The sequence below is a fragment of the Nesterenkonia natronophila genome (assembly GCF_003595215.1).
In the GTDB taxonomy this organism is placed as follows: domain Bacteria; phylum Actinomycetota; class Actinomycetes; order Actinomycetales; family Micrococcaceae; genus Nesterenkonia; species Nesterenkonia natronophila.
In genome coordinates, this window is record NZ_QYZP01000003.1 from 288,358 (window position 1) to 346,028 (window position 57,671).

The 57,671-nt window shown below is 60.5% G+C and carries 46 protein-coding genes (2 of these 46 only partly in view); 26 read left to right on the forward strand and 20 right to left on the reverse strand.

What is annotated here, in order from left to right; all coding sequences use genetic code 11:
* From D3250_RS10330 to D3250_RS10345, 4 genes are all read left to right on the forward strand, one after another.
* A protein-coding gene (locus D3250_RS10330) for a DUF3710 domain-containing protein (RefSeq protein ID WP_119903302.1) crosses the window boundary here: on the forward strand, positions 1 to 65 show its 3' portion. It extends 787 nt beyond the left edge of the window; only the last 65 of its 852 coding nucleotides appear in the window; the start codon falls outside the window, past its left edge; its stop codon occupies positions 63 to 65.
* On the forward strand, positions 62 to 730 hold the full coding sequence (locus D3250_RS10335; protein WP_119903303.1) for a DUF3159 domain-containing protein: 669 nt from the start codon (positions 62 to 64) through the stop codon (positions 728 to 730). Before D3250_RS10330 ends, D3250_RS10335 begins: the two co-directional genes overlap by 4 nt.
* On the forward strand, positions 727 to 2,145 hold the full coding sequence (locus D3250_RS10340; protein WP_119903304.1) for a class I SAM-dependent RNA methyltransferase: 1,419 nt from the start codon (positions 727 to 729) through the stop codon (positions 2,143 to 2,145). Before D3250_RS10335 ends, D3250_RS10340 begins: the two co-directional genes overlap by 4 nt.
* 124 nt (positions 2,146 to 2,269) lie before the next feature.
* Positions 2,270 to 5,104: an aconitate hydratase gene (locus tag D3250_RS10345; RefSeq protein WP_119903305.1), complete on the forward strand. Its 2,835-nt coding sequence runs from the start codon at positions 2,270 to 2,272 to the stop codon at positions 5,102 to 5,104.
* 71 nt (positions 5,105 to 5,175) lie between these two features.
* On the opposite strand, the gene D3250_RS10350 is transcribed toward D3250_RS10345, so the two are convergent.
* Together D3250_RS10350 and D3250_RS10355 are read right to left on the reverse strand one after the other, a co-directional pair.
* On the reverse strand, positions 5,176 to 8,445 hold the full coding sequence (locus tag D3250_RS10350; RefSeq protein WP_119903306.1) for a DNA polymerase III subunit alpha: 3,270 nt from the start codon (positions 8,443 to 8,445) through the stop codon (positions 5,176 to 5,178).
* Complete coding sequence (locus D3250_RS10355; protein ID WP_225973277.1) at positions 8,442 to 8,906, reverse strand: DUF6504 family protein; 465 nt, start codon at positions 8,904 to 8,906, stop codon at positions 8,442 to 8,444. The genes D3250_RS10350 and D3250_RS10355 overlap by 4 nt, the downstream gene beginning before the upstream one ends.
* A 242-nt stretch (positions 8,907 to 9,148) precedes the next feature.
* On the opposite strand from D3250_RS10355, the gene D3250_RS10360 reads away from it, so the two are divergent.
* From D3250_RS10360 to D3250_RS10375, 4 genes are all read left to right on the forward strand, one after another.
* Positions 9,149 to 10,741, forward strand: coding sequence for an NAD-dependent epimerase/dehydratase family protein (locus D3250_RS10360; protein WP_119903307.1), 1,593 nt, complete (start codon positions 9,149 to 9,151; stop codon positions 10,739 to 10,741).
* Positions 10,742 to 10,898: 157 nt separating this feature from the next.
* Entirely contained in the window at positions 10,899 to 12,605 is a 1,707-nt protein-coding gene (locus D3250_RS10365; protein ID WP_119903308.1) for a catalase, read from the forward strand.
* 14 nt (positions 12,606 to 12,619) lie between these two features.
* Complete coding sequence (locus tag D3250_RS10370; RefSeq protein ID WP_119903309.1) at positions 12,620 to 13,864, forward strand: D-arabinono-1,4-lactone oxidase; 1,245 nt, start codon at positions 12,620 to 12,622, stop codon at positions 13,862 to 13,864.
* On the forward strand, positions 13,864 to 14,271 hold the full coding sequence (locus tag D3250_RS10375; RefSeq protein ID WP_119903310.1) for a sensory rhodopsin transducer: 408 nt from the start codon (positions 13,864 to 13,866) through the stop codon (positions 14,269 to 14,271). The genes D3250_RS10370 and D3250_RS10375 overlap by 1 nt, the downstream gene beginning before the upstream one ends.
* A gap of 26 nt (positions 14,272 to 14,297) precedes the next feature.
* Here D3250_RS10375 and D3250_RS10380 read toward each other — a convergent pair whose 3' ends face one another.
* The 5 genes from D3250_RS10380 to D3250_RS10400 all read right to left on the reverse strand — a co-directional run bounded on the left by D3250_RS10380 (position 14,298) and on the right by D3250_RS10400 (position 18,294).
* Entirely contained in the window at positions 14,298 to 14,567 is a 270-nt protein-coding gene (locus tag D3250_RS10380) for a DUF7218 family protein (RefSeq protein WP_119903311.1), read from the reverse strand.
* A gap of 5 nt (positions 14,568 to 14,572) precedes the next feature.
* Positions 14,573 to 15,472, reverse strand: a complete 900-nt coding sequence (locus D3250_RS10385; RefSeq protein WP_119903312.1) for an SDR family oxidoreductase — start codon at positions 15,470 to 15,472, stop codon at positions 14,573 to 14,575.
* Between the two features lie 30 nt (positions 15,473 to 15,502).
* The gene (locus D3250_RS10390) at positions 15,503 to 16,696 is read right to left on the reverse strand and encodes a zinc-dependent alcohol dehydrogenase (RefSeq protein WP_119903313.1); all 1,194 of its coding nucleotides are present in this window, start codon (positions 16,694 to 16,696) and stop codon (positions 15,503 to 15,505) included.
* A 159-nt stretch (positions 16,697 to 16,855) separates the two neighbouring features.
* Positions 16,856 to 17,212 (reverse strand): DUF3054 domain-containing protein, encoded by a 357-nt coding sequence (locus tag D3250_RS10395; protein WP_119903314.1) that lies wholly within the window; start codon positions 17,210 to 17,212, stop codon positions 16,856 to 16,858.
* 455 nt (positions 17,213 to 17,667) lie between these two features.
* Positions 17,668 to 18,294, reverse strand: a complete 627-nt coding sequence (locus D3250_RS10400) for a TMEM175 family protein (RefSeq protein ID WP_119903315.1) — start codon at positions 18,292 to 18,294, stop codon at positions 17,668 to 17,670.
* Between the two features lie 370 nt (positions 18,295 to 18,664).
* On the opposite strand from D3250_RS10400, the gene D3250_RS10405 reads away from it, so the two are divergent.
* The 3 genes from D3250_RS10405 to D3250_RS10415 all read left to right on the forward strand — a co-directional run bounded on the left by D3250_RS10405 (position 18,665) and on the right by D3250_RS10415 (position 20,874).
* Positions 18,665 to 19,150, forward strand: coding sequence for an NfeD family protein (locus D3250_RS10405; protein WP_119903316.1), 486 nt, complete (start codon positions 18,665 to 18,667; stop codon positions 19,148 to 19,150).
* Positions 19,151 to 19,186: 36 nt separating this feature from the next.
* Positions 19,187 to 20,467 (forward strand): SPFH domain-containing protein, encoded by a 1,281-nt coding sequence (locus D3250_RS10410; protein WP_318778953.1) that lies wholly within the window; start codon positions 19,187 to 19,189, stop codon positions 20,465 to 20,467.
* Between the two features lie 65 nt (positions 20,468 to 20,532).
* Complete coding sequence (locus D3250_RS10415; RefSeq protein WP_119903318.1) at positions 20,533 to 20,874, forward strand: RNA polymerase-binding protein RbpA; 342 nt, start codon at positions 20,533 to 20,535, stop codon at positions 20,872 to 20,874.
* Between the two features lie 7 nt (positions 20,875 to 20,881).
* On the opposite strand, the gene D3250_RS10420 is transcribed toward D3250_RS10415, so the two are convergent.
* The 3 genes from D3250_RS10420 to D3250_RS10430 are packed head-to-tail and all read right to left on the reverse strand — an operon-like array spanning position 20,882 to position 25,767.
* Complete coding sequence (locus tag D3250_RS10420; protein WP_119903319.1) at positions 20,882 to 21,622, reverse strand: polyprenol monophosphomannose synthase; 741 nt, start codon at positions 21,620 to 21,622, stop codon at positions 20,882 to 20,884.
* Between the two features lie 10 nt (positions 21,623 to 21,632).
* Complete coding sequence (locus D3250_RS10425; protein ID WP_119903320.1) at positions 21,633 to 22,760, reverse strand: hypothetical protein; 1,128 nt, start codon at positions 22,758 to 22,760, stop codon at positions 21,633 to 21,635.
* 28 nt (positions 22,761 to 22,788) lie between these two features.
* Positions 22,789 to 25,767, reverse strand: a complete 2,979-nt coding sequence (locus tag D3250_RS10430) for a DEAD/DEAH box helicase (protein WP_119903571.1) — start codon at positions 25,765 to 25,767, stop codon at positions 22,789 to 22,791.
* A 177-nt stretch (positions 25,768 to 25,944) separates the two neighbouring features.
* On the opposite strand from D3250_RS10430, the gene D3250_RS10435 reads away from it, so the two are divergent.
* The gene (locus tag D3250_RS10435) at positions 25,945 to 27,192 is read left to right on the forward strand and encodes an MFS transporter (protein WP_225973278.1); all 1,248 of its coding nucleotides are present in this window, start codon (positions 25,945 to 25,947) and stop codon (positions 27,190 to 27,192) included.
* Here D3250_RS10435 and D3250_RS10440 read toward each other — a convergent pair.
* Together D3250_RS10440 and D3250_RS10445 are read right to left on the reverse strand one after the other, a co-directional pair.
* Positions 27,181 to 28,209, reverse strand: coding sequence for a LacI family DNA-binding transcriptional regulator (locus tag D3250_RS10440; protein ID WP_119903322.1), 1,029 nt, complete (start codon positions 28,207 to 28,209; stop codon positions 27,181 to 27,183). The two genes, D3250_RS10435 and D3250_RS10440, sit on opposite strands and share 12 nt — an antisense overlap.
* 14 nt (positions 28,210 to 28,223) lie before the next feature.
* On the reverse strand, positions 28,224 to 29,912 hold the full coding sequence (locus tag D3250_RS10445; RefSeq protein ID WP_119903323.1) for a glycoside hydrolase family 13 protein: 1,689 nt from the start codon (positions 29,910 to 29,912) through the stop codon (positions 28,224 to 28,226).
* Positions 29,913 to 30,110: 198 nt separating this feature from the next.
* Between D3250_RS10445 and D3250_RS10450 the strand changes: the two genes are divergently transcribed.
* The 5 genes from D3250_RS10450 (at position 30,111) to gdhA (ending at position 37,385) form a co-directional block, all read left to right on the forward strand.
* Positions 30,111 to 31,382, forward strand: coding sequence for a sugar ABC transporter substrate-binding protein (locus tag D3250_RS10450; protein WP_119903324.1), 1,272 nt, complete (start codon positions 30,111 to 30,113; stop codon positions 31,380 to 31,382).
* Between the two features lie 3 nt (positions 31,383 to 31,385).
* Positions 31,386 to 33,032, forward strand: a complete 1,647-nt coding sequence (locus D3250_RS10455) for an ABC transporter permease subunit (RefSeq protein WP_119903325.1) — start codon at positions 31,386 to 31,388, stop codon at positions 33,030 to 33,032.
* A 1-nt stretch (position 33,033) separates the two neighbouring features.
* The gene (locus tag D3250_RS10460; RefSeq protein WP_119903326.1) at positions 33,034 to 34,005 is read left to right on the forward strand and encodes a sugar ABC transporter permease; all 972 of its coding nucleotides are present in this window, start codon (positions 33,034 to 33,036) and stop codon (positions 34,003 to 34,005) included.
* The gene (locus tag D3250_RS10465; protein WP_119903327.1) at positions 34,002 to 35,921 is read left to right on the forward strand and encodes a glycoside hydrolase family 13 protein; all 1,920 of its coding nucleotides are present in this window, start codon (positions 34,002 to 34,004) and stop codon (positions 35,919 to 35,921) included. Before D3250_RS10460 ends, D3250_RS10465 begins: the two co-directional genes overlap by 4 nt.
* Positions 35,922 to 36,026: 105 nt before the next feature.
* Positions 36,027 to 37,385 carry an NADP-specific glutamate dehydrogenase gene (gdhA, locus tag D3250_RS10470; protein ID WP_119903328.1) on the forward strand — a complete coding sequence of 453 codons (1,359 nt, stop codon included), beginning with the start codon at positions 36,027 to 36,029 and terminating at the stop codon, positions 37,383 to 37,385.
* Between the two features lie 13 nt (positions 37,386 to 37,398).
* Here gdhA and D3250_RS10475 read toward each other — a convergent pair whose 3' ends face one another.
* Both D3250_RS10475 and exaC read right to left on the reverse strand, forming a co-directional pair.
* Positions 37,399 to 37,797: a DUF779 domain-containing protein gene (locus tag D3250_RS10475; RefSeq protein ID WP_119903329.1), complete on the reverse strand. Its 399-nt coding sequence runs from the start codon at positions 37,795 to 37,797 to the stop codon at positions 37,399 to 37,401.
* Between the two features lie 34 nt (positions 37,798 to 37,831).
* Positions 37,832 to 39,355: an acetaldehyde dehydrogenase ExaC gene (gene exaC, locus D3250_RS10480; RefSeq protein WP_119903330.1), complete on the reverse strand. Its 1,524-nt coding sequence runs from the start codon at positions 39,353 to 39,355 to the stop codon at positions 37,832 to 37,834.
* A 159-nt stretch (positions 39,356 to 39,514) separates the two neighbouring features.
* On the opposite strand from exaC, the gene D3250_RS10485 reads away from it, so the two are divergent.
* On the forward strand, positions 39,515 to 40,714 hold the full coding sequence (locus tag D3250_RS10485; RefSeq protein ID WP_119903331.1) for a sigma-54-dependent transcriptional regulator family protein: 1,200 nt from the start codon (positions 39,515 to 39,517) through the stop codon (positions 40,712 to 40,714).
* On the forward strand, positions 40,711 to 41,409 hold the full coding sequence (locus D3250_RS10490; RefSeq protein WP_225973279.1) for an IMPACT family protein: 699 nt from the start codon (positions 40,711 to 40,713) through the stop codon (positions 41,407 to 41,409). The genes D3250_RS10485 and D3250_RS10490 overlap by 4 nt, the downstream gene beginning before the upstream one ends.
* Positions 41,410 to 41,470: 61 nt before the next feature.
* On the opposite strand, the gene D3250_RS10495 is transcribed toward D3250_RS10490, so the two are convergent.
* Together D3250_RS10495 and D3250_RS10500 are read right to left on the reverse strand one after the other, a co-directional pair.
* On the reverse strand, positions 41,471 to 42,430 hold the full coding sequence (locus D3250_RS10495; RefSeq protein WP_438830152.1) for a heme o synthase: 960 nt from the start codon (positions 42,428 to 42,430) through the stop codon (positions 41,471 to 41,473).
* Positions 42,431 to 42,489: 59 nt separating this feature from the next.
* Entirely contained in the window at positions 42,490 to 44,550 is a 2,061-nt protein-coding gene (locus D3250_RS10500; protein WP_119903333.1) for a DNA gyrase/topoisomerase IV subunit B, read from the reverse strand.
* Positions 44,551 to 44,752: 202 nt separating this feature from the next.
* On the opposite strand from D3250_RS10500, the gene D3250_RS10505 reads away from it, so the two are divergent.
* The gene (locus D3250_RS10505; RefSeq protein WP_119903334.1) at positions 44,753 to 44,959 is read left to right on the forward strand and encodes a DUF7455 domain-containing protein; all 207 of its coding nucleotides are present in this window, start codon (positions 44,753 to 44,755) and stop codon (positions 44,957 to 44,959) included.
* A 177-nt stretch (positions 44,960 to 45,136) separates the two neighbouring features.
* Here D3250_RS10505 and D3250_RS10510 read toward each other — a convergent pair whose 3' ends face one another.
* The 3 genes from D3250_RS10510 to D3250_RS10520 form a co-directional block, all read right to left on the reverse strand.
* A complete protein-coding gene (locus D3250_RS10510) occupies positions 45,137 to 46,504 on the reverse strand; it encodes an RNA polymerase sigma factor (RefSeq protein ID WP_438830153.1) in 1,368 nt (455 codons plus the stop codon).
* Between the two features lie 152 nt (positions 46,505 to 46,656).
* The gene (locus D3250_RS10515) at positions 46,657 to 47,886 is read right to left on the reverse strand and encodes a DUF4192 family protein (RefSeq protein WP_119903336.1); all 1,230 of its coding nucleotides are present in this window, start codon (positions 47,884 to 47,886) and stop codon (positions 46,657 to 46,659) included.
* Between the two features lie 102 nt (positions 47,887 to 47,988).
* Entirely contained in the window at positions 47,989 to 49,032 is a 1,044-nt protein-coding gene (locus tag D3250_RS10520; protein ID WP_225973280.1) for a PAC2 family protein, read from the reverse strand.
* A gap of 139 nt (positions 49,033 to 49,171) precedes the next feature.
* Here D3250_RS10520 and D3250_RS10525 point away from each other — a divergent pair, with 139 nt between their 5' ends.
* From D3250_RS10525 to sucB, 3 genes are read left to right on the forward strand one after another with little or no spacing between them, the layout of a single operon-like run.
* Positions 49,172 to 50,722, forward strand: coding sequence for a leucyl aminopeptidase (locus D3250_RS10525; RefSeq protein WP_119903337.1), 1,551 nt, complete (start codon positions 49,172 to 49,174; stop codon positions 50,720 to 50,722).
* 57 nt (positions 50,723 to 50,779) lie between these two features.
* Entirely contained in the window at positions 50,780 to 52,144 is a 1,365-nt protein-coding gene (lpdA, locus tag D3250_RS10530; protein ID WP_119903338.1) for a dihydrolipoyl dehydrogenase, read from the forward strand.
* A 38-nt stretch (positions 52,145 to 52,182) separates the two neighbouring features.
* Positions 52,183 to 54,003, forward strand: a complete 1,821-nt coding sequence (gene sucB / locus D3250_RS10535) for a 2-oxoglutarate dehydrogenase, E2 component, dihydrolipoamide succinyltransferase (RefSeq protein ID WP_119903339.1) — start codon at positions 52,183 to 52,185, stop codon at positions 54,001 to 54,003.
* Between the two features lie 69 nt (positions 54,004 to 54,072).
* Here the strand turns inward: sucB and D3250_RS10540 are convergent, their stop codons facing one another.
* Entirely contained in the window at positions 54,073 to 54,999 is a 927-nt protein-coding gene (locus D3250_RS10540; protein WP_158583129.1) for a protein kinase domain-containing protein, read from the reverse strand.
* A gap of 106 nt (positions 55,000 to 55,105) precedes the next feature.
* Here D3250_RS10540 and lipB point away from each other — a divergent pair, with 106 nt between their 5' ends.
* The 3 genes from lipB to D3250_RS10555 form a co-directional block, all read left to right on the forward strand.
* Positions 55,106 to 55,837, forward strand: coding sequence for a lipoyl(octanoyl) transferase LipB (gene lipB, locus D3250_RS10545; protein WP_119903341.1), 732 nt, complete (start codon positions 55,106 to 55,108; stop codon positions 55,835 to 55,837).
* A 56-nt stretch (positions 55,838 to 55,893) separates the two neighbouring features.
* Positions 55,894 to 56,874: a lipoyl synthase gene (gene lipA, locus D3250_RS10550; protein WP_119903342.1), complete on the forward strand. Its 981-nt coding sequence runs from the start codon at positions 55,894 to 55,896 to the stop codon at positions 56,872 to 56,874.
* A gap of 106 nt (positions 56,875 to 56,980) precedes the next feature.
* A protein-coding gene (locus D3250_RS10555) for a DUF4191 domain-containing protein (protein ID WP_119903343.1) crosses the window boundary here: on the forward strand, positions 56,981 to 57,671 show its 5' portion. 95 nt of this gene lie beyond the right edge of the window; 691 of the gene's 786 nt are visible here — the first part of the coding sequence; it begins with the start codon at positions 56,981 to 56,983; its stop codon lies off the right edge, out of view.

Here is a 57,671-nt window from a genome sequence, read left to right on the forward strand (position 1 = left end):
ACGGGGTATCTGCCGCCACGAAACCCGGTGGCTCCGACAGCTCCAGCAACTCCTCAACCCCATGACATCGCAGGACCCCTTGGGCCAGCAGCTCTCAGGCTCAGCGGCCCGCCGACTCAGCACGCGTGAGGACGGCTCACTCGATGTGATGGGATCAGTGGGGGGCTGGAGGGGCATCATCGAGGCCGCTTTGCCGGCAACGAGCTTCCTGACTGCTTATCTGCTCGTTGACGACCTGCCCCTTGCCATCATCCTTTCGATTGCGGTGGGCGCCCTCTTCTCAGTGGTGCGAATCGTGCAGCGCGGAAGTCTCATGCAGTCTCTCTCCGGTCTTGCCGGGGTGCTGATATGCGCTGCGTTCGCTCACTTCTCGGGAGAAGCCCGCGGCTACTACGTCCCCGGATTTTTCATTAATGTGGGCTACATCCTGGCGCTGACCATCTCTATAGCGGTGAAATGGCCGCTGATGGGCGTAATCTTCGGAGTCATCCGCGGTGAAGGTATGGAGTGGCGCCAAGATACGGTGCGACGTCGCAGCTACGCGGTGGCCACGTGGATCATCACCGCAGTTCTGGCCTCACGCCTCATTGTTCAGCTTCCACTGTACTTCGCCGACAACGAGACGGCCCTCGGCGTCACCCGTGTGGTGATGGGAGTCCCACTCTACGCTTTCGCTTTGTGGCTGGGTTGGATGATCACCCGGGAACGTGAGCCGAGCCCGCGGCAATGACGGGACACCAGATACTGACACTGGCAGTGGGGCAGATGTCCCACGGCGGTCACTGTGTGGCCCGGCATGAGGGAAGAGTTGTCTTCGTCCGGCACGCCGTGCCGGGTGAGACAGTTCGCGCAGTGGTCACTGACGGAAGCAGCACGTCGCGCTTCTGGCGCGCTGATGTCATCGACGTCCTGGAAGGTTCCGACCACCGCCGCCGTCACCCCTGGAAGCAGGCCGACGCCCTGCGTGCCTATGATCATGACCAACTGCCGGTCGGAGGCGCCGACTACGGTCACATCACGGACGTCCACCAACGGCGACTGAAGTCGCAGGTTTTTCGAGACACGATGCAGCGAATCGGCAGTATCGACATCAGTACCCTCGACACCGACCACATGGGGCCCGAGGGTGACATCATCGCAGAGCACCTGCCCGGAGCTGACGCTGCGGGGATGCATTGGCGCACGAGGGTCAGTTTCGGTGTTGTCGGGGGTTCGCTGGCTATGAAGCCCAGCAGGTCTCATGAGCTCATTCCGCTGCGATCCATGCCATTGGCGGTGGAATCGGTCGGGGCCTCCGGAATCTTCTCGTGGAACTTCGCAGGTGCCCGCAGTGTCGATGTTGTGGCACCCGGGGGAGAAGAGCCCCTGACACTGATCGTCCGCACGGGGAGCCCCAGCGGTTCGGAGTCTCCCACAGGGCTCGAGGGCAGGCTTATGGATCTCGCCGCGTCGTCTCCGAAGGTCGGCAGCATCATTCTGGCGGCAGAGACAGCTCCGTCCCGCCGAGGCCGTCGTCGTTATGACCAGCTGCAGCCTTCCAGCGTTGACTATCGTGTGGTGGTGGGAGACCGCACGATCAGCGAGCCGCTGCCGACCCCGGTGGGGGACCGTTTGGCTGTGACTCTTCCTCCCGAGGGTTTCTGGCAGATTCACCGCAGCGCGCCCAGTGCACTGGTCCGCACCGTGGACCGCATGGCTCATCTTCCAGCTGGCGGCTCAGCAATTGACCTGTATGCCGGTGCTGGCCTGTTCACAGCCTGGGCAGCCTCGCGCACAGGGGCCTCCGGACAGGTGCTCTCCGTCGAGGCTGCGTCACCGACATCGGATGCGGCGCGGAAGCTCTTTGCGGGAGTGCCGAATGTGGAGGTCGTCCAGGCCACTGCCGAAAGCACGGCGAACAGACTCGTCACCAGCGACCTGGTCGTCTTGGACCCTCCGCGGACTGGGGCAGCCAAGCGGGTCCTGTCCGGAATTGACGCCGCTGATCCTGGTCAGATCATCTATATCTCCTGCGACCCCGCCTCTTTCGCCCGGGATTCCAGGCTGCTCTGTGACCTCGGGTGGACCATCAGAGACATTGCCCTGCTCGACCTGTATCCCAATACGCATCACATGGAATCTGTCGCCCTCTTCGAACGCTCCTAACCCCTGTGTGACTGGGGTGAGTCGCACCTATGCCGATCGACCCGCCGGTATGAGTAGGATGGATATCGATGAGCGCGCACCCAAGCGCTGTGGCAGCCCGCCAACGAGACTAAGGAGTCTAAGCGTGAGCACAGTGGACAGTTTCGGAGCAAAAGGCGTACTCAACGTCGACGGCGCCGATTACGAGATTTTTCGACTCAACGCGGTTGAGGGATACGATTCTCTCCCGTACAGCCTGAAGGTGCTATTGGAGAACCTCCTCCGCACCGAAGATGGTGAGAACGTCACCGCCGATCACATCAAAGCCATCGGCGATTGGGATGAGACCGCCCAGCCCAATACTGAGATTCAGTTCACGCCCGGACGGGTGCTGATGCAGGACTTCACTGGTGTGCCATGTGTGGTGGACTTGGCCACAATGCGTGAGGCTGTGGCAGATCTCGGTGGTGATCCGTCGAAGATCAACCCGCTGGCTCCAGCAGAGATGGTCATCGACCACTCGGTCCAGATTGACTCTTTCGGCAACTCAGACGCCATCGAGCGCAATATGGACATCGAGTACCAGCGCAACGGTGAGCGCTACCAGTTCCTCCGCTGGGGCCAGACAGCTTTCGACGACTTCAAAGTGGTTCCTCCAGGTATGGGAATCGTGCACCAGGTCAACATCGAGTCACTGGCTCGAGTCGTAATGACTCGGGAGGTCGGCGGTACGCTGCGCGCCTACCCGGACACGTGCGTCGGAACGGACTCCCACACCACTATGGAAAACGGTCTCGGCGTGCTGGGCTGGGGAGTGGGCGGCATTGAGGCTGAGGCAGCGATGCTCGGCCAGCCGATCTCCATGCTGATCCCACGTGTGGTCGGCTTCGAACTCTCCGGGCAGATCCCGGCCGGTGCCACCGCCACCGACGTGGTGCTCACGATTACGCAGATGCTGCGGGAGCACGGGGTGGTCGGCAAGTTTGTGGAATTCTTCGGCGACGGTGTGGCCGAGGTCCCTTTGGCCAACCGTGCGACTATCGGCAACATGTCCCCGGAGTTCGGCTCCACCGCCGCCATGTTCCCGATCGACGACGTCACCATCAGCTACCTGCGCCTGACCGGACGCACCGAGGAGGAGCTTTCGCTGGTCGAGGCCTACGCGAAAGAGCAAGGGATGTGGCACGACCCCTCACGGAAATTGCGCTTCTCTGAGCAGCTGAAGCTCGACCTCTCTACTGTGGTGCCTTCTATCGCGGGCCCGAAGCGTCCGCAGGATCGCATTGAGCTCACCGATGCGAAGGAGCAGTTCCGCAAAGACATCCACAACTACGTGGCCGAAGAGACGGAAGTAGTCAGCGGCGCCATCAACGGCAAAGTGGACGAAGCCTCTGCGGAATCCTTCCCCAGCTCGGATGCGCCTTCACACACCCCTGACGAGTCACAGGACCCGGCCGACAAACCGCGGCAGATGGACCCCAATGCTGAACCTGTCGTAGGCCGACCCTCGCACCCCACTCCGGTCTCGATGCCCGACGGCCGGGAGTTCAACTTGGATCACGGTGCTGTCTCGATTGCCTCAATCACTTCCTGCACCAACACCTCCAATCCGAACGTGATGCTTGCTGCCGGGGTCCTTGCTCGCAACGCAGTGGAACAGGGACTCACCCAGAAGCCCTGGGTCAAGACGTCTATCGCTCCCGGTTCCAAAGTGGTGACCGACTATTACGAAAAGTCCGGTCTCATTGAATACCTTGAGAAGATCGGCTTCTTCGTAGTCGGCTACGGCTGCACCACCTGCATCGGCAACTCCGGTCCGCTGGAAGAGGAAATTTCGAAGACGGTTCAGGACGAGGACCTCGCTGTGACCTCGGTGCTTTCGGGCAACCGCAACTTCGAGGGTCGAATCAATCCTGACGTGAAGATGAACTACCTTGCCTCACCGCCGCTGGTGGTGGCCTACGCACTTGCCGGAACAATGGACTTCGACTTCCAGAATGACCCATTGGGTCAGAACTCCGAGGGGGAAGATGTCTATCTTCGGGACATCTGGCCCGATCCCATCGAAGTGGAGAAGATCATTGAGGAGTCCATCGACACGGACATGTTCACCTCGAAGTACGGTTCGATCTTTGACGGGGACCACCGGTGGCAGTCCTTGGACACCCCTGAGGGAGACACTTTCACCTGGGACGAGAACTCCACCTATGTGCGCAAGGCCCCCTACTTTGACGGATTGGAGCTGGAGCCAGAGCCGGTAAGCGATATCGAAGGAGCTCGGGTTCTGCTGAAGCTGGGTGATTCGGTGACCACAGACCACATCTCACCAGCGGGCTCCTTCAAATCCGACACTCCCGCAGGACGCTACCTTCTGGAGAATGGCGTTGAGCGGAAGAACTTCAATTCGTACGGCTCACGGCGCGGCAACCATGAGGTGATGATCCGTGGCACCTTTGCCAATATCCGGATCAAGAATGAGCTGCTGGACGGCGTCGAAGGCGGCTTCACCCGTGATTTCACCAAGGATGGTGAGCAGGCGTATGTCTATGATGCGGCTATGAACTACCAGGAAGCCGGAATCCCTCTGGTAGTCCTGGGTGGTAAGGAGTACGGCTCCGGCTCCTCCCGTGACTGGGCCGCCAAAGGAACCAGCCTGCTGGGGGTCCGGGCAGTGATCGTCGAATCTTTCGAACGAATCCACCGCTCCAACCTCATCGGTATGGGTGTCCTGCCCCTGCAGTTCCCTGAGGGTGAGTCTGCAGAGACACTGGGACTGACCGGCTTTGAGACCTTCAGCATCTCTGACATCACCAAGCTCAACGATGGTGAGATTCCTGAGACGGTGCACGTGAGTGCCGCGCAGGAGGACGGCTCGACCATTGAGTTCGATGCGGTTGTGCGCATTGACACTCCTGGTGAAGCTAAGTATTACCGCAATGGTGGCATTCTGCAGTACGTGCTTCGTTCGCTTGTGAAGTAGTCGGCACCAGCGTAGGAGCTTAGCGGGAGGGCAGGTCCGCGGACCTGCCCTCCCGCGCTGTTAACCGGCAGTCAGCTTAGGTCTTCCTGCAGGTCCCAGGCCCGGGTGGCCTGGACAGTGACCGCTCGAGGGCCGGTGCGGCGTATGGTCCCCTCCGCCATGAGCATTTTTGCTGCGAAGAGAGCTCGGCCTGTGTTGGCCTGACCTTCATCGAAAAAGGACAGGTCCACCACACCGGTGCCGTCGTCCAGAGAGATGAAAACCACTCGTTTGCCTGATGCCATAGGGGGGGTTTGGGTAGCGACCCGAATTCCAGCTACACAAACAGCGGCACCACTGCGCTTGTGCAGAAGATCCTTAGCGAAAGTGACACCTACACCTGCAAGTTGCTCACGGTGCACGCTCATCACATGATCAGTTGTGTCCACACTGGTCAGCTCGAGTTCAGTGGCCAGAATTTCGGTATTGGTGGGACCTGACTCGACGGTAGGAAGATTGCTGGTCTCAGTATCGGATAGAGGGAGAGCCAGCTGACCGGCTGAAGGAGGAGACCGTCTCTGCTGAGCTTTGCGTTGACCAGTGCGCTCGATCCAGGCAAAGAGATCATTACGACGAGTCCGCTCTGTTCCCCCCGGAAGAAAAGAGTCCAGAGCACCCACTCTCGCCAGCGCCTTCATAGTGTTGAACCGAGGTTTGGCGCGATCGCGCAGATCTGCCAGTGAATGAAAGGGCTGTTCTTTTTCAATTCGGTGGACTTCAGCCGCCGAGATTCCTTTGAGTGTGGTCAGTGCCATGCGGATGCCCCAGGTGAGATCCGGCTTGTTCTCGGTAGATGACGGTATCGGATATGGAAGCTGTTCCAACCGGTAGTGCCCCCTAGACCGATTGGCGTCCATCGGAAGTAAGGGGATCTGGAGGCGACGCGCCTCAGCCACCAACAACCGCAGCGGATACATACCAGGGTCGTGTTCGAACAACCCCGTCATAAAAGCGGCCGGATAATGTGTCTTCAGCCATGCGGACTGGTACGTAGGAACGGCAAAAGCAGCAGCGTGGGCTTTGCAGAAGCCGAATGAACCGAAACTGGCCAGCTGACGCCACACCTCATCAATAACCTCCTGTGCATAACCGCGTTCCGCTGTCCTGGAACGGAAATAGGCCTCTACCTCGATGCTCTCGTGTTCTTTGGACAATGACCTTCGCAGCACATCTGCAGTAGCAAGCCCACAGTCCGTCATGGTGTCGAAAATCCGCAAGACCTGCTCGTGATAGACAATGACGCCGCAGGTCTCCTCCAGAATGGGGATGAGATCAGAATGCGGGTAGCGGGTGGTTTCGAAACCGTGGCGTCGTTCAAGAAAAGGTCTGACCATCCCTGCTCCCATCGGTCCGGGCCGGAAAAGGGAAATGTCAAGAATAAGGTCCTCGAGAGAAGTTGGAATGAGCTTCCCAATAAGCTCCCGCTGACCCGGTGACTCAATTTGGAAGCAGCCCAGGGTGTGTGTTGATTGGATCAGATCAAAGGTTTCCTGGTCTTGAAAACTGATCGTATTGAGATCGATACGTTGACCACTGGTGCGCGCTATCTCGTCAAGGCAGTGTGCAATGGCCGACTGCATGCGAACTCCCAAGATATCTAACTTGATAAAGCCTGCCGGATCCATATCATCTTTGCCGAATTGACTCATCGGCAGGCCTGTCACGCCGCTCGGTTGTACAGGTGTGAGCCTCAGCAGGTCTTTGTCCCCAAGGATTACCCCACAGGGGTGTGTTGAGATGTGCCGGGGCAGCCGGTCGAGGCGTTCTGTGAGATCCACCAGCAGGTCCAACTGGGTACGTCCGGAGCCACGTTCACTCTCGATTCGTTGGGCCAATTGTTTCAGCTCAGGCTTGTCCTCCAAGGCCTGTCGGAACTCCCGAGCGGGGAAGCGCCACATGATTTCTGCCAGCTGATCAAGCTCTTCGTCAGGAAGCCCCAGAGCCATACCCGCATCACGTACAGCTCCGCGGATCCGATAAGCATTCTGCATACTCATCAAAGTCACCCGTTCTCGGCCGAACCTGTCAAAGACTTTCTGATAGATCTCGTGGCGGCGCGCAGATTCAACGTCAATGTCAATATCGGGCAGTGTGGTGCGACGCCGTGAGAGAAACCGTTCAAAGATCAGCCCATGCTTCATAGGATCTATGGGGCTGATCCCCAACGCGTGAACAACGAGTGAGGAGACTCCTGACCCGCGGGCTGCACATCGCACTCCGAGCTCATGAATCAGCCGTACGACTTCCGCAACGGTAAGAAAATAAGAGGAGAAGCCCAGCTCTCTGATGATCGCGAACTCGTGTTCCAGCCGTTCCCGGACCTGGGGCTCCTCCAGCCGGTGGCTTAGGCCCTTTTCACAGCGAAACCGCAGTTCCTCATCTGCGGATCCCTCGATGCCGATCACATGTGCCTCAGGGATTTTCGGCACCCCGTAGGTCATATGGTGTATGGGATCAATCTGACAGGTGAGGGCCAATTCTTCAGTGGCAGAGAGAACATCAGCAGGGTCAGCAGCCACTGTGCTGGCCTCACAGATCTCAGCTGCGATGCAACGCATCTCCGGCTCAGGTTTGAGCCAGCCCTGGTCATTGGGCTGTAACGGTGCAGAATCCAAACTGCTGAGCACCCGCACAGCATCCAGCACATCAGCTGTAGCCGCTTCATCGGCTGCGCGCAGCCGCACCTCGTTGGTAAGTACCGTAGGTACGCGGCAGGCGGCAGCAGCCGAGAGCATTCGTGCTGCATGGGCGGTGGAGAGTTCCTCTCCCGGAGGAGCAAGATGAGAGACAAGTTCAACATAGACAGCAGCACCAAGTGCCTGGTGCCATTGGCGCAGTGCGTTTCTGGCCGGTCGGTAGCGACGTGCTGCTGCCAGCCTCCCCACATCGGATTCTGTACCCAATAGGACGAACAGCCGAGGTGAGTCGAAGCTGACCGGGAGGCACTGCTGAGCAAGCCGCACCCGTGAGAGCGCGGGTTCAGGACCGCCAGTGGTGGCCCTTGTTCCTTCATGGGCCGCTGAGACTGCCTGACACAGTGCGGCGTAACCCTCGCTGCTGCCATGGGCCAAAACGGTGACACGTCCATGGTCTTTCACTGCGAGGTTCGCCCCAAGGATGGGTGTGAGCCCGTGCTCAGTGCAGGCCTCGATATGTTGGACTGCCCCATAGAGCCCGTCGCGGTCAGTCAAAGCCAAGGCCTGGGATCCTCCAGCCGCCGCTGCAGCAGCCAGTTCACCAGGGGTCGCTGTTCCGTAGTGGCTTGAGAAACAACTTGCCACATGTAGGTGGGTGAAGGTCATTCCACCGCCTCGGGCGCCTGCGGGTTCTCGTGAATGCGCAGCAGACGCCACCGCTCAGCCGCCAAGCTCCTGCCGAGATCTACAGTGATCCGCTCCGCGGTGAGCGGGTCCTGTATTTGGATGCGCCACACCTCCTGGGAGACCAAACCGGCCCGCCCTCGTTCAGCGCGGGAGTCTTCAGCCCACCAGCGGCGGCGGGCGAACCAACGGAGAGGCTCGGCGATCACGTCATAACCACGTTCTCGCCACCACAGGTGTAGCGGGAGGCCCTGTTCACTCACCACCACTTCTACATGTTCTGTGATCCGCACTTCAGGCGATCCGATAGTGTCCTCGGACGTTCTCCTTCGCGCATAGGCCGCAGCTGTCTCTGCCGAGACCAAACGCGTCACTCCGGGTGGGGGCCCTGAGCGTTGCCGCAGCCCAGACGGGGCGGAGAAGTAATGAGGATGTGCTGTCATTGTCAGGCTCCTTGCATCATGGCGCGAACCTGATGGGAAGCGCGGAGCACCCATCGTATTCGAACATAGATTCGATAGCAATGCAGAGCTTACGCCTGACCCTGGAGACCCTTCCGCTCCGGTGATAGGCACCGCACACGCAGTAACTATCCGGGAAAAGCTCAGCTGGGCATGGTCGGGTGAACAAAGAATCTGCCGAAGAAGAGTAAACGCAGATCAAGTGCACCAGGGGAGGAAATCACATGCGCGTTGTTGTTGTGGGAGCTACCGGGAATGCCGGTTCTGCTGTGCTGGAGGAGCTCTCTATCCGGACGGAGGTCACTTCCATCCTCGGACTTGCCCGGCGCCTACCGGATGCTGAGGTGGAACCGTTCTGCCATGCGGAGTGGGACAGCGTAGATATCCAGAGCCCTGATTCGACAGCCACCCTGGCCGAGCTCTTCTCCGGTGCAGATGCCGTGATCCATCTGGCTTGGCTGATTCAGCCGAATTCCCAACGAGAGCTGTTGCGCCGAGTGAATGTCAACGGCACGGAGCATGTGCTCAAGGCCGCAGCCGAAGCCGGTGTGCGAAGAATAGCAGTGGCTTCCTCGGTGGGCGCCTATTCTCCGGTGGATGATGACCATCCTCGCGACGAATCTTGGGGGACGGAGGGCATCGCTGGTTCGCACTACAGCGAAGACAAAGCGGCCCAGGAGCGGGTGATGGACGCCTTTGAAGCAGCACATCCAGAGATCGCTCTGGCCAGACTTCGTCCTGGACTGATTTTCCAAGCTGCGGCGGGGTCGGAGATTCAGCGCTACTTCCTGGGAAAACTGGCCCCAGTGCAGCTTCTGAACACAGTGCGCCCGCCCATGGTCCCTATGCCGAACGGCATTAGAGTTCAGGCAGTCCATGCCCGCGACGTCGCAAGAGCCTACGCTGAGGCGATTATCCGTGGAGCCCGGGGTGCTTTCAATATTGCTTCCGACGATGTCCTCACCGGCGAAGCGCTGGCCTCGATCATTTCGGGGCGCAGCGGCAAAGCCAGCATTTCCGTGCCGTTTTCGCCTCTGAAGCCGCTGGTCAAGTCTGCGCATCGCGCGCGACTGCTGCCCACGGACGAAGGGTGGCTGGAGATGGCGCGTCACTCGCCGATCATGGACACCTCACGAGCACGTTCCACGCTGGGGTGGAGTCCAGAACTCTCCGGGGCAGACGCCTTGAACGAACTGCTGGAGGCCATGGGAGAGGGGGAGGGGCGTGGTTCGATTCCGCTTCGTCCACGCAGTGAATCGTCTTTGACTGAGCATCCGCTCCCTGCTCAAAATCATCAACTACCTCCCGGTATCGATACCGGACTGCTGCGCAGCTATATGGCAGATCACCTTGCAGGTGCCACTGCAGGACTGAAACGCATTCAGGCGATGGCGGCCGCTTTTGAGGACACGCCCGTCTATCCGCAGCTGTCCCAAGTGGCGGAAGCTATCGGCTCCGAACATCAGTGGCTCAGCAGACTGATCCAGAGTCAAGGTTTTCCTCGTCCAGCTGTTGCTGCCCCAGCACTCTGGGTGGGGGAACGGCTGAGCCGGGCCAAACCATACGCCAGACCGTTGAAACGGTCGCCAGCAGCTCTGGTGTTGGAGACAGAACTCATGTTGGGAGCCGTCACCGCCAAGCGTCAGGGATGGGAGGTGCTCTCGGACTACGCCGAGGAGCTCGGAGTCGATCGCTCGGTGTTCGATCAACTGATCGAGGCCGCCGATGATCAGCGGGAGCATCTTGACCAAGTTCATGCTTATGCTCGGCCCAAGGTCTTCCGCAGAGGCCGCTCCACTTTTTCGCTGGAGGAGTGAAGCGCGGTGCTCCCTCGGTTGGGCTTCGAGGAGGAGGCTGCATCCACTCCTCGGTAGCCGGAGTTCAGCTGAGAAGGACCTATTCCTCTTTTGAGTTACTCGTAAAAAGGGTAGGCTGAGTGTGACCGTCCAATCAGATGAAGAACAGAGGAGTGCCATGGCTGACGACCAGATTCTCACTACCCGCCAGGGTCACCCGGTGCCGAACAACCAAAATCAGCGCACGGTCGGCTCTCGAGGGCCAGCGACGCTGGAGAACTACCATTTCTTGGAGAAGATCAGTCATTTCGATCGGGAGCGCATCCCGGAGCGCGTAGTCCACGCCCGCGGTTTCGTGGCCTATGGCGAGTTCGAGGCCACCGGCAAGATCGGTGATGAGCCGGCGTCGACCTACACACGGGCTAAGCTCTTTCAGGAACCAGGTAAGACCACGGACCTGGCTATCCGCTTCTCCACTGTCATCGGTGGCCGGGACTCCACAGAGGTCGCCCGTGATCCACGCGGCTTTGCGGTGAAGTTCTACACTGAGGACGGAAACTGGGATCTGGTGGGCAACAACCTCCCGGTCTTTTTCATCCGTGATGCCCTGAAGTTCCCCGATGTGATCCACTCGTTGAAGCCCGACCCGATTACCTTTCGGCAGGAGCCCAACCGCATCTTTGACTTCATGAGCCAGTCTCCAGAGTCAATGCACATGCTTACGCATCTGTTCAGCCCACGGGGAATCCCAGCGACCTACCGGCACATGGAAGGTTTTGGGGTCAACACCTACAAGATGGTGAACGACCAGGGTGAGACTGTCCTCGTCAAGTATCACTGGCTGCCACGCCAAGGCGTGGCCTCGCTGACTGAGGGCGAGGCGGCGAATGTACAGGCACAAGAGCTGGGCTCCGCCTCCAAAGACCTCTATGAAGCCATCGAGCGCGGTGATTTTCCCCAGTGGGACTTGTATGTGCAGATCATGGAGGACCACGATCACCCAGAACTTGAGTGGGACCCGCTGGATGACACAAAGATCTGGCCCGAAGACGACTTCCCACTGCGCCACGTCGGAACGATGACTCTGAATAGGAATATTCAGGACTTCCACAATGAAAACGAGCAGATCGCCATGGGTACCGGCGTGCTGGTCGACGGCTTGGACTTCTCAGACGACAAGATGCTGGTCGGCCGCACCTTCAGCTACTCCGATACGCAGCGCTACCGCGTGGGGCCGAACTACCTCCAGATTCCGGTGAACTTCCCCAAAGGCGTCAATGGGCGAGTCCACACCCATCAGCGCGGTGGTCCGATGAGCTACCACACAGATGTTGCGTCGGGTCAGAACCCTCATGTCAATTACGAGCCCAGCATTCATAATGGGCTCGAGGAGGCTCCGGAGCAGCCGAACAATCCTCCGCAGATCAGCGGCCAGGTCCAGCAGTCCACCATCGAGCGCACTAACGATTACGTCCAGGCCCGTGGGCGCTACAGCACCATTGAAGACTGGGAACGCGACGAGCTTGTCAACGTCATGGGTACGCTGCTCTCGGACTGCGAGTCCGACGTGCAGCAGCGCATGGTCTGGCACTTCTTTATGGTCCACGACGATTACGGCAAGCGTGTTGGTGAGCAGCTGGGCATCTCCGCCGCCGACGTGGCCAACCTGAAGCCGCTCCCCACCCAAGATTTCACTGAAGCCGAAGACCAGCGGCTGAAGAATCTGGGCAACAACGGTGACTCATTGGATCCTGCTCAGTGGGGCGGGTGGACCTCCTCTGTGAAGGACCATCAGGTCGCCGCTGAGGATGTGCTCTCAGGCAGCTTGGGTCAGCTGGAGTACTCAACGGACAAAGCCACTGCAGGCGCAGCCTCTCACTCCTGAGCAGTGGGTCCTTCGTGACACAGGAATTCAGGAACTGGTCCGGATCGATCAGTTTCACCCCGGAGACCATCGCCGCACCGAAGAACGCGAGTCAGCTCCTCACACTTGTGAAGCGAGCCGGCCAGCGCGGTTCAACGGTGCGGCCGGTGGGATCCGGTCACTCCTCAACGCCAATTTTCAGCACCGAAGACATACTGATCTCGTTGGACAAGATGGCGGGGGTTGTCGAAGTCGACGCTGAGGCAGGCTGGGCCAAGGTGCTTCCAGGCACGGGCTTGCGCGACTTGGGTGAACAGCTCGCCCAGCATGGGGTGGCCATGGAGAATCTCGGCGATGTTGACTACCAGTCCATTGCCGGTGCCGTCTCAACTGGCACTCACGGCTCAGGCATCACTTTGGGGAATCTCTCCTCTACCGTCATCGGCGGCACCCTAGTCAACGGGACTGGCGAGGAGATGTGCTTCGGTGTCGATGCTGGAGTGCCGCCCCCGGACGTGGAGTCGGACGATCTTCTGCGTGCAGTGCAGGTGTCACTAGGTGCTCTGGGAGTCCTGACCTCACTGACCCTTCGGGTGGAGTCGGCCCACAACCTGCATCGACTCAACTGGATGACCCATATCGATTGGGTGCTGGAGAACTACGCGGAATTGGTCCGTACAAACCGCAGCATGGACTTCTATTGGTATCCGCGCAGCGATCTCGCCCAGGTGCGCACGCTCAATAAGCCCGGTGAGGAGCCGCAGCTCACTCCGCAGGGTGAGCCATATAGTGAGCTGAAGAGGGACGTCACAGGCCCGAACTACGAAATCATTCCCAATGACCGAATGCTTCCGTTTGAGGAGATGGAGTACATGCTCCCTTTCGATCGGGAACTGGCAGCGTTCCGCCGTGTGCGTGAACGGGTGAAATTGAAACACCGTGCTGAGGTGGGTTGGCGGGTCCTTGTGCGCACTATTGCCTCGGACCACGCGATGCTATCTAATACAGAGGCCGAGTACCGTCAGGGAGGGCCTTCAATGACGATTGCTCTGCTGCAGAACAACACTCTTCCGTTCACCAGATACTTCAATGACATCGAACCTATCTTCTGGGAGTTCAATGGGCGGCCGCACTGGGGAAAGAAACATAGGCTCAAGAGCACAGAGCTTGCTGCGCTCTATCCGAAGTGGGAGTCTTTTCATGCCGTGCGCGGTGAGTTGGACCCGGATGGCGTATTCATGAACGACTACTTGCGGGAACTTTTCGGTGAGGAGATTTGATGGCTCCTTGGTCACAAGATAGCCACGACGCCGGCAGGGCCCTAGGGAGGAGAACCTGGGTTTTCTCTGCGGGGTTTGCCCCCAGCCAAAGCACAGGATTCGAACCAGAATTCACATCGCGGAATACTCTGTGTCTGCTTAACACCGGGCAGAAGGCAACATGCGTCAAGCTGAAGGTCTACTACGAGGAGGCGGAGCCGGTGGGACCCTACGAGATCCTGGTAGCCGCCCAGCGTGTCAAGCATCAGCGCATCAATGACCTGATCGAACCGGAGGCGGTATACCTGGATCAGCCTTACGGCCTGGTGGTCGAGTCCGACGAGCCGATTGTGGCGCAGCTGTATTACTTGGACTCACGCAACGGCCAGCTCACCGTTTCCCATCTCAATCCGTCCGCACTGCCTTAGCGGCTGACAGGGGATGCCTGCATGGCTCAGTGGTCGCGCAGCAGATCGATCAGGTCCTTCTTGTTTAGTGTGGAGTAACCGCTGAGGTCCAGCTCCTTGGCACGCTCACGGAGCTCCTGCACAGTCCAGTCCTCGTATTGTGGGGATGTGCCGCCCTTCTTCCCCTGTGTCGATCGTCCCTCCTTATTGGCGGAGTTAGCGATGCGTGCAGCCTTCTCCTTGGAGTAGCCCTGCTCTTCGCGGAGCTTCTCGTAGAGCTCCTCATCTTTCACGCTGGAGCGTTTCTGTTCAGCCATTGTTCTCATCCTCCTGTAAAGGGCTTACCTCCAGTGACTGGAATCACCGCACCTGAGGTGTAGCTGGCCTGTTCCGAGGCCAGGTAGACATAAGCCCCAGCCAGCTCTGCCGGCTGACCCGGTCGGCCTGTGGGTGTATCTTGTCCGAACTCTTGTACCTTCTCCTCCGGAAAGCCAGTGGCAGGTATCAACGGTGTCCAGATGGGTCCCGGCGCCACAGCGTTGACTCGGATTCCCTGAGTGCCGAGCTCGGTCGCCAAGACTTCAGTGAAGGCCACTTGGGCTGCCTTCGTCATGGCATAGTCGAACAGCGGGGGAGCAGGGCCGGCAGCTTGAATTGATGTCGTGGTGATAATGGACGCCCCCGGCTCCAAGTGAGGAACCGCAGCTTGGGCCACGGCGATGTGCGACACCAGATTAGTGCCGAATACCCTTTCAACCTCCGGCATGGGTGTGTCCGCGAAGTCGGTGCGCGCGCGCTGATAGGCGGCGTTGAGGACTACAATGTCGAGGCCGCCCAATTCCTCCACCGTCGTCCTCACCACATCTTCGGCCGCACCTTCTTCAGTGAGATCACGCGGGCACAGTGCCGGCTTCTGGCCGGCCTCCCGAATCAGGGCAGCTGATGCCTCAGCGTCTTCCTGCTCCTCGGGAAGGTAACCAATGGCCACATCAGCTCCTTCGCGAGCATAGGCCAAGGCCACCGCACGCCCGATGCCGGAGTCCCCTCCGGTGATGAGTGCTCGTTTGCCCTGCAGCTTGCCGGAGCCCACGTAGCTGTCCTCCCCGTGATCCGGCTGAGGGCTCATTTCTGAGGTGAGGCCAGGCTGACCAGTATCGGCGTGAACTGGCAAATCGTCGTCGTGATGCTTATTCCGTGGATCGTGCTGTGCTTTCTCAGTCATAAGACTCCTTCAGTTGATGCCCGGTGGCGCTCAGGGCAATTGCTGCGGTTCGAGGACGACCTTGATACACCCGTCAGTCTTCTTCTGGAACATCTCATAGGCAGCCGGGGCCTGTTCCAGGGGCAGGCGATGCGTCACGAAGTCGTCCACGCCAAGTGGATCCCGAGGGTCCTCCACCAGGGGAAGGAGGTCATCCACCCACCGCTTCACATTGGCCTGGCCCATAGTGACCTGGAGCTGTTTGTCGAAAAGGGAGAGCATCGGCAGGGGAGAGGCCTGCCCGCCGTATACTCCCGAGAGGCTTAGGGTGCCGCCGCGGCGTACCAGATCAATGCCGGTGTACAGAGCCCCTAGTCGGTCCAGCCCAGCTTTGTCCATCACCGGCTGACCGAGCTTGTCGGGTAAGAATTGAACCGTTCGTTGCGCAAACTTCGCGAAAGCGGACTGCGGGTCGCCGTGAGCTTCCATTCCCACTGCATCGATGACAGCGTCGGGGCCGCGGCCTTGCGTGGCTTCCCGAATGGCATTGACTGTGGAGTCGGTGTTGTCGTACACCAGAATTCCGTGCCGAGCCGCCATTTCCCGGCGCTCTTGGACAGGGTCAATCGCATAGACGGTCAAACCTTGATGTTTGGCAATCCGCGCTGCGAACTGACCGATCGGGCCCAGTCCCAGAACAGCCACTGAATCACCGGGGGAGCGCTGGGCGTAGGCGACGGCTTGCCAGGCAGTAGGCAGAACGTCGGAGAGAAAAAGATACCGGTGATCGGGAAGTTCGTCTCCGACCTTGATCGGACCATAGTCCGCGTGCGGCACGCGCAGGTACTGTGCCTGTCCACCGGGCACAGAGCCGTAGAGCTGCGAATAGCCGAACAGCGGGGCCCCGGAGCCCTGCTCCTTGACTTGTGTGGTCTCACACTGGGTCTGAAGCCCTTGGGCGCAGAAGTAGCAGTCACCGCATGCGATCTGAAAGGGAATGACAACTCGGTCACCGGGCCGAAGATTGCTGGATGCCCCTGCTTCGACGACGCGACCCATCGGCTCATGACCCACAATGTCCCCGGGAGTCATAAATGGCCCCAGCACTTCGTAGAGGTGAAGGTCTGAGCCGCAGATGGCAGTGGAGGTGACTTCGATGATGGCGTCGTTGGGCTGCTGAATGAAGGGGTCGGGGACGGTATCGACAGACACCTTGCGGGGGCCTTGCCACGTCACAGCTTTCATTGCGTCCTCCTCGAACGGTAGGTTGACGCGTCGTGCTTCGGACCCTCCCTAGGCTAGCGATACCTGCCTGAAGGCACGCTGGGCATCACCCGAACGTTCTTGCAGACGACCCGAGATCTGTGAGCTCCAGCTCAGCTGATGTTTGGACCCTGGCAGGACTCAGGCTCTCGCAAGCAGCCACGTGGTTAGCAGCCGCCTCACCAGCAGGAAGAGTGCCAGCGTCGCCGTTGCCACAAGAATGAAAGAGAATTCAGCACCACCGTCGGTGAAGAGAACGCGGAGCACAAGACCCGCAGCTACGGTGACGGCGAGGACAACAACCCCTGCAGGCCACAGCTGCGAAGGGTGCGTCCATGAACGGGTCACCAACCAGCCGAGGCCTAGACCGATGAGGAACGGCCATGCCGTTGAGACGACGTCAGCAGGGGCGAGGCCAGTCTGGTGTGATCGATTGCCCCACAGGGCGAACAGCAGGACCAGCACAGCGTCACTGAGAAAGAGGAGTCCAGCCAACATCACGCCAGAATACCTCGCCGCTCATATAACCTGACATAATGTGGATTATCGGACTAAGGTGAGCGGTGTCGTGAACCCATGCAGGGTTGCTTTGGCACATCTTAGGATTCATAGCCACTGAGGCGACTGCGTGATCCACCGGAATCAGCAACCGACCTCCTTCAACTCGACTGACCGTCCTGCGATCACGTACCGGGCAAATCCAATGTAGTCGAGCTTCACTTACATACACAGCTCGCTACAGCCGCGCCAGAATTGGCTATGCCGGTTCGTTCTGTGCCGTCGTAGAAGCGCAGGAACGTCTTGTGAAGGCGGCTTCTGGTCATCAACGACGCGTGAAGTGGTCCACCATGAGTCCTATCTGGAGCGCGAACATCTGATGACCGCGGATTTCGACCAACAAGGAGCAGCCTCCTCCCGCTCGCTCAGTTTCGCTGATCATTGCCAACTATTGGTCAACCCCAGTCCGCGTAGGCATCTGGAGCTCGCCAGCGCACGAGCGCCTCTGCTGGCCATGTGAGCAACAACATCGCGAGGCCGACCGCAGGCACCGCGAATGAGACCCCCAGCGCGAGCAGCGTTACCGCCGTGCTCGATCCCCACCCGGCCACCACCCATCGAAGCAAACCCTCTGGCATCCGCCGCCACCACGCGCCGACTGCGCCCGCGCGCAGCAGCAGACTAAGGTGCAATAGCGCGATCAGACTGAGTAACAGCAGGAATGGCACGACGGTGCCGCGCAACGTCGGGTCCCGACCGAGCAAGCTCGTCGGGTAGGGCACCAGTGCCACCGCGCCCAGCAATGCGAGATTGATCGCGATCAACCCCGGCTCGATGAACCCCAGGACGGCGAAAAACCGGTGGTGGACCCACCAGAAGTTCGCGACGACGGCGAAGCTCACCACGAAAGCGATCAACTCCGCTCCCTGGCCGGAGAAGGCACCCATGGTGGCGTCGAGTCGTACTCCGGAGGCGTCCATAGTGGAGAACACCAGCAAAGTCATTGCGATCGCAAACAGCGCGTCGCTCAGGTTGAGCACCCGGGCGAACTCCTGCGACTCACGGCCGTAGCGGGGCGGCATATCGCTACTCTACGCGCGTCCCAAGTTCCGAGCACCAGACCCATCGAGGCGGGTTATGCGCACGTGTTGACCGCGGGCCCCTCCTGCCGCACTGCTCAGGCTGCACATAAAGGGTTCATTGTTATGTCAGGTATGCGTGCACCTGCGCCCTCCCCTGCAGAGTTGGCTCACTCCACGACCCTGGGAAGCCCGGAGGCTGCTCGACATCTTTCGACCTGCAATGCCGCGCTGAGAGCATATGCGCGTAGTCTGAAACATAGCAGAAAGTGTGACCGGCGCCGCAGCAACCTCGACGTTCCCTTGTACTGCTCGCTAAAGTTGGTGGACAGGGCCTGGGACGGATGCGGGTCGCAGAATCAGGAGGTTCAGCATGATCGAGTGGTTCGGTGAAAACCTCTGGGCGGTCTGGCTGGCCCTGACGTTCGTGCTGGCCGTCGTCGAATCTTTCCTGCTGGACCTGATGTTCCTCATGCTGGCTGTCGGAGCTCTGGCAGCCATGACGGTGTCGCTGGCAGGAGGCGAACCTTGGATGCAGGTAGTGGTGGGATCGGTGACTGCCCTGCTGATGCTGGGTGCTGTCCGGCCCATCGCGCTCAAACACCTCAAGAAGGGTTCGGCCGACCAGCTCACAAATATTGACCGCATGGAAGGCATGGAAGCCCAAGCCCTCGAAGCAGTCACTGAAGTATCTGGACTGGCTGAAGTCGACGGTGACACCTGGACCGCGCGAGCGGCCGGTCGGTACCAAATTGAGCCGGGCACCCCGGCGGTGGTCGAATCGGTAGATGGAGCCACCGTCTACTTGAAGCCTGCTCCCAGCATTGAGTGGAATGACCCACAGACACGAGAAGACTGATGCACATACCGAAACTCAACAGGACGGATGGCCGACATGCCTGAAATTGTCGTAATCGTCGCACTGCTTGCGCTTGTGGCCTTCGTGGTGGTGGTGCTCGCCCAAAGCGTGCGCATCGTCCCCCAGGCCCGCGCCGGCATTATCGAACGACTCGGAAAGTACCAACGCACTCAGGGCCCTGGTCTCACCCTGCTTGTGCCCTTCATCGACCGGCTGCTGCCTATGTTGGATATGCGCGAACAGGTCGTCTCTTTCCCGCCCCAGCCGGTTATCACCGAAGACAACCTCGTGGTCTCGATCGACACCGTGGTCTACTTCCAGATCACCGATCCTAAGGCCGCAACTTACGAGATCCAGAACTACATCGTGGCCGTCGAGCAGCTCACTACGACCACTTTGCGCAATGTGGTCGGCGGCATGAACCTCGAAGAGGCGCTGACTTCGCGGGACCAGATCAACTCTATGCTGCGCGGCGAGCTGGATAAGGTCACCGGGCGCTGGGGCATTCGCGTCGCACGGGTGGAGCTGAAAGCCATTGATCCGCCGCACAGCATCCAAGACTCCATGGAACAGCAGATGCGTGCCGAGCGCAGCCGCCGTGCCGCCATCCTTACCGCAGAGGGCAATAAGCAGTCCTCCATCCTCAACGCTGAGGGTGAGCGTCAGGCGGCCATCCTGCAGGCTGAAGGTGATGCTCAGTCACGAATCCTTTCAGCCAATGCGGAGGCACAGGCTATCGAAACAGTTTTCAACGCAGTGCACGCCTCGGAGCCCAGCCCAGAGCTGCTCTCCTATCAGTACCTGCAGACCCTGCCCGAGATGGCCAAGTCAGAGTCCAACACCATGTTCGTCATCCCCGGCGAGTTCGGCGAGGCCCTGAAGTCACTCTCGGGAGCCTTCGGAGGAAAAGACGAAGGCGGCAATCTCTCCTTCGAGGAGCGGGAGAAAGCACTGGAATCCCGTGCGGAGCGACTGCGTAAGCGCCGAGCTGAGGAGACACGCGGCGGTACGGGCAAGCCGGGCATCTCTTCGGCCATCGCGGACCTGGCCGAATCGGCCCGTTCCACCTCCGTTACCGACGACCACGCCAGCTACCTGAGCTCCAAGGAATTGGAGGAGGAGGCTCGGAAGGCCGAGCACGGAAATGCCAACGCTGCGCGAAGCTCCCGCGTGCCTGGTCTCGAAGAGGACAGCACGGCCGCCCTGCGACGTGTGGCTGAGACCGCTCCCCCAGAGACTGAGCCCGACCTCGGTTTTGACGACTCCTCAGACGAGCTTGACGAAGGTTCCACGGCCTCCCAGGATCGGAATAACTGAGCTCAAAGTGCCGTTGAGACTGGGAGACAAGAATAGCCCTGTCCGCTAAGTATGAAGGAGCAGCGATGAGCGATCGCAGCCTGCGCGGTATGCGCCTGGGCGCCCAGTCCATGGAGACTGAGTCCGGAGTCGAGCCCGCACCCCGACAGAACGTCGATTATGTCTGCGAAGACGGTGAGAAGATCACGGTCACCTTTGCCGAGGATGCTGATATTCCGGCCACATGGTCTTCAGCGGCCGGCAAAGTGGGTGTTCTCGCTGAGGGGGAAGCACCTGCCGCAGAACCGGATAAGCCCGTTCGCACGCACTGGGACATGCTCTTGGAACGGCGCAGCGAGGAGGAGCTCGAAGAGATCCTCAACGATCGGCTGAAGATTCTGCGCAGCAAGCGCGGCGAAAAGGTCTGATTTCAGACTAACGACTGAAGGCCCTGGCTCGCGCAGCCAGGGCCTTTGCGCGTGCGGAGAGTCCCCACCTTGTAACGTTGATGACCGCCTCTCTGACGATGCTTCCGCTCATTTTGGACTCCCCTACTGTCCGCTCCACAAACGTAATCGGAACTTCCTTGATGGTCTTCCCCAAAGTGGCTACCCGAAAAGTCATGTCCACCTGAAAGCCGTAGCCCACTGACTCTATGGCATCCAGATCGATGTCTTCCAAAGTACTGCGGCGAAAGACGCGAAAGCCCGCAGTGATGTCCCGCACCCGCAGCCCCAACAAGATTCGCGAATACCCACTCCCCGCGCGTGAGATCAGCTCCCGGTGAAGGGGCCAGTTCACGACCGATCCACCGCTGACCCACCTCGATCCGATTACCAGGTCCGCGCCATCAATAGCGGCCAACAGATCCGGCAGCTGCTCCGGCTGATGGGAACCGTCAGCATCAAGTTCGACGAACAGGTCGTAGTCCCGCTCAAGCCCCCAGGTGAAACCTGCAATGTAGGCCCCACCCAGGCCGTTCTTCCTCGTCCTGTGCAGTACGTGGATCTTCTCGTCCGCTGCACTCATCTGGTCAGCCATAGCACCAGTGCCGTCCGGGCTGTTGTCATCGACGATCAGCACGTCGGTCTCCGGCACGGCGGTCCGCAACCGGTCCACGACGGTGGGAAGCGAGTCAATCTCGTTGTAAGTGGGGATGATCGTCAAGGGCTTCATGGAATCCAACTTACCGCCCCCGAATCACAGTGCTGACCAGTCGCGGAAGCGTTTCTCCGTCCAGATAGGGCAGCAGCGGGGTGCGAGCTCGAGTGTCGGTGCTCCACGCGGAGACTGTCGATCCTGGGGTCTGGACCGACAGCTGCTCCACTTCCCACACGGCGTAGGTGGCATCGGTGCCGGGATTCAGCTGCCCGACCAGCGGGGGTGAGTCCGGCAGCGACCTGAAGGCCCCTCTGGTCTGAGCGTTAAAGCCTGCTCGCACGGAGACGGGATCCAGCTGATGATAGACGTGGTCTGCCACCAACTTCCACGGATTCTGGCCTTCTGCCGGGGCAGCCGAGGTTGGTACCCCCACGCGGAGTGCCGTGGCCAGATGCCCTGGGCCCGTCATGAGAACGTGCACGCCGGTGTTGAGCAGATTCTCCCAGTGACTGCGCTCGGCAGTGTCGAAACCCACCAGAACCGTCGGCGCTGCAGGCGAAGGCCCCTGTTTGAGCTCCCGGAGGTGTTTCTGAGTGGTGACCACAGCCTCCACAACGACGCTCGGAGCTGTAGTGGAACATTCGAGCAGAAGCTGCCGTCCCGCCTCGGCGCACCACGAGCGCACACCCAGCAGATTGGGCAGGACTTCACCGACCGTAAGTTGGACTGCCGGTGCCCGCCCTTCGGGTTCAAGAGAATCCATCAGGTCCAGTAAGTCGTTGATTGGGCCGATGGATGGCGCTCCGCCATCGGCTTCCACACCATGGAGGTGGAGAACCGGCCATACATCCACCGGGTGTTCGGCCGCGACCCTCAAGGTCTCCCTTAAACGCTGAGTTGTCTCTGTTGTTTCATGCGCATCGATGCTTGCCCGAGTGAGGTCGACTCTCAGGCGCAGCCCCGAGTACCCCAGCTGGTGCGCAGCTCCATCAAGAACTTCAGTGACTGCTCTGGGGCTCAGCTGACTGAATGTGAGCCCCGCCATGCCGACGAATCCGGGCGAAACAAGCGCGCGGTCCAGATCGTAGACCTCCAGGTCCTCTCTGCGCATCTGCTCCGCGGTCTCATCGGACCCGAGCCATGCCACCTGGCCCTCTTCAACAATCATCGCTTCCGCATAGGGCTCAGCGGTGGAGTGGATGGTCCCATTCATGAGCAGTTTCGGGGATGGACGCACCGTGCTAGGAACCGTCGAAGACATCGTCGTCAAAATCTTCCTCAATGGATTGGTAGGTGATCGAGGAGTACGAAACCACTCCCCTTGAAATCAGGTCAACAGCGTCCCGACACCGGGTAGCAAATTTCGCGCTGGCTGTGGGCACCGCGGACAGTTGGTCAAGCACGTCAATGCACTGCTTGGCCCAGCGCACAAAATCTCCGGCCGCAAGGGGAGAATCCGTGAGGGCGGCCCGGAGGTTCGCGCCAGAGGCCCAGTAGTACATCGGCACTGCGAGTCCAAGTTCCGGTGCGGCCGTCGGCTCTAGATGATGTCGTTTCTCGAGTGCCTCGAGTTCAGCGTGAACTTCAATGCCGGCGCGCACAGCCTGGGACAGTTTCCTAGAGGGCAGCTGAGGCACAGCCCCCTCGTCCTCTCGCTTGGCCTGGTAGACCAACAGGGTTGAGAAGGAGGCGAGCTCTTCGGCGCTGAGTTGACCCAGTACCCCACGGTCCATGAGCAACTCGGTCAATAGGTCGCGTTCGCCGTAGATCCGGCGCAGGCGCTGTCCGCGCTCGGTCACCAGAAACTCGTCGACATCGAACTCTTCCGGCAGTGGATCGGCGGTGGCAATCCTCTCCTCTTGAGCGGGTTGGAGGTGTCCCAACTCGAACAGCACCCCACAGACCCGGTCAAAGGTTTTCGCGATGGATCCGGTACGCCGGTCGATCTTAGCCTTTAATTGGTCGGTCTCCCGGCGGAGCTTCCACCAGCGGTCCGCCCAGCGTGCGTGCTCCTCCCGTTCCGGACAGGAGTGACACGGGTGCCGACGCAGTTCCGTCTGGAGCTCCTCGACACCAAGGCCCATGCCGCCGTCCTGGTCTCCAGAGAAGCCGAACCCAGGCTGCGGAGCGTTGCTCCGCGGAGGCGTGCGATCCCGCAGGGCGCTCCGCATGGCCGAGGCAAGATCTCGCCGGATCTTGGGCACCTTGACCTGAGGTTTGCGGGGAAGCCGAATACTGGCCACCACCTCCGGGGGCTGAGCGAAGTCTTCCACCGTGACGCTGCGCAGTTTCCCATCGGCCGTGATAACGCCGGGCCGGGGGTCGTGCTCCGGGGCGGAGTGCACTACCAGACACTCCCCGAGGCGACGACGGCCGCCGACCTCGATGACATCTCCCGGCTCCAGGGCGCTGAGGAGCCGCACGATTTCGCGTCGCCGCTGACGGGAGCGGGCCTTGGCCTGGTCCTTCTGCTGCTCATTTAACCTGCGCCGAAGTTCGTAATACTCGGCAAAAGAACCCAGGTGACAACTCATCGACTCCATATACCCGGCCAAGGATGCCTCACGCTTCGTCACGTCTCGAGCCAAACCCACCACGCCACGGTCCGCTTGGAACTGTGCGAAGGAAGATTCGAGGATCGTGCGCGCTCGACGGCGGCCAAACTGCGCGGTCAGGTTCACCGCCATGTTGTAACTGGGACTGAAACTGGAGTTCAACGGATAGGTGCGCTTGGAGGCCAGTCCCGCCACCTGGCGAGGGTCCATCCCGGGCTGCCAGACCACCACGGCATGCCCCTCCACATCGATTCCGCGGCGCCCTGCCCTCCCGGTGAGCTGGGTGTACTCACCGGGAGTGATGTCCTGATGGCTCTCACCGTTGAATTTGTCCAGTTTCTCCAGGACAACGGTGCGGGCGGGCATGTTGATGCCTAAGGCCAGAGTCTCGGTGGCGAAGACGATCTTCAGTAGGCCCTCGGCGTAGAGATTCTCCACCAGCTCCTTGAAAGGTGGCAGCATACCGGCGTGATGCGCAGCCACTCCATTGATGAGGGCCTCTCGGAAACTGTCAAAACCGAGCACAGAGAGGTCCTCTGCGGGCAGTTCCCATCCCATTTCCTCCACACGGGAGGCAATCTCTTTGGATTCTCTTGAGCTGGTCAGTCGGATGCCGTGGTGCAGACACTGCTCTACCGCAGCCTCGCACCCCGCTCGGGAAAAGATAAAAGTGATGCAGGGAAGCAACCCGTCACGGTCGAGTGCCCTGATCATACGGGGCCGACTAAGCCGGGGTGCCCCCTTTGGCGAGCCTGACAGTCGCGAGACCTCTCCCCCGGCCTGCTGACCGGTACGTCCGGGGCCCTGCCTACGGTCTCGGCGTCCCCTGCCCCGGCCGCGATGCCCTCCCGAGCGGCGGGAGGCTGGGGCTTGCGCATAATGGGCCAACCTTTGCAGCTCTGGGTTAACCAGTCGTGTCGGCGTAGGAGTCTCCACTTGGCTATGGACCAGGTCAGCGTCGGGATCGAGACTGCCATCATCCGGGTCGACAACGAACAAGTCGTGGAGTTGATAGTCCACCATCATGTGCTGCCAGAGCGGCACCGGCCGGTGCTCCGAGACCACTACAGCGGTCTCGCCGCGAACTGCATCCAGCCATGCCCCGAACTCTTCGGCGTTGGAGACCGTGGCGGACAACGCCGCCACCTGCACCGACTCGGGCAGGTGGATAATGACTTCCTCCCACACGGCACCGCGGAAACGGTCAGCCAAGTAATGCACTTCATCCATCACCACGAAACCCAGGTCCGCGAGGGTCGCAGAATCTTGGTACAGCATGTTCCGCAGCACCTCCGTGGTCATGACCACCACGTCTGCCTCAGAGTTGATAGAGGTGTCCCCGGTCAGCAGACCCACCCGCTCCGGGCCGTGAATCTCGCGCAGCTCCTGGAACTTCTGGTTGCTCAGCGCCTTGATGGGTGTGGTGTAGAACGCTTTCTTACCAAGAGACAACGCCAAGTGAACGGCGAATTCTCCCACGATCGTTTTCCCTGCACCGGTAGGGGCCGCCACCAGCACGGCTTTGCCTGCCTCCAGGTGCCGGCAAGCCTGAAGCTGGAATTCATCGAGCTCAAAAGATTGCTTCGACTTGAAAATACCGAGCTCCGTTTTGGCCTCAGCCGCCCGTCGTCGGGATTCTGCGTAGCGCTGGGCCGGTGAACTCATGGCTCGCTCGGTTCCCTCCTTCGGCATCATTTCGAGCCGGGGGTGCCGACTCTCTCCTCTGACAGCCTAACGGCAGGCCGGGGAGGAAACCTGAATATTCATCCCCAGCTGACAAGTCCCCCACGGCGCCTGCGGCGCAGCGGAGCTGCCTGATTCTGGAGAGTATGGTGGATAGCCGTGAAGAGTACCTCAGCTGGTCCCACGTTTCCCTTCAGAGATGTGGTGCTGGGCGCGCTGATACCTGCATTCATCTTCAGCACCGGCATCGGCGCCCTGCTACCGATCATCGCCCCCTACAGTGTGGAGCGCGGCGCCACCCTGGCTACCGCCGGGGTCGTGGCTGCCATGCTGCCTGTAGGCCAAATTCTGGCCGACCTTCCGGCTGGTCAGCTGGCAGCCAAAATCGGAGACCGCCCCGCCATGCTGTTCGCTGGGTGCGTCGCCGCGCTCGGGTTCCTCGGTGCCGCGTTGGCCCCCTCGGTGGTGACTTTGGCCGTTGCTGTGCTGTTGGTCGGCGCCTCCAACGCTGTTTTCCACCTTGCACGCCACTCCTATCTCACTGCTGTGACACCTGCGGGGAACCGGGCGACTGTACTCTCCACCCTCGGTGGGGTGCACCGTATTGGTCAGTTTGTGGGTCCGTTTCTGGGAGCGGGAGTGATTCACTTCTTCGCGATGAGCGCGGTGTTCTACCTCGCCGTCGTCACTGCTCTAGCGGCAACGGTCACAGTCTGGCTTGCCCGCCCGCCCCAAGAAGAGAAGTACGACTCCACAGACCAATCGGTGTCCCAAGAGATCACCAAGCCCCGCTTCTGGAGGGTACTTGGTGACCACCGGGGAATGCTTGCCACGTTGGGAGCCGTGGGGATGATGGTCGGTGCAATACGAGGTGCGCGCCAACAGGTGATTCCACTATGGGGCCAGTACATCGAGCTCGATCCCACTACGATCTCGTTGCTCTTCGGTCTGGCTGGAGGCATCGACATGCTTCTGTTCTATCCCGCCGGAAGAGTAATGGATCGGTGGGGCCGCTTGTGGGTAGGGGTACCTGCGATGACCATGCTGGGTATCGCCATGGCGCTGTTCCCGCTGACCTCAAATGCCACTGGCCTGGCCCTGGTTGCCATGTTGCTGGGATTCGCCAATGGCTGGGGCTCAGGCATCATGATGACCATCTCTTCAGACATCTCACCACCTGAAGCTCGCCCGCAGTTTCTGGGGGCCTGGCGACTCCTGACGGATATCGGTCTCGGGTCCGGACCGCTGATATTGGCCGCTGGGGCAGCTCTGGGTTCGCTCGCCGGTGGGGTGTGGGTTGCCTCATCCGTGGGACCGCTTGCGGCAGCGGGAATGCAGCGCTGGCTGCCCCGATACTCTGATCATGCTAATCGCACCACACGCCGCCGTGCCGGGCTAGTGGACTAGTCGATTACTGGGGTCCTGCGACGGTGCCGCTGTGCTGCCGCGCACCACGAGCTTGTAGGGAAGGTCAATTGAGACTTGGTCATCACTTTCGACCCTCCTGAGCATATGCTCGGCGGCTATTCGCCCCTGACGCGCCGGCTGCTGGTCCACGGTGGTCAGCTGAAACAGCTGGCCCAACTCATGGCCATCTATGCCGATGACAGACATTTGCTGCGGGACGGCGATTCCTAGGTCCTTCGCCGCCAACAGAGCGCCGATGGCCATCTCGTCAGAGGCTGCTACCAGGCCAGTCATGTGATTTTCAGGCGAGCCGTAGAGCTGTTTGGCCGCAGAGTGCCCGCCAGCAATGGTGAAGTCGGCAGACTGCACAAGAGCCTCATCGGGCTCAAGGCCCTGCTTGTGCAACGCCGAAGTGAAGCCCTGTCTCCGCGTGCTGGGCACGTGATAGTCGACGTCGAACGCTTGGTCGCCGCCGATATAACCGATATCGCGGTGTCCCAGTGCCAGCAGATGCTCCGTGGCCAATTGAGTCACTGCGTGATCGTCGATGGCCATGCTGGGCAGCTCGCGAAGGGTTCCTCCCAGCACGATCACTGGCAGCCCCAGCTCCTTAAGCTGCCTTGTCTCCCAGTTGTCCAGCTCCAATGCGACGACAATGACCCCATCGACTCGGCGACGGCGGAGAAAAGCGCGGAAGATTTCACGACGGAGCTGGACATCGCGAGTGACGTTGTAGAGGATCAGGTCGTAACCGGCCCGCGTGAGCGTATCGGAAATTCCGGTGAGCACGGTGTTGAAGAACCATCGGTGAAGGTCGGGGACCATCACCCCAATGCTCCTGCTGCGCCCCGAGGCCAGAGTTGAAGCTGCTGAGGAGACCACGTAACCGAGTTCCTCAGCAGCATCGTTGACACGTTGCCGCGCCGCCGGGGACACATGGCCCCGTCCACTGAGCGCGCGCGATGCGGTGGCCGCCGAGACTCCAGCCGCTTGGGCGACTTCATCTAAACTGACCACGTCGCGACTTCCCTTCAGCTCTCGCCCTGGACCTCTAACCATACTGTGGCGTCAGCCGGGATCCGGTCATCGCTGAGCGGGATGCTGGAAACCAACACCCGGGAATTGCTCGGCATTCTCACCTCATCGGCATGAAAATTCGTGAGGACCAGTACGGGTCCGTTCTGGAACGCCAGAACGCCGTCAGGGTAGCCTTCCGCCCATTCGAGCTCACCTGTGCCCAGCCCGAACTGCTGGCGCAGCCTCAACAGCCTTCGGTACAGATTGAGGGTTGACCCTCCGTCGCTGCGCTGAGCATCCCGAGCTATTGCTCCCCAGCGCTGCGGCTGCGGCAACCAAGAGCGACCGGTGTCGTTGAATCCGTAGGCGGGTTGGTCAGACTCCCAGGGCAGCGGCACACGGCATCCGTCACGACCGTACTTCTGTCCATCGGTGCGGAACCATGTGGGATCTTGGCGTACGTGCGCAGGCAGATCATGAACCTCGTCGAGACCGAGTTCCTCCCCTTGATACAGATAAGCAGAACCGGGGAGAGCCAACATCAGAGCGGTTGCCGCCTGCGCACGCGGCAAGGCGTCGGCGCGGGAGGGCACGTTCGGGAAATCGGGCCCTATGCCGCTCCCCTGCGGAGTCTCCTCCACTAGTGAAAGTCTGGTGGCGTGACGCACCACGTCGTGATTCGACAGAACCCATGTGCCTGGGGCCCCTACTGCGGCAAATGCCGAAACGGACCGATCGATGATGGAGCGCAGCTCTGAAGCGTCCCAAGGAGCTAATAGGTACTCGAAGTTGAAGGTCTGGTGCATCTCATCGGGACGGACCCACAGCGCCATCTTCTCCACCGACGAGACCCACGCCTCACCGCAGAGCGCACGGTCGCCGTCGTATTCGTCCAAGACAGTCCTCCAATCTCGGTAGACGTCGTGGACCGCAGGCTGCTCGAAGTATGGCGCTGGGATCTCTTCGCCACCCATAGAGGCGGCCTCAGGATCCGGTGAATAGTCCGGAAAGTCCTGGTCTTTGACGAGGCCGTGAGCCACGTCCACACGGAAGCCGTCCACTCCCCTGTCGAGCCAGAACCGCAGAATCCTGCGAAACTCTGTCTTGACCTCCTCATTGGACCAGTCGAAATCGGGCTGGCTCGAGTCGAACAAGTGCAAGTACCACTGCCCCAATGACCCATCAGCCTCCTTGATCCGAGTCCAAGCCCCACCGCCGAAGATGGACTCCCAATTGTTTGGCGGGTGCTCCCCGTGCTCGCCGAGACCATCGCGGAAGATGTACCGACTGCGCGCAGGACTTCCCGGTGGTGAGGCGAGAGCTTCCTGAAACCATGGGTGCTGGTCGGAGGAGTGGTTCGGCACAAGATCGACTATCATCCGGATGCCGTGTGCGTGCGCCTGAGCCAACAGCGCATCGAAGTCATCCAGAGTGCCGAAGATCGAGTCGACGTCACAATAGTCGGCGACGTCGTATCCCGCATCCTTCTGGGGTGAAGTCATAAAGGGGCTCAGCCAGATAGCATCGATCCCGAGCTCGTGGAGCTCAGGAAGGCGAGAGGCGACCCCTTGGAGATCGCCGACGCCGTTGCCGCTGGCATCAGCAAAAGACCGAGGGTAGATCTGATAGATGACCGCGCTGCGCCACCATTCGTGGCCGCCGGCGGAATTGTTGGTGAGGTGCTCATCGTGCGGTGAGGTCATACTTCCACCATATATGGAAGCGATTCCACGTACCACTCATACAATACCTTCGCTCTTTTGGGTCTTTTTTCTGCGCAATTATGTCTCCCGCCAGCATTTATAGGGAGTTGCGTACATCACATTATGTGTCCATACTGGAAGCGCTTGCACTCGACTGCTTGAAGCCCAAGCGTCACCACACACTCAGAGAGGCACATCATGAGGACGCATGCCCCAGATATCTTCCGTATCTCCGCAGTGCTCAGTATCTCCGCACTGGCCCTGACAGCCTGCGGCGGCGACGGTGGCGACAATGCTGCCAACGCTGACGAGGCTGACGGGGACGGCGACACTGCAGCACCGGAAGCCGCCGGCGAACTGGAGGTGTGGGTTGACGCCGACCGCGCAGATGTCCTCGCCGATGCGGCATCCGACTTCGAAGACGACACCGGCATCGCGGTCAACTTGGTCCAGCAGGACTTCGCCGAAGTGCGCGACCAGTTCGTCTCTCAGGTTCCCACCGGAGAGGGCCCTGACATCGCGGTGGGAGCCCACGACTGGCTCGGGGTCCTGGTCACAAACGGTGTAGTGGCACCGGTGGAACTGGGTGACGCGGCCGAGGACTTCGAGGACGTGGCGATCGAGGCTTGGACATACGACGGGCAGGTCTATGGGGTTCCTTATTCCATCGAGAACATCGCACTGCTGCGCAACGCGGACCTGGTGGACCAAGCCCCAGATTCCTTCGACGAGATGATCGACCTGGGCGAAGAGTCCGGCGCCTCATACCCGTTCCTGGTGGGGCTCGATGCACAGACGGCCGATCCGTACCATCTCTACCCATTCCAAATGTCCTTCGGTGCGCCCGTCTTCGGTCAGAACAGCGATGGCTCCTACGACGCCGAAGAGCTGACGATCGGCAATGAAGGAGGAGTTGAGTTCGCCCAGTGGCTGTCTGACCAGGGCGAGGCAGGGACGCTCAGCACCAATATTGACGGTGATCTGGCGCTGGAGAACTTCGTCGACGGCGAGTCACCCTTCCTACTGACCGGACCGTGGAATGTTCCGGCTGCTGAGGAGGCTGGGATCAATGTGGAGGTCGACGGCATTCCAGCCGCTGGTGATCAGGAAGCTCAGCCGTTTGCCGGAGTGCAGGGGTTCTTCCTCTCCGCACAGAGTGAGAACACGTTGGCCGCCACAACGTTTCTGGTCGACTACGTAGGCTCTCCGGAGGTTCAACAGTCGCTGTACGAAGTCGGCGGGCGTGCACCGGCGCTGACTGAATCCTTCGAAAGTGCCATGGCCGAAGATGACATCGTTGCGGGGTTTGGCGAAGTTGGAGCAGAGGCCGTCCCCATGCCAGCCATTCCTGAGATGGGCGCGGTGTGGGACTACTGGGGGGCAAGTCAAGCAGCCATCATCAACGGTGAGGGCGATCCTGCTGGGCTATGGGAGCAGATGAGCGAGGACATCGCCGAGGCCACGGAGTAGCCCATGGCTGGCGAGACCACCAGCGGCAGACCAAAACAGCGGGCCGCCGCGCGAAGAATGACTCGTCGTCAGAAGCAGGCATCGACATTGATCGACGCGACCTCCTCCGGGTGGAAGCTCATGCTCTTCAAGATTGTGGTTCTGGGTCTGCTATGCGCCACCGCCGTCTATGCAGCACTAGTGCTGTTCATGAACCAGCGGTGGCTGGTGGGATCATTAGTCATCGTAGGAGCCGCCGGGTTGACCTGGATCTACCTCAAGCGAGGTGCCCTTCCCGCCAAGTACCTCGCGCCGGGGCTGGTCTTTCTGCTCATTTTTCAAATCTTTGTGGTGCTCTACTCGGGTTACGTGGCGTTCACCAATTACGGCACGGGCCACAACTCCACCAAAGATCACGCGATCCAAGCCATCATGCTTCAAGCGCAGGAGAGGGTTCCTGACTCCCCCACCTACGAGGTGTCTGTTCTGGAAGATTCAGGAGAGCTGCTGAGCACTGATGAGCTGTATCTGGCAATAGTCGCTGGTGACGGAGAGGTACTCATCGGAAGCGAGGATGAACCGCTGGAACCGAGCAGTGCGGCGACCGTACAAGATGGACGCGTCGTCGCCGCTGAAGGATACGACGTCCTGGAGTTCAACGAGCTGCTCAACCGTCAGACCGAGATCACCGACCTCTCAGTGGCCATGAGCGAGGACCCCAATGCGGGGTATCTCCGAACTCAGGATGGTCGACGAGCCTACGTCTACACCTCGCGGTACATTTACGATGAGATGGCCGACACCATGACCAGCTCGGAGACCGGAACGGTCTACAGCGACACTGGCGAAGGCGCTTTTGTAGCTGATGACGGCGAACAGCTGCTGCCAGGCTGGCGGATCAATGTGGGCTTGGACAATTTCGTCAACGCCGTGACCGAGGACTCCATTCGAGGGCCCCTCATTTACGTCACTCTGTGGACGTTCGCGTTTGCTTTTCTCTCTGTGGCGACGACCTTCGCGCTCGGTCTGTTCCTCGCCGTTGTCTTCAATGACAAGCGCATGACGTCCAGAAAGTACTACCGCTTGGTGATGATTCTGCCCTATGCCTTCCCGGGATTCCTCTCGGCTCTGGTTTGGGCGGGCATGATGAACCAGGAATTCGGGTTCCTCAATAATGTGCTCTTCGGCGGCGCCTCGATCCCCTGGCTGACGGATCCGTGGTTGGCGAAAGTCAGTATCCTCATCGTCAACCTGTGGCTCGGCTTCCCCTACATGTTTCTAGTCTGCACCGGGGCTCTTCAGTCCATACCCGAAGAACTCACCGAAGCCGCCCAGGTGGACGGGGCGAAAGCCTTCCAAGCCTTCCGCAGCATCAAGCTCCCCCTGCTTCTGACGGCGTTGGCCCCGCTTCTGATCAGCTCATTCGCCTTCAACTTCAACAACTTCAACTTGGTGTACATGCTTACTGGCGGCGGCCCGCGGGATGTTTCGGCAGGAGTCAGCGTGGGGTCCACCGACATCCTGATCTCCATGGTCTACAAAGTGGCGTTTGTCGGAGCTCAGGCAGACTACGGTCTGGCCAGCGCGTTCTCCATTCTGATCTTCATCATTGTCGGCACGATTTCGGTGTTGGCCTTCCGTAAGACCAAAGCACTCGAGGAGCTGAACTGATATGGCCGTGACAGCTCCCGGATCGACACTGATTGCAGGAGAACAGACTACGGCAGTCGGCTCAGCCCGCCTGCGGCGGCAAAGGTATCCACGGGCCGAGAAGCCGGCGCTGGCCCGTCGTCCTTTCAAGAAGTGGTGGCGTGAAACAGGGTGGAGGCATCTGGTCGGAGCGGGCGTCGTCGTCTTCTCCGTCTTCCCGCTCGTGTACGTGCTCTCCGCTTCGCTCAACCCCGGCGGCACCCTAATCTCCGCGAACTCACTGTTTAGTCGAGTCAGCCTGGGCAGCTACGTGGAGCTTTTCAACCGCCCCCAGCAGCCCTATGCAGCGTGGTTCCTCAATACCCTCTTCATCGGGTTGACTGCCTCGGCCGGGTCAGTCCTGCTCGGTGCGCTGGCAGCATACGCGTTCTCCCGCATGCGTTTCACCGGGCGACGTGTGGGTCTCATCACCCTAGTGCTGGTCCAAATGTTCCCTCAGCTCTTGGCCATGGTCGCCATATTTCTGCTGATGATGGGCATAAGCGAGGTCTTCCCCGCCATCGGTCTCAATAGTCAGATCGGGCTGATCATGGTGTATCTCGGAGGGGCGCTGGGTGTGAATACGTATCTGATGTACGGGTTCTTCAATACTGTCCCCACCTCCATCGACGAGGCAGCTCATATTGACGGGGCTGGACACGCGAGAATCTTCTTCACCATCATCCTTCCGCTGGTTTCTCCCATATTGGCGGTGGTCGCCCTGCTTTCCCTGGTAGCGAGCCTGAGCGAGTTCGTCATCGCCTCCGTGCTGCTTCGCGATCCCGAGCGACAGACCCTGGCCGTGGGGTTGTTTCAGTTCATCTCCCAGGAGACCTCTCAGAACTGGTCGGTCTTCGCTGCCGGTGCAGTGCTCGCAGCGGTCATACCTGTGGCCCTATTCCTTCTGCTGCAGCGCTACATCGTCTCAGGGCTCACTGCCGGGAGCGTGAAATGACTTACTCGCTGCTGCCTCATCACGACGGATCGTCGCTGTACGTCTCCACGCAGTGTCCAGCACTCGGTGAAACAGTGACGCTGAGGTTGCGAGTGCCCAACAGCTATCCACGTCTGCGGAGCGTGATAGTCCGCTCCAACCCGGACCACGAGCCGCACTGGGACACTGCACAGGCGATCGGCTCCGCAGCTGGGTGGGAGTGGTGGGAGGCTGAGATCACTGTGGCCAACCCGCGGCACGGCTACCGGTGGATGCTGGTCCACGATGCCGCGGAGTCCGGGGAGAAACTGCCCGTGAAGTGGGTCAATCAGGCCGGGTTACACACCGGGGAAGTGCTCGACGCCGCGGACTTCAGTCTTGTGACCCAGGCTGCAGCGCCACCCTGGCTGACCGAGTCAGTGATGTATCAGATCTTTCCAGACCGTTTCGCCAAGTCGGCATCGAGCTCGTCACGCACCGTCCCGGATTGGGCCCAACCGGCGCAGTGGGAGGATGCAGTAGATCCGGTCATGCCGGCGCGGGTCCGCCAGTTCTACGGAGGAGATCTCGACGGCATCACCGCAAGACTCGAGCACCTGCAGAGCCTCGGCGTGGGAATCATCTACCTGACTCCGTTCTTCCCAGCCGCCTCCAACCACCGTTATGATGCTGCAAGCTTCACCACGGTGGACCCGCACCTGGGTGGAGAAGCCGCGCTCATCCGCCTCATCAGCGCTGCCCACGAGAGAGGCATGAGGGTGATCGGGGACCTGACAGTCAACCACTCCGGAGACGGACACGAGTGGTTTCAGCGTGCCGCGCAGGACCCGGCCGCACCGGAACGGAGCTTCTACTACTTCTCTGGGCAGTGCGCTGAGGCGGACTATGAATCATGGTTGGGCACCCCTTCGCTTCCGAAATTCAACTGGGATTCCCGAGGGCTCCGAGAGGCATTTATAGAGGGCCCAAACTCCGTAGTAGCTATGTGGCTTAGACCACCGTTCAACCTCGATGGTTGGCGCATCGACGTGGCGAATATGACCGGTCGTCTGCGCGAGGTCGACCTCAATAAGGAGGTCAGAACCATTATGCGGAGCACGATGGAGCACGTGAAACCGGATTCAGTGCTGCTGGCGGAGTCCACCAATGATGCCACCAGTGACCTGACCGGAGATGCCTGGCACGGCGCGATGACCTACCCCTCCTTTACGCGACCGCTGTGGCGATGGTTGTCGTCCCCGCAGCACAGGCCGTACCGCTTGGCACAGGATGAGGAGGAGACCGTCCCTTGGTTCTTCGGTCAGCCAGCAGGCGGCATTCCTACGGGCACGGCCCAGGAGTTCGCCGACGCCGTCGACCGCTTCAACGCTCCTATCCCCTGGCGCGTACGGCTGGGCAACATGCATGCTCTGGATACCCACGATACGGCTCGCTTCGCCCAGAACGCCGCCCCGGGAACGGTGCCCGTGGCGGTCGCTCTTCAAATGACGCTGCCGGGACTGCCGACTCTGTTCGCAGGGGACGAATTCGGGCTCCTCGGCGCAGACGGCGAGCTCAGTCGCACTCCCCTGCCCTGGAACAGGCTTGAAGAGCCCGAAGTGCGCCAGCGGGTGCAGCTCTACCGAGGGCTGATCACTCTCCGGCAGCAGCATCGTGTGCTGCAGCACGGTGGGATGCGTTGGCTGCACGCTGATGAGCACAGCGTGGCTTTCCTGAGGGAGTCCCGCGAGGAGTCACTTCTGGTTTTCGCTTCGGCGCCGACTGCTGCTGGGGACCACTCGGTGGTCCTGACCGAGGGACTGCCAGAGACCGATTGTGCAGCACCTCTGTGGGGCACGGCCGCTCTCCTGACCACCTCGCAGGGAGTGCAGCTGCGTGCGCACGGCCCGGCATGTGGCATCTGGCGCCTTCCCGGTGTTACCGTCCCGGCTCAGTAGCCGAGGTTCCCTCACCGGTTGACCGGCGTCACATCTCTTCGGCTGTCGGCTGAGCAATATACGATTGCTTGCGCATTGTGGAAACGTCCACCAGAGAGGGCACTAGTGAGTCCCAGCCGCCAGCGGATTGAAGAAGTTTTCAAGCAGGTCACCAGTCGCAACCCTGGGGAACTCGAGTTCCATCAGGCGGTGCGGGAAGTCTTTGACTCTCTGCCCCAGCTGTTGACCCGGCACCCCGAGTATGTGGACGCCTCCATCCTTGAGCGTCTCTGCGAACCTGAGCGTCAAATCATATTTCGTGTGCCCTGGACCGAGGACAACGGTACCGTGCGCATCAACCGAGGCTTCCGCGTCCAGTACAACTCTGCGCTGGGACCCTACAAGGGTGGGTTGCGCTTTCACCCCGATGTACTGCTGGGCACGGTCAAGTTCCTGGGGTTCGAGCAGGTCTTCAAGAACGCCCTGACCGGCCTCCCCATCGGTGGCGGAAAAGGTGGCAGCGACTTTGACCCCAAGGGTCGGACTGACGCTGAGATTATGCGTTTCTGTCAGTCCTTCATGACTGAGGCCTACCGGCACTTAGGAGATCGGCTGGATGTGCCGGCCGGAGACATCGGCGTCGGGCGTCGCGAGATCGGCTACCTTTTCGGCCAGTACAAGCGCATCGCCAATCGGTACGAGGCCGGTGTGATCACTGGTAAGGGAGTAACCTGGGGAGGCTCGCTCCTGCGCACTGAAGCGACTGGCTACGGTACGGTGTTCTTCACCGAGCACATGCTCCGCGCAGCGGGACGCGGATTCGACGGCAGAACGGTCCTTGTCTCCGGTTCCGGTAACGTCGCCATCTACGCCATTGAAAAGGTCCATGAGCTCGGCGGCACCGTGGTGGGCGCGTCGGATTCGTCTGGGAGCATCTACGACCCTGACGGCATCGACGTGGCGCTGCTGCGGGAGATCAAGGAGCAGCGGCGCGGTCGAATCATCGAGTATGTCGACCGTCGCCCCAGCGCGCAGTTCCTCGACGGCAGAAACGTGTGGTCCGTGGCAGAGCGGATTCCGGTGGACGTGGCCCTGCCATGCGCCACTCAGAATGAGCTGGACGAGAACGACGCCGCGACACTCATCTCCGGAGGCGTGAAGGCAGTCGCTGAGGGCGCAAATATGCCCACCACCCCGACTGCGATCGACGCGCTGGAGCAGGCTGGGGTGCACTTCGGCCCAGGCAAGGCGGCCAACGCCGGTGGTGTAGCCACCTCCGCCCTGGAGATGCAGCAGAATGCGAGCCGTGACACGTGGTCGAGCGAGTACACCGAACAGCGACTTGCGGACATCATGGAGAAGATTCACACCCGCTGTGCTGAGACGGCCGAGGAGTACGGTGCCCCCGGTGACTATGTCGCAGGGGCCAATATCTCAGGGTTCGTTCAGGTGGCTGACGCCATGCTCGCCCAGGGCGTGATCTGAGCCTGGGCAGGGCTCAGCTCAGTGAGCCGAAGGTGACCGGCGCAAGGTTGGCAGTCTCCTCCTCAGTGAAGAGTCTGGAGCGGACAATGAATCGGTGACCGGTGGGGCCTTCGATGCTGAACCCGGAGCCTCGTCCTTTGGTGACATCGATAGTGATGTGGGTGTGGGACCAGTATTGGTACTGCGGCTTGGATATCCACACTGGCACCGGCTCAGGTGTTCCCGGAGTCAACTCCCCCAGCAGAACATCCTGAGGTCCGGTCATAAAGGTGCCCTGTGTGTAGCACATGGGCGCTGAGCCGTCGCAGCAACCTCCCGACTGATGAAACATCAGCGGCTTACCCTGCTCGTCACGGAGTCGACGAAGCAGAGCGGCCGCATCCTCCGTCACTGCGACGCGCTCAGTACCCATGGTGCTCTCCTTCACTCTGAATTGGTCTGACAGTCTAGAAGAAGCCGAGTTTATCTTCCGAGTAACTGACCAGCAGGTTCTTAGTCTGTTGGTAGTGGGCCAACATCATCAGGTGGTTCTCCCTTCCGAAGCCCGACTGCTTATAGCCGCCGAACGCAGCGTGGGCTGGGTACTGGTGGTAGCAGTTAGTCCACACCCGGCCAGCCTGGATATCACGTCCGGCGCGGTAGGCGATGTTCTGCTCCCTGGACCAGACCCCCGCTCCTAGCCCGTAGAGGGTGTCATTGGCCAGAGAGATGGCGTCGTCGTAATCAGAAAAATCAGTAACAGAAACCACCGGCCCGAAGATCTCCTCCTGGAAGATGCGCATGGAGTTCTTCCCACGGAAGATGGTCGGCTCCACGTAATATCCCTCTGCGAGGTCACCGCCCAGATTTGCCTGATGCCCGCCGATCAGCACCTCCGCGCCCTCTTTCTGTCCGATATCCAAGTAGCTCAGGATCTTCTCCAGCTGGTCATTCGACGCTTGTGCACCGATCTGGGTGTCCGTGTCGAGGGGGTTGCCCTGTACCACCGCCCGGGTGCGCTCAACTGCCGCCTCCAGAAAGTCGTCGATGATGCTCAACTGGATGAGGGCGCGCGAGGGACACGTGCACACCTCGCCCTGATTCAGCGCAAACATCGTGAAGCCTTCGAGTGCTTTGTCGTAGAAGGCATCATCACGAGCTGCCACGTCCTCGAAGAAGATGTTGGGCGACTTCCCACCGAGCTCAAGGGTGACAGGAATGAGGTTCTGGCTTGCGTACTGCATGATGAGTCTGCCGGTGGTGGTCTCACCAGTGAAAGCAATCTTCTTAATTCGCGGGCTAGACGCCAGCGGTGCACCGGCTTCGGTGCCGAATCCATTAACCACATTGATCACACCAGCCGGCAGCAGGTCACCCACCAGTTCCATGAGCACAAGGATGGAAGCGGGTGTCTGCTCAGCGGGTTTGATAACTATTGCATTTCCTGCTGCCAAAGCAGGGGCGAGTTTCCACACAGCCATGAGAATAGGGAAGTTCCACGGAATGATCTGCCCGACGACACCCAGCGGCTCATGGAAGTGGTAGGCCACGGTGGTGGCGTCGATTTCGCTGTTGCTGCCTTCCTGGGCGCGAATTACTCCGGCGAAGTAGCGGAAGTGATCCACCGCGAGCGGCAGGTCAGCCGCAAGAGGCTCCCGAACCGCTTTGCCGTTGTCCCAGGTCTCAGCCACCGCGAGCATCTCAAGGTTCGATTCAATACGATCAGCGATCTTGTTCAACACCACTGCTCGTTCGGCCACTGAGGTCTTACCCCAGGATGGAGCAGCCTTGTGGGCCGCATCCAGAGCCAGTTCAATGTCCTCCGCGGTGGAGCGCGCCACCTCCGTGAACGATTTCCCCGTGACCGGCGATGGGTTTTCAAAGTACTGACCCTTGACGGGGACAACCCACTCACCGCCGATGTAGTTCTCATATCGTGGTTTGAAGCTGACAACGCTGCCTTCAGCGCCTGGTTGTGCATAGACGGTCATAGCGACTCCTTCGTCGACTTGTATGTGGAGTGGTACAGATCACTACTTGTCTCCAATGGTATGGCTTGCCGGGTTGCACAAACGTTGCATCGTGCGAGCTGAGTGATTGGGCGTAAGCTGTGATATGTCACACACTCTTTGCCCGGGAAGGAGTGCCGGATGAAGGCCGTCCCAGATGAACCGCAGACCTGGGAGGCGCTGAAGCCTGTGCTGCGCGATTCGTGGCGCCGCTCTGCGCAGTTCCTCAGGGATCCCGGTCACGCTGTGGCGCCGGTGAACGTCACCGACGAAGAACTGAGCGCCTACCGCAACTCCCATCCGCTCCGCCATGTGTTGCCGGTCTTCGACAAGCTCCTTGTCCAGCCAGCTGCTGAAGCCGGTCTTATCGTAGCTATAGGCGACGCTGCGGGTCGGCTGCTGTGGGTCGACGGAGACCGCACGTCCCTCCGCCAAGCCGAAATCTCGGCCTTCCAACCCGGCGCCCTCTGGTCGGAGGAGGCCATCGGCACCTCCGCCCCGGGTATCGCCCTCGCTACCGGAAGCGGCGCCCAAGTTCATCAGGAAGAGCACTTCGCCTACTCCGCACATCAGTTTTTCTGCTCAGCGGCACCCATCCGGCACCCCGGGACCGGCCGAATATTAGGGGTAGTTGACCTCACCGGTGACGAACGGGCGGTGGCAACGCACTCGCTGCCGCTAATCTATGCAGCAGTCACGGCCGCCGAGGCAGAGCTGAGATCCCTGCCCGCAGACACCGGGGTGGTTGAACTGACCACGCTTGGCACCACGCAGCCGCGAATTAGTTTCGGGGCTGCAGCTGAGGTCCTCAGCCTCAGGCACGCTGAGATCCTCACCCTGTTGGCATGGTATTCAACAATGCACCAGAGGGGGCTCAGCGCTGGCGAGCTCGCTGAGCTCATCTTCGGCGAAGCCGGTCACGAGGTGACGTTGCGAGCAGAGATCGTGCGCCTCCGGAGATTTCTCCGATCCACCTCGGCCTCCGCCGGGTTAGACCTCTATTCGCGTCCTTACCGACTGTCCGCCCCCGTCGACGTCGATGCCCTCACGACGCTGACAGCGTTGACTGCGGGAGATCGATCTGCCGCCTTGAACACGTACCAGGGCGCTTTACTGCCAGCCTCGGATTCCCCCGGCATCGGCGTCCTGCGCCGGCATGTGTCAGCGGTTCTCCGTGAGGCACTGCTCGCTGACGGCAGTCCGGATGAACTTTGTCGCTACCTACGATTGAGCGAGGCCGCAGGTGATGGAGAGGTTTTGTATACTGCCCTACGTATGCTTCCAGCCGAATCTCCGCGGCGTGCCACGCTAGTCGCCAGCGCTCAGGGTTGGGAATTGTGACGACGAGCTCCGCATACACGGTCCTGGCCCCAGGGATCGACCTCGTCTCTGAAGTTGTCCGGAAGAAGTCCCGTTTCCGAGCGGTGATGCGCAGGGTCCGAACGATCGAGGACGCCCAGAGCTTCGTCGACCAGTTGCGTACCAAACACCCCAGCGCCCGCCATCATTGCTCTGCCTGGGTGATCGGTCATGATCGGGGTACCCTGCGAGCAAATGACGACGGCGAACCGTCCGGAACGGCTGGAGCGCCAATCTTAGGCGCTGTCACTCGGGCAGACATGCCGGGGGGCCGAGCGGACCTCAGTGATGTGGTGGTTGTGGTGATGCGGTGGTTTGGTGGAACTCTGCTGGGCACCGGCGGTTTGGTCAGCGCGTACTCCGATTCTGCTGTGGCTGTCATAACAGAGGCGCATGCACAGCAGGCGCTGCGCATGCGGCAGCCGATGCGCCATTTCAGACTGCCCGCGCCAGTCGGCGATGCGGGGCGCTGGGAGTATGAGCTCCGTTCTGCACACATCACCGTTCACGGCACGGATTACACATCCTCCGCGGGCGCGGCAACACTGGAACTCGCTGTCGCCGATGACCAGGCTTCGCTCAGCCGACTCCACACTCTCACCGCCACTTTGAGCAACGGAACTGCTGAGCTCGAGCCCTACGGCACCGATTGGCACGACGCTGTCATTGCGTCCTAGGTTCAGTCGATCTTCTGAGCACGAACCGCAAGGGGTGGTAGCCCCATGTCCATGGTCTCTGTCAGCCCATCAAGGGACTGCCGATGAAGGGGTCGATCCAGAGCCCAATGAAGAGGATCGTGAGGTAGAGAATCGACAGATGGAAGAGCTTCATCGCTCGTTTGTCGGTCAATGACTCGTTCTGAGCCCGTCGGTAGAGCACGTGAGACTCGTAGATGAACCAGCCTCCGGCGACGAGCGCGAAAGCCGAGTAGGTGATTCCCGCCCATCCGAGTGGGATGAGCAGCAGCGAGCACGCAACGGTGGCCCAGGAGTAGAGCACCACCTGCACGGAGACCGTCTTTGCAGAGGCGACCGCCCCCAACATGGGCACATCCGCGTTCTGATAGTCGGTGCGGTACTTCATCGACAGCGGCCAGTAGTGAGGCGGGGTCCACAGGAAGATGATGAAGAACAGGACCAGCGCAGGCCATTCGACGGCCTCCCGGACAGCTGCCCAGGCGATGAGAACCGGGAAACAGCCAGCAAGTCCGCCCCAGATGATGTTCTGTTCCGTCCGCCGCTTCAACACCATGGTGTAAATGACGACGTAGAAGAACATGGCTAGTGCTCCGAGGCCGGCGGCCAGTGGATTCGCTCCCACCCACAGCACAGTGATGGCTACTGCACCCAACGCCGAGGCAAACGTCAGTGCCTCCCGAGGAGTGAGCTCCCCCGTGACCAGAGGGCGTTTCTTCGTGCGGTTCATCAGCTGGTCCATGTCACGGTCCAGATAACAGTTGAACGCACCGGCGGAACCGGCCGCGAAAGCTCCGCCTACCATTGTCGCCAATGCGACCCAGAAGTTTGGCAACCCGCCCTGAGCGAAGAACATCGTGGGCAGAGTCGTGACAAGGAGCAATTCAATGACACGGGGTTTTGTGAGGGAGAGGTAGGCCGCAGCCTTCCGCTTGAAACCGATTCTCTTTTCTGGCGTCACTGCCGCTGCAACGGCTTGGTCCCCAGGGGTACGAGTGCTCAAATCGGTCACTGTGACAGTCTACCTTGTTCTACCACGTGTAGAAATTGGTGTTGTAAGGGTTACGCATCGATCTTCTCACGATCCATGGCGGCGGCGCCCTCAATGATGAATTCCTTACGGGGTGCCACCACCGAGCCCATGAGCAGATCGAACACCCGCTCTGCGGCCTCAGCGTCCTCAACTCGTATGCGGCGCAGCGAGCGGTGGGCGGGGTCCATGGTGGTCTCCGACAACTGATCAGCGTCCATCTCTCCCAGTCCTTTGTAACGCTGGATAGGCTCCTTATAGCGCCTCCCTGACTTCTCCAGATCCGACAGCAGCGCCACAAGCTCACTTTCGGAGTAGGTGTAGCGCACTTCGTTGACCTGTCTCCCAGAGTTGATGATTTCTACGCGATGAAGCGGAGGGACGGCGGCGAAGACCCTGCCAGCCTCGATCATGGGGCGCATGTACCTGAAGAAGAGCGTCAACAGCAGAGTGCGAATGTGCGCTCCGTCGACATCGGCGTCGGTCATGAGAACGACTTTGCCGTAACGTGCCACTTCAAGATCAAAGCTGCGGCCCGATCCGGCGCCGATGACCTGTAGCAGGGCCGCACATTCAGTGTTCGAGAGCATATCTGAGACTGACGCCTTCTGAACGTTGAGAATCTTGCCGCGGATAGGCAGCAGAGCCTGAAAGTCCGAGGACCTCGCCAGCTTCGCGGTGCCAAGTGCAGAGTCCCCTTCCACAATGAACAGCTCACTGGACTCAATATTCTTGTTCCGGCACTCCACCAGTTTCGCCGGCATTGTGGAGTTCTCCAGTGCGTTCTTCCGTCGCTGTGTCTCCTTGTGCTGTCGGGCCGCTATACGAGACTTCATCTCGGCGACCACCTTCTCCAGGACTCCGGTGGCTTCCTGCTTGTCCGCACGTTTGCTCGAAGTCAGGCGCTGCTCCAGCGCTTCGGAGACCACCTTGTTGACTATCGGCTTTGCAGCCGGCGTCCCGAGTATCTCCTTGGTCTGGCCTTCAAACTGCGGCTCCGCGATACGCACAGTCATCACAGCGGTGAGCCCGGCGAGTACATCGTCCTTGTCGACTTTGTCGTTGCCAGCCTTCAGCCTCCGGGCGTTGGAGTCAATGACTTTGCGGAAGACCTTCACTAGGGCCTGTTCGAATCCAGTGACGTGGGTACCGCCTTTGGGCGTGGCGATTATGTTGACGAAGGACTTGAGGGTGGTGTCATAACCGACTCCCCACCGCAGCGCTATGTCCACTTCACAGTCACGTTCCACATCCGTCATAACCCCCTCAACTGAGATGCGCTCTGTGAAGGCCCCATGGCCCTGGATGCGCCAGACATCCGTCACAGGTGCGTCAGCGCTGAGGTGGTCAACGAACTCGCTGATACCCCCGTCATACTGGAAGACCTCCTCGAAGTGCTGTGCACCGCGGTGATCGTGGATGACGATTCGTAGTCCAGGCACCAGGAATGCTGTTTGCCTGGCCCGGTCCACCAACTCCTGCTCTAGGAACTGAGCTTCTGGGGAGAAGATCTCCCGATCCGCCCAGTAGCGGACTGTCGTCCCGGTCAGGCCGCGCTTGGCCCTTCCGGAGACCTGCAGAGGGGAGCCTTCTTCAGCAGGTGTGAAGACATCAGCGGGCTTGTTTCCCGCGAAAGTCCCGGGCTCGCCGCGCCTGAAGCTCATGGAGTGGACTTTTCCACCGCGGGTGACGTGGGCGTCCAGCCGGGCTGAAAGAGCGTTGACCACCGAGGCTCCCACCCCATGCAGGCCACCCACCGCGTTGTATGAGCCGCCTCCAAATTTGCCCCCGGCATGGAGTTTGGTGAAAATCACCTCCAGGCCGGAGAGCCCGGTCCGGGGCTCGATATCCACCGGAATGCCACGACCATCGTCCGTGACCTCGACTGAGTCGTCAGGATGAAGCGTGATGTGGATGTTCGAGGCATGTCCGGCCAGCGCCTCATCCACTGCATTGTCAATGATCTCCCACACGCAGTGCATCAGCCCTCGGGAGTCGGTCGAGCCGATGTACATTCCGGGGCGCTTCCGCACTGCTTCCAGTCCCTCAAGGACCGATAAGTGTCGGGCGCTGTACTCGTCACGCTGAGCCAACAGGTGCCTCCAGTGATTGATAAAAGGGACTGCTTAACAGGTTACGGCGAAGCTTCCACCTTGAACCGCAGAAGCGCCGCCGCGCAGCGCAGCTGATTCGCCGGTGGCGAAAGCCACGCCTAAGGGAGGCAAAACGCGAATGCACAGCCCGGTCACGTGGTTGTATAGATGACACCATCACGCAACGCTAGGAGGCGAGAGCATGACAGCTACATCCAGCACCCTCGAGGCCACCCCAACGATGACTGCCCTGGACCGCTGCGATCGTTGCGGGGCGCAGGCCTATATCCGTGCTGTGCTCGGCTCCGGCGGTGCGCTCCTTTTCTGTAATCACCATGGCCGCGACGTGGAGCCCAAACTTCGCCCGCAAACAATCGAGTGGACAGACGAATCCGCAAGAATCAGCTGACCCTCACATACTTGTGTCGTGTCATGCACTAGGTGAGCGTGATGCGCAACTGATCACCAGTGACATTTCCGATATATGAAGAGATCCCCCGGGGCGCCCCGGGGGATCTCTTCTATTATTCAGTTGTTCGGGCCTACTAAGCCGGCGAGGATGAGAGCTCGCCACGACCATGGGTGATCAGTCCAGGTAATCCCTCAGGACCTGGCTGCGACTTGGGTGCCGCAGCTTCGACATGGTCTTAGACTCGATTTGCCTTATACGCTCCCGAGTCACCCCATAGACTTTTCCGATCTCGTCTAAAGTCTTCGGCTGCCCATCAGTCAGCCCGAACCGCATGGCAACGACTCCAGCTTCTCTTTCGGCGAGAGTGTCCAAGACCGAGTGCAGCTGCTCTTGAAGCAGAGTGAAACTCACCGCGTCGGAGGGCACCACAGCTTCGGAGTCTTCGATGAGATCACCGAACTCAGAGTCCCCGTCCTCACCCAGTGGCGTGTGCAGCGAAATCGGTTCGCGCCCGTACTTCTGAACCTCAACGACCTTCTCAGGGGTCATGTCCAGCTCTGCTGCCAGCTCCTCAGGTGCAGGCTCACGGCCCAAGTCTTGGAGCATCTGGCGTTGCACCCGCGCCAGCTTGTTGATGACTTCCACCATATGGACAGGAATACGGATCGTTCGAGCCTGGTCAGCCATCGCGCGCGTGATGGCCTGTCGGATCCACCACGTCGCGTAGGTGGAGAACTTGAAGCCCTTGGTGTAGTCGAACTTTTCCACGGCTCGGATCAGGCCAAGATTGCCTTCCTGGATAAGGTCCAGGAAAAGCATGCCGCGACCCGTGTAACGCTTCGCCAGGGAGACCACAAGCCGGAGGTTTGCCTCCAGCAGATGGTTCTTCGCCTTTCTCCCGTCAGCCACAACGAGCTCGTAGTCACGCTTGAGCCGCTTGTCCTTGACTGCGTCATTCTTCAGCTTGTGCTCAGCGAAGAGTCCGGCTTCGATGCGCAGCGCCAGGTCGACTTCCTGTTCAGCATTGAGCAGCGCCACTTTGCCGATCTGCTTCAGGTAATCCTTGACCGGGTCTGCAGTCGCACCAGCGGAGACGACCTGTACGGCGGGAGCATCATCATCGTCGGCATTTGAGATGACGAAACCGCGCCCGGAGCCGTCCTCCTCGTTGACACCGGATTTGGGCTCCATGATCTTCTCCGCGTCCTCACCGGACTCTTCAGCTTTGGCCACAGCTGTTTCCAGAGCCTCGGTCGGCGAGTTGGCCTCTTCAGCCAGGATTTCATCGACGGGATCAGCAGCCTTCTTTCGGCCACCCGTCTTCTTCGCCGGGGTGGACGTCGATGCTGTATTTTTCTTGGCTGTCGATGAGGAACTGCTTTTCTTGGCGGAGGATGACCGGGATGCGCCGCCTGCCTGAGAAGTCTTCTTCGCCGTCGTCTTAGCAGACGAAGAGCGATTCGACTTCTTGGCGGCGGGTTTCTCGGCCTCCTCAGCGGCGGCAGTCTCTTGTGTTGACTTCGACGCAGTAGTGGGCACGATGACCTTCCGTCTCGTTTACTGAGGTACCGGCGCTCAACGCGCCTATGACCCTGTCAAGTACCAGTGACGAAACATACGCCGCCTCGGGTTGCAGGGTCTTACGGTGTCCAACACAGCCCTCGTCCCATCCATTCCCCCGTTGCAGAAAAATTTTAGCGGCTCCCCGACCACCACGAGTAACTCGACTCCTTGACCTGTGCCCACGGGCACACGCCGAGGGTGCTGATACACGCCAACACGCTGCGGGCCACGGGCGGCGCGGCGGTGCTTCTCCACAGATCGGGATACTGCTCGCGCACTGCATCGGCGAACACCGAGGCTGTACTCCCGCTGCCCCGGAGCCATTCCACCCAGGAACGCAGACCCAAAATCTGAGCCCTCTGGGCATCGGCTGCGTAGGGCAGAAGATGGCGCAGCAGTGCAACAAGGGACTCAACGCGTTCCCACCGAGGAGGTTCGCAAGACAGCCCCCAAACCGCATCGGTGAGCGCTACCGTGCCCAGATCCGAGTCCCCCCTGGTAAGGAGATCCTCCAATGTGTCGATCCCGGTCACGGTTAGGGCCATCAGTATCTCGACATGCTCTGGGTGCTCCAGGGTCCGCACGAGAGCGGCGGTCTGTTCTGGTGAGCGGTGAACCCACCCGGCGTCAGCTCGGCGATCAGCCGGCGCCTCCCGCAAGCACCGGCGCAGAGCCGCTTCCCACAAGGCGGTCACTGCTTCGCTGCGGCGCGGAGGAGGTGCCTGATGTCCGCATACACGCCCCTGTTGGTCTTCGGTCACAAGGGGATTGGGAGCGAGAAAATCTCTCAGAGCCTCAAGGGGACTGCTGGCACGGGTGCTGACCAGTGCGGGGATCCGTTGAAGCGTGTTGCTCAGCGCGGAGTCCGCGTCCTCACCTGGGAAGGACTCGCGCTCATCGACGTCGCAGCTTTGAAAGTCGCGAATGTAGCCATGCCCAACGTGCCAAACCTTCACAAGTGAGGCCCCGGCCTGCTCCAGAAGTCCTCGTGCCAGAGCGGCCATCAGAATCTCGTACTGATCAGGACAGTCCGGATCAGGGATCTCGGAGTCGAAGATCAGGGCCATCGCAGCCTCTGGCGCTGGTGCGGCGGCGGGGCCGGCAATCCATTCTGCGCACTGAGCTCCCAGCCGCTCAGGCTCCCGGAGTACCGGGGCTAGGTCAACGCGCAGGTGCCCTCCTGTTGTACCAGCACTGAGTCCAATGATGACCAGTGAATCCTTGGGAAGATGACCGAAAGTGTGTTTGACCAGTGCAAGAGCATCCCCGGGGCGCTCTACGCTTAGTGGCTGTGCATCTGGCGGCGAGTGCTGCTCGTGTGGAGGTCGGTCGGGCTCGTGGTGTGCTGATGGATCGCTCATGCCCCCAGACTTCTGCAGCAAGCGGTACCCTGCGGACGCGCTCAGGCCTACTGTGGAGTGCCTATGCGTGTCGTTAATGCCCAATCGTTTGTGAGGAAAAACCTAGTCCGTCGACTGTTGGGGCGGAGCCTCGCCGTCGTTTGTCTCCGTGGAGTCGGGGGCTTCTGCTGAACCGGGAATCACATCGTCCGGCCGGCTGCGCAGAAATTCCTCCACTGCGGCTCCCAGTTCTTCTGCATCCGGCACAACGTCGTCCTGCTTCACCAGGAGGGAGCGCTGAGCAGTGGATGAGTACTGGTCAAAATTGGCTTCCAGCTTCTGGACCAGTTGCGCAATCTCCGGCGCCTGCTCAACTTGGCGGGAGATGTCGGCCTCAACTGACCTCGCAGCCTCGCGCAGCTCGTCGGTGGGCAACATCAGTTCACAGGCCGCGCCCGCGTATTCCAGGGCTGCCACCGCCACCTGTGGGTACCGGCCTGAGGCCAGGTAGTGCGGCACGTGCATGGTGTATCCGACGACGTCGCGACCAGCCTCATCGGCCCGCAACTCGAGAATCTGCGACAAACCTGCTTCGATCTGAGCATTCGGCGACCAGGTCGACATGCCTTCTATAAGGTCGCGCCGATTGCCGTGTGCCGTGACGCCCACAGGACGGGTGTGCGGAGTGGGGAGGCCCAGCGAGTCCACTGCCACGATGAGCTTCACATCCAACTGATCGACGAGTTTGAGGACGGTCTCTGCCACCCTCTCCCATTGGAAGTCCGGCTCATCGCCAGTCAGCAGGAGGAAGGGCCGGTCCATGGCGTCTCGCACTTCGAAGAGGTCCAGCCGGGGCCCCTGATAGTCGGAGAACCGGTTCTCAGTGAACGTGACCTGTGGGCGCCGGGAGCGGTAGTCGAAGAGTTCGTCCACATCAAAGCTGGCGACCTGCCGGTGCGGCAGCGTGCCCAGCAGACCTTCCGCCAGCTGCTCGGACAATGAACCGGCATCGGTGTGCCCAGCGACGGAGATCACCATAGGTCGGCGCGGCCCACGGACGTGCTCACCGTGGAGCACCAACTCCTTGTCCAGGGAAGGCTCCCCCGGCTCATCGTCGGAATCCTCGGTGTGAATGTGCAGCAGATCAAACTCGTAGGGATCGTTCACCGGCTGTGGATCCTCCCCTCCGGTGTTGTCGGGTCCGTTCAATGTCTATACGTGTGTCTGTGAAGTAACAGTTTCTCTATAGCATCGCATTCCCGCCAGTAATGACATCCGGTCGCAGAATGTGGATAGGATCGGACTTGTGATTAGTGAATTCGCTCCAACAGTGACCGCCGTATCCTCTGCCGTGCAGAAAGTTGACGCTGATGCCCTCGTGCTAGGCGTCGCGAAGGGCCCCGATGGGCCCGTGCTTCTGCCCAATCCGCTAGCCGAAAAGGCTGCCAAGGGGGTGGCCGATTCGCTGAATGCTCTGGGGGCCACCGGGGCTGCAGACCAATTGCTGCGCCTGCCTGGTGTGGAGGGCTATCAGTCGGAGACGCTCGTGCTGGTCGGCGTGGGCAAGCTGACCGGCGAGCCCGATGGCGGAGTGGCTTTGGAGGCACTGCGCCGAGCTGCCGGTTCAGCGGTCCGGCAGCTGACTTCCGCCGGATCAGTGGCCTTCGCTCTCCCCGCCTCAACCGTGGAGCAGGTCGCAGCCATTGCCGAAGGCGCGGCGCTGGGAGCTTACAATTTCCCGCATTTCAAGGGCTCCGAGTCGGCCAAGTCGAAGACTCCTGTGTCACACATCACCGTGTTGACCGAGCTGCGCGAAAAGCATACAAAGTCGGCCGTGGCCCGCGCAGGCGTCGTCGCAGCCGCTGTGCGTGCGACCCGCGATCTGGTGAACACTCCCCCCAGCCACCTCTACCCCGAAACCTTCGCTGATGAGGTGAAAGCAAATGCCAAAGGCACAAGACTCAAGGTGAAGGTCTGGGACCACAAAGATTTGGAGAAGGACGGCTTCGGAGGCCTTCTCGGGGTGGGCAACGGCTCCTCCCGGAAGCCCCGCCTGGTCCGGGTCGAGCACTCCCCCTCCCGCCCCGTGGCTCACGTGGCACTGGTCGGCAAGGGCATCACCTTTGACACCGGGGGAATCTCTTTGAAGCCCGCCAACGCGATGACGACGATGAAGTTGGACATGGCCGGTGCCGCTACGGTCGCGGCAGTCGTCCGAGCAGCTGCCGACCTTGACCTGCCTGTGAAGGTAACCGGATGGCTCTGCCTGGCCGAGAACATGCCCTCATCCACGGCTCAGCGCCCGGAAGACGTAATCACGATCTATGGCGGTAAGACGGTGGAGGTACTCAATACAGACGCAGAGGGCCGGTTGGTGATGGCCGACGGCATCGTCGCCGCCGGAGAGGAAAACCCTGATGCGATTATCGACGTGGCCACTCTGACAGGCGCCCAGATGATTGCACTGGGTCTCCGGACAGTAGGAGTCATGGGCCAAGAGGCCCTGCGCGAGAGGCTCATAAGAGCGTCGGACAGCGCCGGAGAGTCACACTGGGCGATGCCTATTCCTGAAGAGGCCCTCACCGGTTTCGAGTCCACCATCGCTGACCTGACGAACCTAGGTGCCCGGGAAGGTGGCATGCTCAACGCGGCGGCCTTCCTTCGTGAGTTTGTGCCGAACCGAGCCGATGCCGACGAGAACTCGCTCGATGCGGATTCCCAGCGAATACCTTGGGCTCACATCGATCTCGCCGGCCCCGCATTCAATGACAAGTCGGCATACCACTACGTGCCGAAGGGTGGAACCGGCGTGACGGTCCGCACCCTACTGTCATACCTTGAGGGTCTCGGCCGCTGATAGTCTGACGACCAAGCAATGAAGCGACAAACGTCTCACCCAAAAGGAGCCTGACTCGTGTCTGAAGAATTTGACGTACTGGTCCTCGGAGGTGGCAGCGCTGGTTATGCCGCAGCTCTACGCAGCGTCCAGCACGGTTATTCCGTCGCCCTCGTGGAGAAGAGCAAACTGGGCGGCACGTGTCTGCACTGGGGTTGCATCCCGACTAAGGCTTATCTGCATGCCGCGGAGGTGGCTGATGAGGCGCGCTCGTCCGAGAAGTATGGTGTCAACGTTGATTTCAACGGCGTGGACATGGCCAAGATCAAGGAGTACAAGGACGGCATAGTCGCTGGAAAGTACAAGGGTCTCACCGGGCTGCTGAAGATGCGCAAGGTGCAGGTCATCGAGGGTGAAGGCAAACTCGTCTCTGAGAACGAAGTGGAGGTGGACGGCACCACCTATAAGGGCAAGAACATTGTGCTGGCTACAGGCTCCACTTCAAAGACCTTCGGGCTGCCGCTGTCTGACAAGATCATCACCTCCACTGAGGCTCTGGAGCTCGAGCACACTCCGAAGTCAGCCATCGTTCTCGGCGGCGGTGTGATCGGCTCGGAGTTTGCCTCGGCGTGGCGGTCCTACGGCGTGGATGTGACCATCATTGAGGGCTTGCCCCATCTGGTGCCCAATGAGGACCCCGCCATCATCAAGAACATGGAGCGGAGCTTCAAGAAGCGGGGCATCAAATTCAACGTCGGCACCTTCTTCAAGGATGTCGAAGAGACATCCGACGGAGTCAAAGTCACCCTTGAGGACGGTAAGACTTTCGAGGCGGAGATCTGCCTCGTGGCAGTGGGCCGAGGCCCCGTTACGGAGGGTCTGGGCCTGGAGGAGCAGGGGATCACTTTGGACCGTGGCTTCGTCATGACCGATAAGCGTCTGCATACTGGTGTAGGCAATATCTATGCCGTCGGCGACATCGTCCCGGGTCTGCAGCTGGCTCACCGCGGTTACCAGCACGGGCTCTTTGTGGCAGAGGAGATCGCGGGCAACAACCCGATGGTTGTTGAGGACATCAACATTCCAAAGGTCACTTACTCCGAGCCAGAAATCATGTCCATCGGCTACACGCAGCCCATGGCTGAGGAGAAGTTCGGCAAGGACGACATCGAGGTCGTCGAATACAATCTCGCCGGCAACGGGAAGTCCTCTATCCTCGGCACCTCCGGAATCATCAAGATGATCTCGGTCAAGGACGGCCCAATCGTGGGAGTCCACGGCATCGGCACCCGGATCGGTGAACAGATCGGCGAAGCGCAACTGATCGTCAATTGGGAGGCCTACCCTGAGGACGTTGCAACGCTCGTTCACGCACACCCGACCCAGAACGAAGCACTCGGAGAGGCCGCCATGGCTCTCTTCGGGCACCCCCTCCACGGCTGAGAAGCATCCACGAGAATTCACGAGTAGGAGCCGGACCAATGTCTGAGACCGTCAACCTTCCCGCACTCGGTGAGTCAGTCACCGAAGGCACTATTACCCGCTGGCTCGTCGAGGTCGGAGACGAAGTGGAGGTCGACCAACCCATCGTGGAGGTCTCCACTGACAAAGTGGACACGGAAGTGCCCTCTCCAGTGGCTGGCACGGTAGCCGAGCTTCTGGTCGCCGAGGACGAAACCGTCGAGGTCGGTGAACCCCTGATCAAAATTGGTGACCAGTCCGAGGGCAGCGCCGAAGATGAAGGTGACGACGACGCTGCCGCCGAGGAAGCTGCCACCGAAGCTGAGGAGCCCGAGGAGACCCAGCAGGCCGCTGAGGAGGAAGCTCCCGTCCCCGCCGCCGGTGAGTCCGGTGGCGGCGAAGCCACTCCGGAGGAGGACAGTCCCGCTGGTGACACTGGAGGTGAGTCACAAGAAGTCACTCTGCCAGCGTTGGGAGAGTCGGTGACTGAAGGAACGGTCACCCGATGGCTGGTGGAGGTCGGCGACGAAGTGGAAGTCGACCAGCCGCTGCTGGAAGTATCCACGGACAAGGTAGACACCGAGGTGCCCTCTCCTGTAGCGGGAACGGTCCAGGAACTCAAAGTCTCTGAGGATGAGACCGTCGAGGTCGGTGCGGTGCTCGCACTGGTCGGGTCCGGTGCCGCACCCGCTGTCGAATCTGAAGAGCCTACGCCAGAGGCTGAGAAGGCCTCTGAGCCTGAGCCTGCGCCTGCGTCCGAGAAAGAGCCCGAGCCTGAGCCTGAGCCCGCTCCCGAAAAGGAACCGGAGCCCTCTGAGGCACCCGAGAAGGAGGGCGCGGAGCCGAAGGCAGAGGCCGGGTCGAAGGATGAGCAGTCGTCGAAGTCAACTCCGACAGATACGGACGACACCTCAGCCGAGGGCTATGTCACTCCCATCGTGCGTCGCCTGGCCAAGAACGAGGGCGTCGATCTTTCTGAGGTGAAAGGCACAGGTGTCGGTGGACGTATCCGTAAGCAGGATGTTCTTGACGCTGCACAAACTAAGAAGTCTGAGACATCGGCTGAGGAGTCGCCCGCATCTTCCACCGCTGCCCCGCAAGGGAAGGTGGACACAGCAAAGCGTGGCACCACAGAGAAGGCGCCCCGCATCCGTCAGGTCATCGCGCAGCGCATGAACGAGTCGCTGGACATTTCGGCACAGCTGACGCAGGTGCATGAGGTCGATATGACCCGCATCGTGAACCTCCGGGCCAAGGCGAAGACTGCCTTCAAGGAGCAGAACGGCGCGAATCTGACCTACTTGGCCTTTATTGCTGTAGCTGTGACCGAAGCACTGAAGCAGCACCCAGTGCTCAACGCTGAGTACAGCCAGGATCAGAAGCAGATCACCTATCACGACTCCGAGCACCTCAGCTTCGCGGTCGACACTGAGAAAGGCCTCATGGTGCCAGTCATCGCCGATGCCGGCGACCTGTCGCTGGCCGGCATGGCTAAGAAGATCTCTGATGTGGCCAAGCGAACCCGCGAGAACAAGATTGCGCCGGAGGAGCTCTCCGGAGGAACCTTCACGATCACGAATCTGGGCTCCTTCGGAGCCTTGTTCGACACCCCCATCATCAACCAGCCGCAGGTGGCTATTCTTGGTCCCGGGGCCATCGTGAAGCGGCCCATGGTGGTCACTGACGCCGATGGACAAGAGAGCATCGGGATCCGCCACATGATGTACCTGTCCCTGACCTACGATCACAGGATCGTCGACGGGGCAGACGCCGGCCGGTTCCTCCAGACACTTAAGGGTCGGTTGGAAGAAGGCAGCTTCGAGGCACAGCTCGGCCTTTAGCCCCGGCAGACGCAGCAAATCGGTGTGCAACGAAGGCGCCGGAGTGGGGATCCGCCAGTAGGTGGGTCCTCACCTGCGTCTCCGCATACGCCGAACTAGGCGGTGCCACAAGCCATCAGTACGCCTGCTGGGCCGCCCGCCGGGGAGCACTGTCGGCAACTCTGTCAGAGCATGGTCGTCCACCGCGGGCAGCAGATTGAGTGGTTCAGCAGGGGCAGATTCGTAGAGCTCAGAAGCGAACTCTCGGGCCAGCGGCCGTTCGGTCGGATAGGGACTGAGAGCCACTTCGATGAGTTCTGTGAGCTCATCGGTTGCCTCGGGAACCAGACTCTGCAGCGGCACCCGCCTATCAGCCGCGTCCGGTTCTCGGCCAGTCAGACAGCTCCACGTCACACTTGCCAGTGCATGTACATCGTCTTCTGAAGTCCCGTATACCGCGTCCATACCGAGAAGCACGGTGTCACCCAAGTCGCCGAGCGCGGGACGGCCCTCGGGAGTGAGCAGGATGTTCGCGGCGGTGACATCTCCATGTGCCGCGCCACGTTCATGCAGATGGTTAAGAGCTTGGGCGACCGGCGTCAGTGCGGTGACGCACTCCCCTGGGCTCAGCGTCCCTGCGGAACGTTGGAGCTGTCCCAGCGAGCCTGCAGTGCAGGCTTCCAGCAGCAGACCAGTCTGTCCCTGAGCAGTCCGTACGAGCCCCCATGGTCGCACCATGTACTCGTGGACCAGGGGCAACATTGCGTGTAGCTCTCGCTGCGCTGATCGCAGCGGCGGTGCGCTTCGCAGACTCTTGAGCGGCACCTTGAGAGCAAGTCTGCTGGGCGGGTTGTCCCCTGCCCAGGTGATATTCGATGAACCGGGCAGTCTGCACTCGACCAGCCAAGCTGCGCTGCGGCCCCCTACACCCAGCAGCCGCTCTGTGAACAGCCCACGGGCCTGTGGTGGTAGGAGGTCCGCGTCCTGGGCCCAGATGGCGGCGTCTTCAGCATGCATGGAATCAGAATGCACCGAATGTGCCGAACCTGCAGGAGTTATCCACAGGTGTCTTGCGCCTTGGGGGTCACCGTCACAGCTGTGCAGATGGGCGTAGGCTATTAACATGACCGCTTTGCACACGCGATATCTTGGATTCGACCCAGAACTTGTCGACTATGGGCAGGCTTGGGAGGTCCAACGCCAACTGCACGCTCAGATTCTCAATGGCGAGGCCGAATCGACTCTGTTGTTGCTAGAGCACGCAGACGTCTATACAGCCGGCAAACGCACAGAGCCGCAAGACCGTCCTCAGGACGGTACACCGGTCATTGACGTGGACCGCGGAGGTAAGCTCACCTGGCACGGACGGGGACAGCTGGTGGGATATCCGCTGCTTCACCTGAAGGATCGCAGCGCGGTGAAGGATTATGTGTGCGCCCTGGAGAACGTCATCATCCGAATCCTGGCCGATGACTACGGCATCAGCGCAAGTCGCGTCGAAGGGCGTTCCGGGGTCTGGCTCACCGATGGGGGCGCCGTCCGGAAGATCGCCGCGATTGGTATCCGCGTGCATCGTTCCGTGACGATGCACGGGTTCGCTCTAAACTGCTCCAATGACCTCGCACCCTTCGGAAATATTATTCCCTGCGGTATCAGTGACGCCGGGACAACGACCATCAGTGCCGAACTCGGACGGACGGTCACCCCAGCAGACATCGCTCCAAGGATCGCCGAGGAATTACAGGCCGTACTGCCGCGTTACATCTCATCACGGGTAGATGCGGCTGGTCCGGGTACGTCCGACTTGCTCACTGCTGGCAAAGAGTCAACGCCCAAGGAAGAGGTCTCACGTTGAGTGGATGCGCCCCAGCTGCGTCAGGAACTGGAACTATAGCCCCCGAAGGCCGCAGGATGCTTCGAGTAGAAGCCAAGAACGCCGCAGTGCCAGTGGAACGCAAACCCGAGTGGATGCGCACCAAAGTGAAGATGGGTCCTGAGTTCGCCGATATGAAGAAACGTGTCGGTGGTAAGGGCCTTCATACGGTCTGTGAAGAAGCGGGCTGCCCCAATATCTTCGAATGCTGGGAGGATCGGGAAGCAACCTTCCTCATCGGTGGCTCAGCGTGTACTCGGCGGTGTGACTTCTGTGAGATCGACACCGGCCGCCCGGCCGCAGTAGACGAATCAGAGCCGTTACAGGTGGCTGAGTCCGTCCGGGAGATGCAGCTGCGCTACGCGACCGTTACCGGGGTGGCCCGGGACGATCTGCCTGACGAAGGGGTCTGGCTCTACGCCGAAACCATTCGCAAGATTCATCAACTCAATCCGGGCACAGGGGTGGAGATTCTCATTCCAGACTTCTCCGGCAAGCCCGAGAACATCGCCGGTATATGCGAATCTAAGCCCGAGGTCTTCGCCCACAACGTGGAGACGGTCCCGCGCATCTTCCGCAGGATTCGCCCGGCATTTCGTTATGAGCGTTCAATGGATGTGCTCACGCAAGGCCGCAGCCACGGGATGATCACCAAGTCCAATCTGATCCTCGGAATGGGTGAGACCCGCCAGGAAATCTCCGAAGCCCTCCATGATCTTCATGAGGCTGGCTGCGACCTGCTCACGATCACCCAGTACCTCAGACCCACCCCCCGCCATCTTCCGGTCGACCGTTGGGTGAAGCCTCAGGAATTCCTCGAGATATCTCAGGAAGCTGAGGAGATCGGGTTCCTGGGAGTCATGTCCGGGCCACTGGTTCGCTCCTCGTACCGCGCCGGATCACTTTGGGCCAAAGCAATGCAGAAAAAGGGCTGGCCCGTACCTGAGGAGCTTTCACACATCGAACCCTCCGGCCAAACCAAGCAGGAGGCAGCTACCCTCGTAGCTGCCGGTTTCTAGTCTCGAACACCTGTTTCAACTGCCGGTTCGCCACTGGGTGTGGAAGCCCGAGGGCTCCATGGGGGAAGGTCTTCTATGCTTTGCCCTACGGTAGACTGAGTGCATCATGGCAGATTCCAAGATTTCCAAGCAGCAGGCCAAGAGTGAGCTGAAGAAGCTCCGCGAGCAGCAGAAGACCCAGAAAAAGCAGCGCAAGGCGGCGCGCAAGGCGAAGAAGGCCTCCGGCGAGGGAATCTTCTCTCGTATCAAGCAGGTCTTCAGCATGACCCGCTCGTTCGACCCGAATATCGGGTGGTGGATGCTGCTAGCGGCTGTAGTGACCTTCGCAGTCGTGTTCGTCATCACGCAGTTCCTCTTCCACTGGATAGTGGCACTGCTGATGTCACTGCCGTTCGCGCTTCTGGCTGCCATGATCCTAATGAATCGCCGGGCGGAGAAGGCCGCTTTTGCTCGCATCGAAGGCAGGCCAGGAGCCGCCGCAGCAGCACTTAACACCTTGCGGCGCGGCTGGGTCGTGACGGAGGAGCCTATCCAGATGGACCCCAAGACTCAGGACGCTGTCTTCCGCGCCATCGGCAAGCCCGGGGTGATACTGGTCACCGAGGGTCCCCCAGCCCGCGCAAAGAAACTTGCGAGCAAAGCGCAGAAGCGGCTGCGCCCAGTGCTCAGAGACGAAGTCCCGGTGCATATCGTGCAAACCGGCCGCGGCCACGATCAAGTGCCTCTGCCCAAACTCACCAAACACATCAAGAAGCTCGACAAGTCGCTCAACAAGCACGAGGTTCACGAAGTCGAAC

Bases quoted from the DNA above. Each gene is read 5' to 3' on its own strand.
- lipB (WP_119903341.1), top strand. From the start codon at position 55,106: ATGACCGCTTTGCACACGCGATATCTTGGATTCGACCCAGAACTTGTC.
- D3250_RS10360 (WP_119903307.1), top strand. From the start codon at position 9,149: ATGCGCGTTGTTGTTGTGGGAGCTACCGGGAATGCCGGTTCTGCTGTG.
- D3250_RS10380 (WP_119903311.1), bottom strand. From the start codon at position 14,567: ATGGCTGAACAGAAACGCTCCAGCGTGAAAGATGAGGAGCTCTACGAG.
- D3250_RS10385 (WP_119903312.1), bottom strand. From the start codon at position 15,472: ATGACTGAGAAAGCACAGCACGATCCACGGAATAAGCATCACGACGAC.
- D3250_RS10475 (WP_119903329.1), bottom strand. From the start codon at position 37,797: ATGGGTACTGAGCGCGTCGCAGTGACGGAGGATGCGGCCGCTCTGCTT.
- D3250_RS10540 (WP_158583129.1), bottom strand. From the start codon at position 54,999: ATGCATGCTGAAGACGCCGCCATCTGGGCCCAGGACGCGGACCTCCTA.
- D3250_RS10335 (WP_119903303.1), top strand. From the start codon at position 62: ATGACATCGCAGGACCCCTTGGGCCAGCAGCTCTCAGGCTCAGCGGCC.
- D3250_RS10485 (WP_119903331.1), top strand. From the start codon at position 39,515: ATGAAGGCCGTCCCAGATGAACCGCAGACCTGGGAGGCGCTGAAGCCT.
- D3250_RS10415 (WP_119903318.1), top strand. From the start codon at position 20,533: ATGAGCGATCGCAGCCTGCGCGGTATGCGCCTGGGCGCCCAGTCCATG.
- D3250_RS10410 (WP_318778953.1), top strand. From the start codon at position 19,187: ATGCCTGAAATTGTCGTAATCGTCGCACTGCTTGCGCTTGTGGCCTTC.
- D3250_RS10405 (WP_119903316.1), top strand. From the start codon at position 18,665: ATGATCGAGTGGTTCGGTGAAAACCTCTGGGCGGTCTGGCTGGCCCTG.
- D3250_RS10430 (WP_119903571.1), bottom strand. From the start codon at position 25,767: ATGAGTTCACCGGCCCAGCGCTACGCAGAATCCCGACGACGGGCGGCT.
- D3250_RS10400 (WP_119903315.1), bottom strand. From the start codon at position 18,294: ATGCCGCCCCGCTACGGCCGTGAGTCGCAGGAGTTCGCCCGGGTGCTC.
- D3250_RS10365 (WP_119903308.1), top strand. From the start codon at position 10,899: ATGGCTGACGACCAGATTCTCACTACCCGCCAGGGTCACCCGGTGCCG.
- D3250_RS10465 (WP_119903327.1), top strand. From the start codon at position 34,002: ATGACTTACTCGCTGCTGCCTCATCACGACGGATCGTCGCTGTACGTC.
- D3250_RS10445 (WP_119903323.1), bottom strand. From the start codon at position 29,912: ATGACCTCACCGCACGATGAGCACCTCACCAACAATTCCGCCGGCGGC.
- D3250_RS10350 (WP_119903306.1), bottom strand. From the start codon at position 8,445: ATGACCTTCACCCACCTACATGTGGCAAGTTGTTTCTCAAGCCACTAC.
- D3250_RS10355 (WP_225973277.1), bottom strand. From the start codon at position 8,906: ATGACAGCACATCCTCATTACTTCTCCGCCCCGTCTGGGCTGCGGCAA.
- D3250_RS10515 (WP_119903336.1), bottom strand. From the start codon at position 47,886: ATGAGCGATCCATCAGCACACCACGAGCCCGACCGACCTCCACACGAG.
- sucB (WP_119903339.1), top strand. From the start codon at position 52,183: ATGTCTGAGACCGTCAACCTTCCCGCACTCGGTGAGTCAGTCACCGAA.
- D3250_RS10450 (WP_119903324.1), top strand. From the start codon at position 30,111: ATGAGGACGCATGCCCCAGATATCTTCCGTATCTCCGCAGTGCTCAGT.
- D3250_RS10455 (WP_119903325.1), top strand. From the start codon at position 31,386: ATGGCTGGCGAGACCACCAGCGGCAGACCAAAACAGCGGGCCGCCGCG.
- lipA (WP_119903342.1), top strand. From the start codon at position 55,894: ATGCTTCGAGTAGAAGCCAAGAACGCCGCAGTGCCAGTGGAACGCAAA.
- D3250_RS10505 (WP_119903334.1), top strand. From the start codon at position 44,753: ATGACAGCTACATCCAGCACCCTCGAGGCCACCCCAACGATGACTGCC.
- D3250_RS10460 (WP_119903326.1), top strand. From the start codon at position 33,034: ATGGCCGTGACAGCTCCCGGATCGACACTGATTGCAGGAGAACAGACT.
- D3250_RS10340 (WP_119903304.1), top strand. From the start codon at position 727: ATGACGGGACACCAGATACTGACACTGGCAGTGGGGCAGATGTCCCAC.
- exaC (WP_119903330.1), bottom strand. From the start codon at position 39,355: ATGACCGTCTATGCACAACCAGGCGCTGAAGGCAGCGTTGTCAGCTTC.
- D3250_RS10425 (WP_119903320.1), bottom strand. From the start codon at position 22,760: ATGAATGGGACCATCCACTCCACCGCTGAGCCCTATGCGGAAGCGATG.
- D3250_RS10420 (WP_119903319.1), bottom strand. From the start codon at position 21,622: ATGAAGCCCTTGACGATCATCCCCACTTACAACGAGATTGACTCGCTT.
- D3250_RS10375 (WP_119903310.1), top strand. From the start codon at position 13,864: ATGGCTCCTTGGTCACAAGATAGCCACGACGCCGGCAGGGCCCTAGGG.
- D3250_RS10390 (WP_119903313.1), bottom strand. From the start codon at position 16,696: ATGAAAGCTGTGACGTGGCAAGGCCCCCGCAAGGTGTCTGTCGATACC.
- D3250_RS10395 (WP_119903314.1), bottom strand. From the start codon at position 17,212: ATGTTGGCTGGACTCCTCTTTCTCAGTGACGCTGTGCTGGTCCTGCTG.